This window comes from Sphingomonas sp. RS6, from assembly GCF_054489705.1.
This window is the reverse complement of sequence record NZ_JBTMWM010000002.1, coordinates 447,124-501,634: the sequence shown is the minus strand read 5'-3', so window position 1 is coordinate 501,634 and position 54,511 is coordinate 447,124. Positions and strand designations below refer to the sequence as shown.

The 54,511-nt window shown below is 67.0% G+C and carries 56 protein-coding genes and 1 other annotated feature (1 of these 57 cut by a window edge); of the genes, 22 read left to right on the top strand and 34 right to left on the bottom strand.

The window, feature by feature from the left end:
* The coding region (locus ACX40Y_RS07225) for a hypothetical protein (RefSeq protein ID WP_459118863.1) at positions 1 to 552 on the top strand (552 nt) is incomplete at its 5' end.
* A 255-nt stretch (positions 553 to 807) separates the two neighbouring features.
* Here the strand turns inward: ACX40Y_RS07225 and ACX40Y_RS07220 are convergent.
* Positions 808 to 2,415: a catalase gene (locus ACX40Y_RS07220; RefSeq protein WP_459118862.1), complete on the bottom strand. Its 1,608-nt coding sequence runs from the start codon at positions 2,413 to 2,415 to the stop codon at positions 808 to 810.
* Between the two features lie 175 nt (positions 2,416 to 2,590).
* Between ACX40Y_RS07220 and ACX40Y_RS07215 the strand changes: the two genes are divergently transcribed.
* A complete protein-coding gene (locus ACX40Y_RS07215) occupies positions 2,591 to 3,493 on the top strand; it encodes a hypothetical protein (protein WP_459118861.1) in 903 nt (300 codons plus the stop codon).
* On the opposite strand, the gene ispG is transcribed toward ACX40Y_RS07215, so the two are convergent.
* Positions 3,415 to 4,539 carry a flavodoxin-dependent (E)-4-hydroxy-3-methylbut-2-enyl-diphosphate synthase gene (gene ispG, locus ACX40Y_RS07210; protein ID WP_459118860.1) on the bottom strand — a complete coding sequence of 375 codons (1,125 nt, stop codon included), beginning with the start codon at positions 4,537 to 4,539 and terminating at the stop codon, positions 3,415 to 3,417. The genes ACX40Y_RS07215 and ispG overlap by 79 nt on opposite strands.
* Positions 4,540 to 4,702: 163 nt before the next feature.
* Here ispG and ACX40Y_RS07205 point away from each other — a divergent pair, with 163 nt between their 5' ends.
* A complete protein-coding gene (locus ACX40Y_RS07205) occupies positions 4,703 to 5,548 on the top strand; it encodes a S1/P1 nuclease (protein ID WP_459118859.1) in 846 nt (281 codons plus the stop codon).
* Between the two features lie 43 nt (positions 5,549 to 5,591).
* On the top strand, positions 5,592 to 5,750 hold the full coding sequence (locus ACX40Y_RS07200) for a hypothetical protein (RefSeq protein WP_459118858.1): 159 nt from the start codon (positions 5,592 to 5,594) through the stop codon (positions 5,748 to 5,750).
* A gap of 131 nt (positions 5,751 to 5,881) precedes the next feature.
* Here ACX40Y_RS07200 and ACX40Y_RS07195 read toward each other — a convergent pair whose 3' ends face one another.
* The 13 genes from ACX40Y_RS07195 to ACX40Y_RS07135 all read right to left on the bottom strand — a co-directional run bounded on the left by ACX40Y_RS07195 (position 5,882) and on the right by ACX40Y_RS07135 (position 15,660).
* Positions 5,882 to 6,118 (bottom strand): hypothetical protein, encoded by a 237-nt coding sequence (locus ACX40Y_RS07195; protein ID WP_459118857.1) that lies wholly within the window; start codon positions 6,116 to 6,118, stop codon positions 5,882 to 5,884.
* A gap of 148 nt (positions 6,119 to 6,266) precedes the next feature.
* A complete protein-coding gene (locus ACX40Y_RS07190) occupies positions 6,267 to 6,488 on the bottom strand; it encodes a type II toxin-antitoxin system antitoxin (RefSeq protein ID WP_459118856.1) in 222 nt (73 codons plus the stop codon).
* A gap of 9 nt (positions 6,489 to 6,497) precedes the next feature.
* Positions 6,498 to 7,403: an SPFH domain-containing protein gene (locus ACX40Y_RS07185; protein ID WP_459118855.1), complete on the bottom strand. Its 906-nt coding sequence runs from the start codon at positions 7,401 to 7,403 to the stop codon at positions 6,498 to 6,500.
* A 164-nt stretch (positions 7,404 to 7,567) separates the two neighbouring features.
* Positions 7,568 to 8,083: a peptidoglycan-associated lipoprotein Pal gene (gene pal, locus ACX40Y_RS07180; RefSeq protein WP_459118854.1), complete on the bottom strand. Its 516-nt coding sequence runs from the start codon at positions 8,081 to 8,083 to the stop codon at positions 7,568 to 7,570.
* Positions 8,084 to 8,149: 66 nt separating this feature from the next.
* Positions 8,150 to 9,547, bottom strand: a complete 1,398-nt coding sequence (tolB, locus tag ACX40Y_RS07175; protein WP_459118853.1) for a Tol-Pal system beta propeller repeat protein TolB — start codon at positions 9,545 to 9,547, stop codon at positions 8,150 to 8,152.
* A 10-nt stretch (positions 9,548 to 9,557) separates the two neighbouring features.
* Positions 9,558 to 10,418 carry a cell envelope biogenesis protein TolA gene (locus ACX40Y_RS07170; RefSeq protein ID WP_459118852.1) on the bottom strand — a complete coding sequence of 287 codons (861 nt, stop codon included), beginning with the start codon at positions 10,416 to 10,418 and terminating at the stop codon, positions 9,558 to 9,560.
* 8 nt (positions 10,419 to 10,426) lie between these two features.
* Positions 10,427 to 10,867 (bottom strand): protein TolR, encoded by a 441-nt coding sequence (gene tolR / locus ACX40Y_RS07165; protein WP_459118851.1) that lies wholly within the window; start codon positions 10,865 to 10,867, stop codon positions 10,427 to 10,429.
* Between the two features lie 4 nt (positions 10,868 to 10,871).
* On the bottom strand, positions 10,872 to 11,558 hold the full coding sequence (gene tolQ, locus ACX40Y_RS07160) for a protein TolQ (protein WP_459118850.1): 687 nt from the start codon (positions 11,556 to 11,558) through the stop codon (positions 10,872 to 10,874).
* Between the two features lie 6 nt (positions 11,559 to 11,564).
* Positions 11,565 to 12,017, bottom strand: a complete 453-nt coding sequence (locus tag ACX40Y_RS07155; RefSeq protein WP_459118849.1) for a YbgC/FadM family acyl-CoA thioesterase — start codon at positions 12,015 to 12,017, stop codon at positions 11,565 to 11,567.
* Between the two features lie 198 nt (positions 12,018 to 12,215).
* The gene (locus ACX40Y_RS07150; protein WP_459118848.1) at positions 12,216 to 12,980 is read right to left on the bottom strand and encodes an exonuclease domain-containing protein; all 765 of its coding nucleotides are present in this window, start codon (positions 12,978 to 12,980) and stop codon (positions 12,216 to 12,218) included.
* A gap of 79 nt (positions 12,981 to 13,059) precedes the next feature.
* A complete protein-coding gene (pgmG, locus tag ACX40Y_RS07145; RefSeq protein WP_459118847.1) occupies positions 13,060 to 14,448 on the bottom strand; it encodes a phosphoglucomutase/phosphomannomutase PgmG in 1,389 nt (462 codons plus the stop codon).
* 118 nt (positions 14,449 to 14,566) lie between these two features.
* A complete protein-coding gene (locus ACX40Y_RS07140; protein ID WP_459118846.1) occupies positions 14,567 to 14,857 on the bottom strand; it encodes a J domain-containing protein in 291 nt (96 codons plus the stop codon).
* The gene (locus ACX40Y_RS07135) at positions 14,857 to 15,660 is read right to left on the bottom strand and encodes a division plane positioning ATPase MipZ (protein ID WP_459118845.1); all 804 of its coding nucleotides are present in this window, start codon (positions 15,658 to 15,660) and stop codon (positions 14,857 to 14,859) included. The genes ACX40Y_RS07140 and ACX40Y_RS07135 overlap by 1 nt, the downstream gene beginning before the upstream one ends.
* A 71-nt stretch (positions 15,661 to 15,731) precedes the next feature.
* Between ACX40Y_RS07135 and panC the strand changes: the two genes are divergently transcribed.
* On the top strand, positions 15,732 to 16,565 hold the full coding sequence (gene panC, locus ACX40Y_RS07130) for a pantoate--beta-alanine ligase (protein ID WP_459118844.1): 834 nt from the start codon (positions 15,732 to 15,734) through the stop codon (positions 16,563 to 16,565).
* An 86-nt stretch (positions 16,566 to 16,651) separates the two neighbouring features.
* The gene (locus ACX40Y_RS07125; RefSeq protein WP_459118843.1) at positions 16,652 to 16,948 is read left to right on the top strand and encodes a hypothetical protein; all 297 of its coding nucleotides are present in this window, start codon (positions 16,652 to 16,654) and stop codon (positions 16,946 to 16,948) included.
* A gap of 30 nt (positions 16,949 to 16,978) precedes the next feature.
* On the opposite strand, the gene topA is transcribed toward ACX40Y_RS07125, so the two are convergent.
* Entirely contained in the window at positions 16,979 to 19,543 is a 2,565-nt protein-coding gene (topA, locus tag ACX40Y_RS07120) for a type I DNA topoisomerase (RefSeq protein ID WP_459118842.1), read from the bottom strand.
* Positions 19,544 to 19,632: 89 nt separating this feature from the next.
* On the bottom strand, positions 19,633 to 20,532 hold the full coding sequence (gene yghU / locus ACX40Y_RS07115; RefSeq protein ID WP_459118841.1) for a glutathione-dependent disulfide-bond oxidoreductase: 900 nt from the start codon (positions 20,530 to 20,532) through the stop codon (positions 19,633 to 19,635).
* Between the two features lie 109 nt (positions 20,533 to 20,641).
* Positions 20,642 to 20,695: a sequence feature (sul1 is cis-regulatory element that is thought to sense ions involved in sulfur or methionine metabolism; They are found in Alphaproteobacteria), on the top strand.
* Between the two features lie 36 nt (positions 20,696 to 20,731).
* Here yghU and ACX40Y_RS07110 point away from each other — a divergent pair.
* A complete protein-coding gene (locus ACX40Y_RS07110; protein ID WP_459118840.1) occupies positions 20,732 to 22,210 on the top strand; it encodes a SulP family inorganic anion transporter in 1,479 nt (492 codons plus the stop codon).
* 75 nt (positions 22,211 to 22,285) lie between these two features.
* Here the strand turns inward: ACX40Y_RS07110 and ACX40Y_RS07105 are convergent, their stop codons facing one another.
* The 3 genes from ACX40Y_RS07105 to plsY all read right to left on the bottom strand — a co-directional run bounded on the left by ACX40Y_RS07105 (position 22,286) and on the right by plsY (position 24,739).
* On the bottom strand, positions 22,286 to 22,888 hold the full coding sequence (locus ACX40Y_RS07105; RefSeq protein WP_459118839.1) for an outer membrane protein: 603 nt from the start codon (positions 22,886 to 22,888) through the stop codon (positions 22,286 to 22,288).
* A gap of 173 nt (positions 22,889 to 23,061) precedes the next feature.
* On the bottom strand, positions 23,062 to 24,141 hold the full coding sequence (gene dprA, locus ACX40Y_RS07100; protein ID WP_459118838.1) for a DNA-processing protein DprA: 1,080 nt from the start codon (positions 24,139 to 24,141) through the stop codon (positions 23,062 to 23,064).
* Positions 24,134 to 24,739: a glycerol-3-phosphate 1-O-acyltransferase PlsY gene (gene plsY / locus ACX40Y_RS07095; protein WP_459118837.1), complete on the bottom strand. Its 606-nt coding sequence runs from the start codon at positions 24,737 to 24,739 to the stop codon at positions 24,134 to 24,136. The genes dprA and plsY overlap by 8 nt, the downstream gene beginning before the upstream one ends.
* 122 nt (positions 24,740 to 24,861) lie before the next feature.
* On the opposite strand from plsY, the gene murI reads away from it, so the two are divergent.
* Positions 24,862 to 25,659 (top strand): glutamate racemase, encoded by a 798-nt coding sequence (gene murI / locus ACX40Y_RS07090; RefSeq protein WP_459118836.1) that lies wholly within the window; start codon positions 24,862 to 24,864, stop codon positions 25,657 to 25,659.
* Positions 25,660 to 25,673: 14 nt separating this feature from the next.
* Here murI and ACX40Y_RS07085 read toward each other — a convergent pair whose 3' ends face one another.
* Positions 25,674 to 25,850: a hypothetical protein gene (locus ACX40Y_RS07085; protein ID WP_459118835.1), complete on the bottom strand. Its 177-nt coding sequence runs from the start codon at positions 25,848 to 25,850 to the stop codon at positions 25,674 to 25,676.
* A gap of 314 nt (positions 25,851 to 26,164) precedes the next feature.
* Between ACX40Y_RS07085 and hemA the strand changes: the two genes are divergently transcribed.
* A complete protein-coding gene (gene hemA / locus ACX40Y_RS07080) occupies positions 26,165 to 27,409 on the top strand; it encodes a 5-aminolevulinate synthase (RefSeq protein ID WP_459118834.1) in 1,245 nt (414 codons plus the stop codon).
* Positions 27,410 to 27,415: 6 nt separating this feature from the next.
* Here hemA and ACX40Y_RS07075 read toward each other — a convergent pair whose 3' ends face one another.
* From ACX40Y_RS07075 to ACX40Y_RS07060, 4 genes are all read right to left on the bottom strand, one after another.
* The gene (locus ACX40Y_RS07075) at positions 27,416 to 27,979 is read right to left on the bottom strand and encodes a Uma2 family endonuclease (RefSeq protein WP_459118833.1); all 564 of its coding nucleotides are present in this window, start codon (positions 27,977 to 27,979) and stop codon (positions 27,416 to 27,418) included.
* A gap of 43 nt (positions 27,980 to 28,022) precedes the next feature.
* The gene (locus tag ACX40Y_RS07070; protein WP_459118832.1) at positions 28,023 to 28,688 is read right to left on the bottom strand and encodes a class I SAM-dependent methyltransferase; all 666 of its coding nucleotides are present in this window, start codon (positions 28,686 to 28,688) and stop codon (positions 28,023 to 28,025) included.
* The gene (locus ACX40Y_RS07065) at positions 28,685 to 29,929 is read right to left on the bottom strand and encodes a BtaA family protein (protein WP_459118831.1); all 1,245 of its coding nucleotides are present in this window, start codon (positions 29,927 to 29,929) and stop codon (positions 28,685 to 28,687) included. The genes ACX40Y_RS07070 and ACX40Y_RS07065 overlap by 4 nt, the downstream gene beginning before the upstream one ends.
* 165 nt (positions 29,930 to 30,094) lie before the next feature.
* Entirely contained in the window at positions 30,095 to 30,370 is a 276-nt protein-coding gene (locus tag ACX40Y_RS07060; protein ID WP_459118830.1) for a hypothetical protein, read from the bottom strand.
* Between the two features lie 55 nt (positions 30,371 to 30,425).
* Between ACX40Y_RS07060 and rpiB the strand changes: the two genes are divergently transcribed.
* From rpiB to rpsD, 6 genes are all read left to right on the top strand, one after another.
* On the top strand, positions 30,426 to 30,878 hold the full coding sequence (gene rpiB, locus ACX40Y_RS07055; RefSeq protein WP_459118829.1) for a ribose 5-phosphate isomerase B: 453 nt from the start codon (positions 30,426 to 30,428) through the stop codon (positions 30,876 to 30,878).
* Positions 30,875 to 32,182 (top strand): serine hydroxymethyltransferase, encoded by a 1,308-nt coding sequence (gene glyA / locus ACX40Y_RS07050; protein WP_459118828.1) that lies wholly within the window; start codon positions 30,875 to 30,877, stop codon positions 32,180 to 32,182. Before rpiB ends, glyA begins: the two co-directional genes overlap by 4 nt.
* 131 nt (positions 32,183 to 32,313) lie before the next feature.
* Positions 32,314 to 32,775 (top strand): transcriptional regulator NrdR, encoded by a 462-nt coding sequence (nrdR, locus tag ACX40Y_RS07045; protein ID WP_459118827.1) that lies wholly within the window; start codon positions 32,314 to 32,316, stop codon positions 32,773 to 32,775.
* A complete protein-coding gene (locus ACX40Y_RS07040; protein WP_459118826.1) occupies positions 32,772 to 33,494 on the top strand; it encodes an RNA methyltransferase in 723 nt (240 codons plus the stop codon). The genes nrdR and ACX40Y_RS07040 overlap by 4 nt, the downstream gene beginning before the upstream one ends.
* A gap of 121 nt (positions 33,495 to 33,615) precedes the next feature.
* On the top strand, positions 33,616 to 33,867 hold the full coding sequence (locus ACX40Y_RS07035) for a hypothetical protein (RefSeq protein WP_459118825.1): 252 nt from the start codon (positions 33,616 to 33,618) through the stop codon (positions 33,865 to 33,867).
* A gap of 198 nt (positions 33,868 to 34,065) precedes the next feature.
* Positions 34,066 to 34,680, top strand: coding sequence for a 30S ribosomal protein S4 (gene rpsD / locus ACX40Y_RS07030; protein WP_459118824.1), 615 nt, complete (start codon positions 34,066 to 34,068; stop codon positions 34,678 to 34,680).
* A 103-nt stretch (positions 34,681 to 34,783) separates the two neighbouring features.
* Here the strand turns inward: rpsD and ACX40Y_RS07025 are convergent, their stop codons facing one another.
* Positions 34,784 to 36,775 (bottom strand): alpha/beta hydrolase family protein, encoded by a 1,992-nt coding sequence (locus ACX40Y_RS07025; protein WP_459118823.1) that lies wholly within the window; start codon positions 36,773 to 36,775, stop codon positions 34,784 to 34,786.
* A gap of 112 nt (positions 36,776 to 36,887) precedes the next feature.
* Between ACX40Y_RS07025 and ACX40Y_RS07020 the strand changes: the two genes are divergently transcribed.
* From ACX40Y_RS07020 to aguB, 3 genes are read left to right on the top strand one after another with little or no spacing between them, the layout of a single operon-like run.
* Positions 36,888 to 37,865: an agmatine deiminase family protein gene (locus ACX40Y_RS07020; protein WP_459118822.1), complete on the top strand. Its 978-nt coding sequence runs from the start codon at positions 36,888 to 36,890 to the stop codon at positions 37,863 to 37,865.
* The gene (locus tag ACX40Y_RS07015; RefSeq protein WP_459118821.1) at positions 37,862 to 38,212 is read left to right on the top strand and encodes a DUF3147 family protein; all 351 of its coding nucleotides are present in this window, start codon (positions 37,862 to 37,864) and stop codon (positions 38,210 to 38,212) included. The genes ACX40Y_RS07020 and ACX40Y_RS07015 overlap by 4 nt, the downstream gene beginning before the upstream one ends.
* 8 nt (positions 38,213 to 38,220) lie before the next feature.
* A complete protein-coding gene (gene aguB, locus ACX40Y_RS07010) occupies positions 38,221 to 39,069 on the top strand; it encodes an N-carbamoylputrescine amidase (protein WP_459118820.1) in 849 nt (282 codons plus the stop codon).
* A gap of 33 nt (positions 39,070 to 39,102) precedes the next feature.
* Here the strand turns inward: aguB and galE are convergent, their stop codons facing one another.
* Entirely contained in the window at positions 39,103 to 40,101 is a 999-nt protein-coding gene (gene galE / locus ACX40Y_RS07005) for a UDP-glucose 4-epimerase GalE (protein WP_459118819.1), read from the bottom strand.
* 64 nt (positions 40,102 to 40,165) lie between these two features.
* Here galE and msrA point away from each other — a divergent pair, with 64 nt between their 5' ends.
* Entirely contained in the window at positions 40,166 to 40,708 is a 543-nt protein-coding gene (gene msrA / locus ACX40Y_RS07000) for a peptide-methionine (S)-S-oxide reductase MsrA (RefSeq protein ID WP_459118818.1), read from the top strand.
* A gap of 473 nt (positions 40,709 to 41,181) precedes the next feature.
* Here the strand turns inward: msrA and ACX40Y_RS06995 are convergent, their stop codons facing one another.
* The gene (locus tag ACX40Y_RS06995) at positions 41,182 to 42,123 is read right to left on the bottom strand and encodes an L-threonylcarbamoyladenylate synthase (protein ID WP_459118817.1); all 942 of its coding nucleotides are present in this window, start codon (positions 42,121 to 42,123) and stop codon (positions 41,182 to 41,184) included.
* Between the two features lie 47 nt (positions 42,124 to 42,170).
* Here ACX40Y_RS06995 and ACX40Y_RS06990 point away from each other — a divergent pair, with 47 nt between their 5' ends.
* Entirely contained in the window at positions 42,171 to 43,865 is a 1,695-nt protein-coding gene (locus ACX40Y_RS06990; protein WP_459118816.1) for an acyl-CoA dehydrogenase, read from the top strand.
* Positions 43,866 to 43,970: 105 nt separating this feature from the next.
* Positions 43,971 to 45,089 (top strand): NADH:flavin oxidoreductase, encoded by a 1,119-nt coding sequence (locus ACX40Y_RS06985; RefSeq protein WP_459118815.1) that lies wholly within the window; start codon positions 43,971 to 43,973, stop codon positions 45,087 to 45,089.
* A gap of 25 nt (positions 45,090 to 45,114) precedes the next feature.
* Here the strand turns inward: ACX40Y_RS06985 and ACX40Y_RS06980 are convergent, their stop codons facing one another.
* The 4 genes from ACX40Y_RS06980 to recO form a co-directional block, all read right to left on the bottom strand.
* Positions 45,115 to 46,896, bottom strand: coding sequence for a hypothetical protein (locus ACX40Y_RS06980; RefSeq protein WP_459118814.1), 1,782 nt, complete (start codon positions 46,894 to 46,896; stop codon positions 45,115 to 45,117).
* Between the two features lie 108 nt (positions 46,897 to 47,004).
* Positions 47,005 to 48,108: a glycosyltransferase gene (locus tag ACX40Y_RS06975; protein WP_459118813.1), complete on the bottom strand. Its 1,104-nt coding sequence runs from the start codon at positions 48,106 to 48,108 to the stop codon at positions 47,005 to 47,007.
* Positions 48,105 to 49,157 (bottom strand): 3-isopropylmalate dehydrogenase, encoded by a 1,053-nt coding sequence (gene leuB / locus ACX40Y_RS06970; protein WP_459118812.1) that lies wholly within the window; start codon positions 49,155 to 49,157, stop codon positions 48,105 to 48,107. Before leuB ends, ACX40Y_RS06975 begins: the two co-directional genes overlap by 4 nt.
* Before the next feature lie 76 nt (positions 49,158 to 49,233).
* Positions 49,234 to 49,965, bottom strand: coding sequence for a DNA repair protein RecO (recO, locus tag ACX40Y_RS06965; protein WP_459118811.1), 732 nt, complete (start codon positions 49,963 to 49,965; stop codon positions 49,234 to 49,236).
* A 115-nt stretch (positions 49,966 to 50,080) separates the two neighbouring features.
* On the opposite strand from recO, the gene ACX40Y_RS06960 reads away from it, so the two are divergent.
* Positions 50,081 to 50,458, top strand: coding sequence for a PRC-barrel domain-containing protein (locus ACX40Y_RS06960; protein WP_459118810.1), 378 nt, complete (start codon positions 50,081 to 50,083; stop codon positions 50,456 to 50,458).
* 9 nt (positions 50,459 to 50,467) lie between these two features.
* Here the strand turns inward: ACX40Y_RS06960 and ACX40Y_RS06955 are convergent, their stop codons facing one another.
* Together ACX40Y_RS06955 and uvrC are read right to left on the bottom strand one after the other, a co-directional pair.
* Complete coding sequence (locus ACX40Y_RS06955; protein WP_459118809.1) at positions 50,468 to 53,287, bottom strand: DUF3857 domain-containing protein; 2,820 nt, start codon at positions 53,285 to 53,287, stop codon at positions 50,468 to 50,470.
* Positions 53,288 to 53,400: 113 nt separating this feature from the next.
* Positions 53,401 to 54,511: the 3' portion of an excinuclease ABC subunit UvrC gene (gene uvrC, locus ACX40Y_RS06950; RefSeq protein ID WP_459118808.1), read on the bottom strand. The gene runs 812 nt beyond the window's last position; the window shows 1,111 of its 1,923 coding nt (coding positions 813-1,923); its start codon lies beyond the right edge, outside the window — the gene reads right to left on this strand; its stop codon occupies positions 53,401 to 53,403.

Genomic DNA, 54,511 nt, shown 5'->3' with positions numbered 1-54,511 from the left:
GATGATTTGGCAACTCAGCTAACAGCGAAAGCAGCGGTGAAGATTGTGAAGCGCGGATGGATTTTCATTTTGGCTGCGGTTCCTACGGCATTGCTGGCTTTCTTCCTTTGGCCGTACCGATCGGAAACGATCGAAAGCAACATCTCCAAAAATAATACAGGCTGCTCGATTTCGGTAACCAGTAACGGTGGCTGGAAGAACGAAATGTACCTTCCAGGGATTTGGGCCTCCCGCGTTGCGTACCCTCTCGATGTCCGTGTTTTCGTCGATGAGTGCCGAAACCTACCTGAAGGAAGACCTTATTCGGTTGACCTTGTATCCACCGCTTCGGGAACGATCATCGCGCGAGGCATGTATTGCGCTGAAAACTCTCGTTCCGAAGACTATCCCTGTCAACTTGAGCTGCCACCGCTTGCCTCACTGACCGATCAAAATCGATATGTCGTTCGGGTTCGTACAGCACGGAGACACACGGTAGTCACCGCCAGAATTCAGCTATACCTTAAGAGAGAGTGGCGCAGCGTAGGGATCGACGCAATGCTGTCGGTGTAACGCCAAGAACGCAACTGGGGCTATGCGAGCCAAGCCCTATCTTAGCCGGTGAACCGACGTTTACGGTCGTCGGAGCGGATTTGCCCGGCCTGAGACAGCGCTTCATCCGGCGGACATTCGAAACAAGCAACCTTCGCCTGACCGATCTCCCATGACGACAGAAACTTGGCCGGGAAAGTCGAAAATCGAGGCGAAAGCGCACCTTCGCAACATGACGAAGGCGCGCTCACGCTCATGGTCGGCCGAGCGACATCGTTATTCCGCGACAACAACCTTGCGTTCGTCAACGATCGCGTTCTTCTCTCCTTCACCTTGCGCGATGGACGAGGTGGCCGGAATGCCTTGATAGCCCGATATGGATTGCGCACTGGCCATCCCCGGAGCGGTTGACATTCCCCCGAGCAAATCGCGGGTCGCCTTTTCGATCCTGTCGCCGATACCCGCATCGACGTTACGCCAGTAAGCGAATGCGCGTTGCAAGATCGGCTCGCTGACGCCGTCCGCCAGATGCCCGGCGACATTGTTCACAAAGCGGCTGCGCTGCGCATCATCCATGACTTCGCGGACCAACAGGCCCGCCTGGCTCCAATCGTCATCATCCTCGCGCAAGGTGTAGGCGGCACGCACCATCTCGCCATCGGCCATCCACGTTGCTTCTCCCCCCACTTCCGGTTGCGCGCCGGGGCCGCCATAGGAATTGGGTGCATAGACCGGATCGAGTGCGTTGACGGTCCGGCCCCGGCCTGCCCGCGAGTAAGAATGCACCTCCGCGGCGTTGGCCTGGTTCACCGGGATCTGCTTGTAATTAACGCCCAACCGAGCGCGGTGCGCGTCTGAATAGGAGAAGCCGCGCGCGAGCAGCATCTTATCGGGGCTCAGGCCAATTCCAGGCACCATATTGTTCGGCTCGAACGCCAATTGCTCGATCTGGGTGTCCCAATCCACCGGATTGGTATCGAGCGTCAGCTTGCCGACTTCGATCAGCGGATAATTGCTGTGCGGCCATATCTTGGTCAGATCGAACGGGTTGATGCGATAGGTTTTGGCATCTTCGAACGGCATCACCTGGAACTTCAACGTCCAAGTGGGAAATTCGCCCTTGGCAATGTGATCGAATAGATCCCGGCGATGATAGTCGCCGTCCTGCCCGGCCATCTTGTCGGCTTCTTCCTGCGTGAGATGGGCGTTGCCGTCGCCGAGATCGGTGTGGAAATGCCACTTGACCCAGAACTTCTCGCCCGCCTCGTTTATGAGCATATAGGTGTGGCTGCTGTAGCCGTTCATTTCACGCCAGTTCTTCGGAACGCCGCGATCGCCCATTAAATAGGTAACTTGATGGGCGCTTTCCGGGCTGAGCGTCCAGAAATCCCACTGCATGTCGTGATCGCGCAGCCCATTGTCCGCGCGGCGCTTCTGGCTTCGGATGAAGTGTTGAAACTTCATCGGGTCGCGAATGAAGAAGATCGGCGTGTTGTTGCCGACCATGTCGAAATTGCCGTCCTCGGTGTAAAACTTGACTGAAAAACCGCGTGGATCTCGCCAAGTGTCTGGGCTCCCTCGCTCACCCGCCACCGTGGAAAAGCGCATAGCGGTTTCCACCTTCGCGCCCGGCTGGAGAAATTTAGCCTTTGTGTATCGGCGGATATCCGCAGTCACCTCGAAATGACCAAAGGCACCGCTCCCCTTCGCATGCGGCTGGCGCTCCGGAATTCGCTCGCGATTGAAGTTCGCCATCTGCTCGATCAAATAATGATCATTGAGCACGATCGGGCCGTCACGGCCGATCGAAAGCGAATGCTCGTCGCTCTGGACTGGAATGCCGGCATCGGTTGTCGTGCGGGGCGCGGATTTATCTTCGGACATGATCAATACCTCCGATGTGCATTTCGAGAGCGTGCATCGATAACAGCGGATAGGAGCGCTCGTTCCTTCGCCGCGAGCGAACGACCAATTTGGCGACGGAAGCAGCGCTCACCCCCCCTCGACGCCCCGCCCCCGCCAAGCCATAACGGCACCACGCTGGAGCCGATCGGGGAGAATGACGCTGCGCCGCCTGTTTCGACGGAACCAGAGCCTGCCCGATCCGATCGGCAATGAGCGCCACGAGGCGGTGTCGCCGGACCTCGCCTATGAGCTGCAATCGAAGCTGCTCGATCAACTGGCGACGGTGAGCGTGGCCGCGGCGGGGCTGGCGATTACGCTGATCGGGAGCCTGTTGCAGGAGTCGTCGCGCGCCGTGTGGATCACGGTGGTGTTCTTCGGGCTGGCCGCGATGACCGCGATCGGCGGGAATGTCCGGCTGATCGACGCGCTCGCCGAGCGCAAGCCCGTGCTTCACCGCTGCAAGCGCGACGTGCAGCTTGCGCTGGGGATGATCGGCGCGGCCGCCGGTTTCCTGAGCATGGGAGGTTTACAACAGCGCCCGGCGCGGCGGCGAGCCCGCGCCGGCGGTGCGCGCCGAGAAGGCGGGCGACGCACCCCGCGCGCCGGCGCAACCGGAGCGCTGACGCGGCCGTCAGGCGATGGCGGGTTCGGGGTGGCGCCGCGGCGCCGCTCAAGCCCGCCGGCGCGCCGCGAGCCAGTCGGTAAAGGCGCCGTCGAGCAGCGCGAGCAGCGGGCCGGTGGCGAGGATCGCGATGGCGGCCGCACAGAGCAGCGCGGCGCGATCGCCGGCGGCCGGCGCGAGCGTGAAAAGGCGGAGCGCCGGGACGAGCAGCGCCGCCATCACCCCGCGCCGCAGCCAGCGCGCCGCCCAGCGCGTCACCCGGCCCGGCGGAGCGAGCCCCAGCAGCGCGAGCCGGGCGAGGAACAGCGCCGCGACCAGCGTGGCCGCGTCGATCAGCGCAGCGTTGGGCTCGGGGGTCACTCGGCCGCTTGGGCCGGCTCGGCGTTCGCGGCTTCGATCTCGGCGGCTTTGGCCTCGACCAGCTTGACGATGTGATCGAGCATGTCGGCATCCTCGACCGTGTGGTCGGTGAGGCCCGACAGATAGACCATGTGCTTGCCGTTGCCGCCGCCGGTGAGGCCGATATCGGTCTCGCGCGCCTCGCCCGGGCCGTTGACCACGCAGCCGAGCACCGAGAGCGACAGCGGCGTGCGGATGTGCTGGAGCCGTTCCTCGAGCGCCTGGACGGTGCGGATCACGTCGAAGCCCTGACGCGCGCAGCTGGGGCAGGAGACGACGCGGACGCCCCTATTGCGAATGCCGAGCGCCTTCAGGATCTCGAAGCCGACGCGGATTTCCTCTTCGGGCTCGGCGGAAAGGCTGACGCGGATCGTGTCGCCGATGCCGAACCAGAGCAGCGAACCGATGCCGATCGCCGACTTGACCGTGCCGCCGACAAACCCGCCCGCCTCGGTGATGCCGAGGTGGAGCGGGCAATCGACCGCATCGGCGAGCTGCTGATAGGCGGCGACGGCGAGGAACACGTCCGATGCCTTCACCGCCACCTTGAATTCGTGGAAGTCGCGGTCCTGCAGCAGCTTGATGTGATCGAGCGCGGATTCGACCAGCGCCTCGGGACAGGGCTCGCCGTATTTCTCGAGCAAATCCTTCTCGAGGCTGCCGGCATTCACGCCGATGCGGATCGCGGCGCCGTTCGCCTTGGCGGCGTTGACGACTTCGTTCACGCGCTCGGCCGATCCGATATTGCCGGGATTGATGCGCAGGCAGGCGGCGCCGGCATCGGCGGCTTCCAGCGCACGTTTATAGTGGAAATGGATGTCGGCGACGATCGGCACGCGCGCGGCGCGGACGATCTGCTTGAGCGCGGCGGTGCTCTCCACATCGGGGCAGGAGACGCGGATGATGTCGGCGCCGGCATCCTCGCAGCGGCGAATCTGGTCGATCGTCGCCTTGACGTCGGAGGTGGCGGTGTTGGTCATGGTCTGAACCGTCACCGGCGCATCGCCGCCAACGGGGACATTGCCCACCATGATCTGGCGGCTGGGCCGCCGGACGATATCGCGCCAGGGTCGTACGGACATGCGCGCTATATAGCCCCGCCCGCGCCCCGCGCCTAGGCCCGATGCGGCGGCGAATGGCGTCGCGTCCTTAAGGAGGGATGGGATGAACAGCACCGGTGAACCATGCGATAGACGGCGCCGCCAGCGATTGCGGCGGGCGGCGCGCGGGCCTAGGGCGACCGGCATGAGTCGCATCCTGTGTCTGCTTGCCGCGCTGATCGGTCTTGGCGCCGCCTCCCCCGCCGCCGCCTATTGGGAATATGGCCACGAAACCGTGGCGGCGATCGCCTATCGCAACGTGACGCCGCAGGTGCGTGCGCGGATCGATGCGATGCTGGCGCGATCGGCGCTGCTCGACACCCCCACCTGCCCTGCACGCACGATCGAGCAGGCAAGCGTATGGGCCGATTGCATCAAGACGCTGGGGCCGCGCTTCAGCTATGCCTATTCGTGGCATTATCAGAATGTCGACATCTGCAAGCCGTTCGACTTGAAGCCGCCGTGCCGCGACGGCAATTGCGTCTCCGCGCAGATCGAGCGCGACATGAAGCTGCTCAAGGACCGCACGGTGCCGCTGCGCGAGCGCCTCCAGGCGCTGGCGTTCCTGATCCACTTCGTCGGCGACCTGCACCAGCCGCTCCATGCCGGCGATCATACCGATCTGGGCGGCAACCAGGTGAAGACCAATTACGGCATCTTCACCAGCAAGCGGCTGAACCTGCATTCGGTGTGGGACGGCTATCTGGCCGAGCGCGCGATCACCACGCCGCCGTCGCCGGTGCGGCGCTACAGCGCTGCCGAACGCGCTGCCGTCTGGGGCGGCAGCGTCACCGACTGGAGCCGCGAAAGCTGGGAAGTCGCGCGCGATATCGTCTATCCGAGCGCGGCCGGCGACGCGGTCTGCACGCCGGGCGAACACCCCGCGCATCTCGACGAGGCGACGATCGCGCGGCTGGTCCCCGCTGCGCGCGAGCAGGTGGTGCGCGGCGGGCTGCGGCTGGCCCGGCTGCTCGACGAGGCGCTGGGCTGATCGGCCGCGCGTCGCCCGGACGGCGACGTCAGGACGGCGGCAGATGATCGGGCGCGCTGTTCCGCGCATCGAGATCGCGCGCGACGTTGCGCTCGCGCTGCCCCTCCAGCGGATGACGATTGCCGCGCCGTCGAATGAAATAAGCCAGCCCGACCCCGAGAACGACGACGGCGATAACAAGTGTTATCAAGTTGAGCGATGATAGAAAACCGGTGGATGACATTCGCCTGACCTTCAAATTATTGTAAGCGAATCCAACGGTTCGGCGACATGGCGAGTTCCGATGAGGCCGGAGGCACGGATCAACTTGAAGAAGCGGGGCCGGTTCGGGCCCTATCGACGCGGCCGCCAGTGCCAGTCGCCATCGGTCTTGCGTCGCGTCAACCAGATCAGGCCGAGCGTGAGCGGAACGAGCAACGCGAGCAGCCAGGGTTGCCCGTCGCGGGACAAATGCCCGATCGATACCACCGCGGCGATGAATGCCAGCACGAGCGACCAGCCCTGCCACGTTACCGGCGTGGCGCCATAGCCGATGGTTTTCGGCCGGAACCAATAGCCCGGGCGGATCATGCCAGCACCATCGCGACGAGGCCCGCCGCCAGTGCGACCGCCGACGCGGCGATCAGATAGGGGAGGCGCTTGCGCGGTGCGAAAACGGCAATGAACATGATGGCTCTCCTTCTCTGCCAAACCGGCGGGCACCGCCCGGCGGTGTCCGTTATGCCTCCCCTTCCCCCTCGCCGGCCCGGGGCGGACGCCCGCGTTTCGGCCGAACGGGATCGGCGAGTTTCACCCCGCGCCGCGCCAGCGCCTCGCGCAGCAGGCATTCGACCTGCGCGTTGACGCTGCGCAGATCGGCCGCCGCGCTCCGCTCGATCGCCGCGTGGAGCGCGGGATCGAGACGGAGGGGAAAGGCTTTCTTCGGCGGGGGCGAACTCACGACGATGCCTTACTGATAGAGCGACCCGGCGTTGACCACCGGCTGGGTGTCACGTTCGCTGCACAGCACGACCATCAGGTTCGACACCATCGCCGCGCGCCGCTCGTCATCGAGTTCGACGACATTCTTTTCCGAAAGCTGATCGAGCGCCAGTTCGACCATGCCCACCGCGCCTTCGACCAGCGTGGTGCGCGCCGCGACTACCGCCTGCGCCTGCTGGCGCCGCAGCATCGCGCCGGCGATTTCCTGCGCATAGGCGAGATGCGTAAAGCCGCATTCGTCGACGGTGATCCCCGCCACCCGCAGCCGCGCGATCAGTTCGTCGCGCAGTTCGCCGCCGACCTGTTCATGGTTGCCGCGAAGCGTCACTTCCTGATGCTCGAAATCGTCATAGGGATAGCGCGAGCCGATGGTGCGCACCGCCGCCTCGATCTGCACGTCGACGAACGCCTTGTAATCATCGACGTCGAACAGCGCCTGGGCGGTATCGGTGACGCGCCACACCACCTGTGCCGCCATCTCGATCGGGTTGCCGCGCAGATCGTTCACCTTGATCGTGTCCGAGATCATGTTGTTGGCGCGCACCGACACCTTGGTCTTGATCAGCCACGGCCAGGCCCAGCGCAGCCCGGCGTTCCGATCGGTGCCGCGATAATCGCCGAACAGCAGGATCGCCGCCGCCTGATTGGGCTGAAGCAGGTAGAAGCCGATGGCCACGAAGGTGGCGCCCAGCCCCGCCGCGACCAGCCAGCCGAGAAACACGAGTTTCGGCACCTGATCGATCTGGGTGAACGCCGCCCCGCCCGCGATCAGAAACGCCAGCGCCACGACCAGCATGCCATAGCCACTGGTGGTATGCGCAACCGTTTCACTGCTCTGCCGCAGCGCCCGGCCCCCATCGCGCACATTCGTCATGATACCCTCCTTAATTGTGATATCACTTTTATATCGTTCTGCGATCGTCGGCAAGCGCAATCGGCGGGTGTCGCGCGGCTGTTTGGCGCAGGCGTCGGCCGGGCACGAAAAAGGCCGCCGGAGCGGATGCCCCGGCGGCCCACCTTTCGCGGCGGTGCGCGGCCTCAGCTGAGGACGATGGTCACCGCGCGACGGTTCTGCGCCCAGCTCGCCTCGTCCGAACCCATCGCGATCGGGCGTTCCTTGCCGTAGCTGATCGTGGTCATGCGATCGGCCGAAACGCCGCGCGCCGCGAGATAGTTCTTCGCGGCATTGGCGCGGCGATCGCCCAGCGCGAGATTGTATTCGCGGGTGCCGCGCTCGTCGCAATGCCCCTCGATCGTGATGCGGACGTTGGGATGCGCCACCAGCCAGCGAGCCTGGCTGTCCAGGATCGCGCGCGCTTCGGGATCGATGTCATATTCGTCGAGCGCGAAATGCACGGTGTCGCTGGTGACTTCGCGACGGAACTGCTCCGACAGCGGGGTCGCCTGCGTCGTTTCGCCGCTGCCATAGGGCTCGGTCGAAACCGGCGGCTGCTCGGTCGGCGCCGGCGGCAGCGCCTCGGGCGGCTTCTTCGAGCAGGCGGCGGTGGCGACGAGTGCCACTCCGAGCATCAGACTGGTGGTCAGCTTGGCCATTTATTCCTCCTTTTGACGACGATGGGCGCGTCGCACGCATTCATTACGCGTACGTGGCGTTATAGTTCAGGGACGAACTGGTCCCCAATTGGGATCGGAGCCGTCGAGCGGGGTGGGCACCCGGCGGGTGGCCGATCCGGTGAGATCGACGGTCCACAGATCGGGGCGGCCGGAGCCGCGTGCCGATCGGAAGAAGATGATGACGCGGCCATTGGGCGCCCAGCTGGGGCCTTCGTCGCCCCAGCTGTTGGTGAGCAGCCGCTCGCCCTGGCCCGACGGGCTCATCACGCCGATGCGGAACGCGCCACCGCCGATGCGGGTGAAGGCGATCAGATCACCGCGCGGGCTCCAGGCCGGCGCCGCATAGCGGCCGCTGCCGAAGCTGATCCGGTGCTGGTTCGAGCCATCGGCGTTCATCACGTAAAGCTGCTGCGTGCCGCTGCGATCGCTTTCGAACACGATCTTCGATCCGTCGGGCGAATAGCTGCCGCCGGTATCGATGCCGGGCGAGGTGGTGAGCCGCTGCGGCGTGCCGCCGCTTGCGGGCACGCGATAGACGTCGGTGTTGCCGCCGACCGCCATCGAGAACACCACCCAGCGCGCATCGGGCGACCAGTGCGGCGCGAAGTTGAGCGCGACATTGGAGACGAGCACGCGATCGCGGCGCGAGTTCAGATCATAGATATGGATCGACGGACGATCGCGCTCGAAGCTCATATACAGGATCGCGTCCTGCTTCGGCGACATGCGCGGGGTGAGCGTGATCGACTGGCCGTTGGTGAGGAAGCGATGATTGGCGCCGTCCTGATCCATGATCGCCAGTTGCTTGCGGCGGCGGTTCTTCGGCCCGCTTTCGGCGATATAGACGACCTGGGTGTCGAAATAGGGGCCTTCGCCGGTGAGCCGCGTGTAGATCGAATCGGCGCATTTGTGCGCGGCGCGGCGCCAGTCGGCGGGCGCGACGACGAAGCCCTGACGCACCAGCTCGGTCTTGGCGAGCACGTCGTAGAGATAGCAGCCGACCGTCAGGCTGCCGTTCGAATTGGCACGGACAAAGCCCTGGACCAGCGCCTGCGCGCCGGTGCCGCCCCAATAGTCATAGGCAGGCGCCGTCACCTCGGCAAAGCCGACGGTGCGCAGCAGCGCGGGCTGGACGGGCGTGAACAGGCCCGAGCCGCGCAGATCGCTGGTGATGATTTCGGCGAGCTTCTGGCCGAGCACGTCGGTGGAGCCGGCCGGCGTATCGGTGACGGCGGCGGTGGGCATCACCGGAATCGCGATCGGCATCGGCGCGGAGATGCCGCCGACGATGTCGATCACCGGCTGGCCGCCCTGCTGCTGATCCTGCGCCGCCGCCTGCGGGCTGTTCGCGATCGGCGGGGGCGGCGTGGTCTGGGCATGGGCGGCGCCCGCCAGCAGCAGCGTCGCAAAAGCCAGTGTGGGGGCCGAAGTCGGGAATTTCATCATCTCATCCTCATCCAGGCAGCTTGTAGCTGAACGGCAGGCTTTTCCAGCCATTGGGTACGGCATAGAGCTCGGCAGGCAAGCCGCGGATCGGCGTGCAGCCCTTGAACGTCGCGATCGCCAGGTCCTTCACCCGCTCGACATAACGCGCATTGGCGCCGTCGTTGCCCTGAACCCCGGTGATTTCGGGATCGCCGGCGAGCGAGCCATCGGCCTTGAAGTTGACGCGCAGCAGCACGCGGATCTTTTCCGCCCCCGGTCCCGGCGTCACCTGGCGATTGGCGCAAGGCTGGATCTGGCGGGTGATCACGCCGCGGAAACTCGCGACCTCGGCCGAAGACGCGGCGCTGGCCGGGTTGTTGAGCGCGGTGCTGTTCGTCTTGTTGTTCGACCGGCCGAGATCGAGCCCGGCAAGATTGCCGGTTGGCTTGACCGGGCGGCGCGATGGCGAATTGGACGCGGTGTTCGCGGGCGCGGCGCTGGGCTTTTGCGGCGGCGACGGCTTGGCCGGTTTCGGCTCGGGCTTTTTCGGCTGCGGCTTCTCAGCAGGGGCCGGCGCAGGCTTGGGCGGCGCGGCGCGCGGCTTGGGCTCGGGCGCGGGTTCGGGCTCCGGCGCAGGCTCGGGCGGCGCGGTATCGGGTTCGACGGGCGCCTCGACGGGCGACTTCTTCGCCGCCAGTTCCTCATGGCTGACCACCGGCGCGGTGCTTTCCATGCCGACATCCTCGGCCAGCGAGACGTCGATCGGGATCAGCTTGGGCTGTTCGGGCTTGGGCGCGTCGAGCAACCCGATCGACAGCACCGCGAGCACCGCAGCATGCGCCGCGATGGAAATGCCGAGCCCGATCCGCTCGGAACGATCGATCGACACGGACACGCTCAGGGCTGGGCAGTCGGATCGGTGAGCAGGGAGACGCGGTTGAGACCGGCGCGATTGAGCTCGCCCATCACGCGCATCACCTTGCCATAGCCGAGCGCCATGTCGCCGCGCAGATAGATCGCCGACGGCTTGCCGTCCGGCCCCTTCTTCGCGGCGATCGCATCGAGCTTCGCGGGCAGTTCGGCATCGCTCACCGCATCGGTATCGATGAACACCTGGCCCTGCGCGTCGATCGAGATCTGCACCGGCTTCTGGTCCTGATCGAGCGCCTTGGCACGGCTTTCGGGCAGGTTCACCGGCACGCCGGCGGTGAGCAGCGGCGCCGTGACCATGAAGATGATGAGCAGCACCAGCATCACGTCGACCAGCGGCGTGACGTTGATATCGGCCATCGGCGCGCGGCGCCCGCGCCCCTTGTTGGAGGGAAGGTGCATCGCCATCGGCTCAGCCCTCCATCTCCAGGCGACGGCTGAGCGTCGCGTGGAAGCCGTCAGCGAAGCGGTTGAGCCGCGATTCGACGCGGTTCACGCCGTGGCTGTAGCGGTTGTACGCGATCACCGCCGGGATGGCGGCGAACAGGCCGATCGCGGTGGCGAACAGCGCCTCGGCAATGCCCGGCGCGACGACCGCGAGCGACGAGCTCTGCGCGGCGGCGATGCCGGTAAAGGCGCGCATGATTCCCCAGACGGTGCCGAACAGGCCGACGAACGGCGCGACCGAGCCGACCGTGGCGAGGAAGTTGAGCCGATCGGCGAGCCGGTCGATCTCCATCGCGATCGTCGCGCCCATCGCGGTGGCCAGGCGTTCGCGCGTACCTTCGCGGTCGATCGTCTTGCCCACGGTCGAGCGGCGCCATTCGGTGACGCCGGCGCCGAACACGCGCGCGATCGGCTGGTCACGGCTGGCGATGCGGCGGTGGAACTCGTCGATATCGTCGGCTTCGCGATATTCGGTCTCGAAGCGCTGGATGTCCTTGCGGATCCCGCCGATCTTGAAGCCGAAGCTGAGGATGATCGACCAGGTCCACAGGCTCGCCAGCAAAAGCCCGATCATCACGAGCTTCACGACGATGTCGGCCTGCAGGAACAGGTGGATCGGCGACAGGACGGCATCGGTGGTGACAGTCGGCATGGACGCTCAATTCTCCTTCCAGAGCAACGGTTCGAATGCAGCCGACCATTCGACGGGCTGGCGGCGGGGGCGGCCATTGGGGGCGACGAACGCCACCGTGACCATCGCCTCCGCCACTATGGTTTCGCCCCGCATGACTCGTTGCTGAATAACCACGGCAGCAGCCCGCAGCTGGATCAACCGGCTGACAACGATCAGCCGGTCGCGCAGTTTCGCAGGCGTGCGATATCGGATGTCGAGCGCGGTGACGGCATAGGCGCCCTCGCCCGCTTCGAACACGGCGCGCTGATCGATGCCCAGGCAATCGAGCATGTCCGATCGGGCACGTTCCATGAAGCGCAGATAATTGGCATGATAAACCATGCCGGTGAGGTCGGTGTCCTCGAAATAGACGGTCAGCGCGAAGCAATGCTCGCGGCCATCGAAGCGGCCGGCAGGGTGTTGGTCGCTGCTGGTCATGGATTGGCCTCCTAGCGGAGGGGATGCCCTAGCGGAACCCCAAAGCAAGCGGCCCCTTTCAATCCTCCCCGGCACGGGGAAGGGGACCGCCGCCGCAGGCGGTGGTGGAGGGGGGGCTGCACACCGGATTCGCCCGCGGAGATCCCCCTCCACCATGCTTCGCATGGCCCCCCTCCCCGTTCCGGGGAGGAGTGAAGGTTAGAACAGCAGGCGCTGGGCCGGGGCGCTGCGGCCGACGGGGGCGCCGCCGCGGCGGCGGGCGAGTTCGGTCTCGGCGGTGAAGCGGATGTCCTCGTCGCGATCGGTGAGGAAGCCTTCGAGCGAATCGTCATCGATCTCGCTCCATTCCTTGCCGCGATCGGGGCCGTAGCGGACGCGCGGCAGCAGCCCCGGCTGGTTCGACCATTCGACCAGCTGCGCGACGCTCGCTTCGTTGAGCATGTCCCGCAGGTGGAAGGCGGTGACATAGGCGTCGGGGAAGGCGCGGTGCGCCGGCAGGCCGCGCTCATGCTCGATCCCCTCGGGCCGGCGCCAGTAGCGCAGCATCTGGTTGGAGAAGCCCGGGCTGTCGGGCCAGAGCCGCAGCGCGCATTTCCACGTGCAGATCCAGTCGGCACCGCGGGTGAGCGCGGGCGTGCAGAACTGTTCCTCGAACGCGGCGCGATGCGCGGCGAGCGCGACGCGGCGGGGCCAGGGATCGAGGATCGGCCGGGCGACATCGTGCCAATAGGGCGCGTCGGCGACATCCTCGTCGCGGATATGGTGGATCGCCATCGTCAGCGGCGGGATGCCGCGACCGGGGTTGACCAACCGGCTGCCGCCCTCGCCCTGCAATTCCCAGCGGCCATCGGCGCCGAGCGCGACGTCCTGCCAGCCGATCTCGCACACGGCGTGGGCGGGCGGCTTGTCGCCGGTGGTTTCCAGATCGATGACACGGATGATCGAGGGAGGTGGCGTCGCCATGCCCGCGATGTGGGGGGTTTTACCCCGAATTGCCAGCCGAAACCGCCCGCCGCCCCGAAGCGCGGCGGGCGGCGGGCCATCAGTGCGCCGCCTGTTCGCCGCGGACGATGCCGCTCTTGGCCAGCTGATCGTCGATCTGCGCCATCAGGCGATCGAGCCCTTCCTCGCTCTTCGCCTCGGCCCGCGCGACGAGCACGTCCTGCGTGTTCGAGGCGCGCAGCAGCCACCAGCCATCGGCGGTGTTGACGCGCGCGCCATCGGTGCGATCGACCTCGGCCCCGTCGCTCTCAAGCCGGTCGAGCACTTCGTCGATCACCGGGAACTTGCGGCTTTCATCGACCTGGAAGCGCATTTCCGGCGTGTTGACCATCGCCGGCATCTCGTCCTTGAGTTGGGTGAGCGACTTGCCGATGACGTGGAGCGCCTGGATCAGCCGCACCGCCGCGTACTGCGCGTCGTCGAAGCCGTAATAATCCTGCGCAAAGAAGATGTGGCCGCTCATCTCGCCCGCCAGCGGCGCGCCGGTTTCCTTCATCTTGGTCTTGATGAGGCTGTGGCCGGTCTTCCACATCACCGGCTTGCCGCCCAGTTCGGCGACGCGGTCGTACAGCGCCTGGCTGGCCTTCACATCGGCGATGATCGTGGCACCCGGATCGACGCGCAGCACCGGCTCGGCGAGGATCGACAGCAGCTGGTCGCCCCACACCACCCGGCCCTGGCCGTCGATCGCGCCAAGCCGGTCGCCGTCGCCATCGAAAGCGAGACCGAAATCGAGGTTCTTTTCGGCGACGAGGCGTTTCAGATCGGCGAGGTTCTTTTCCTCGGTGGGATCGGGATGATGATTGGGGAAATTACCGTCGACATCGGTGAACAGCGTATGGTGCTCACCCGGCAGCAGCTTGACGAGCTTCTCGATCACCGGGCCGGCCGCGCCGTTGCCGGCGTCCCAGCCGATCCGATACGTGCCCCCGGCATAGCCGGCGACGAGGCGGCCGACATACATGTCTTCGATGTCGGCGTCGGTGACGGTCTCGGTGCCGTCGCCTTCGTCCCAATCACCCTCGGCGGCCATCTTGCCCAGCGTCTGGATGTCCTTGCCGAAGAACGATCCGTGCTGGAACACCATCTTGAAGCCGTTGTAATTGCCGGGATTATGGCTGCCGGTTATCTGGATGCCGCCATCCACCTCCAGCGTTGCCTCGGCATAATATAGCATCGGCGTGGGGCCCATGCCGATCCGCACCACGTCGCAGCCCGACGCGGTCAGCCCCTCGATCAGCGCGGCCTCGAGCATCGGCGAGGAAACGCGGCCGTCGCGGCCCACCGCCACGCGGCGTCCGCCGGCGCGGCGCAGCAGGGTGGCGAAGCCGCGCCCGATCGCGCGCGCATCATCCTCGCCCAGCGTCTTGCCCACGATTCCGCGGATGTCATATTCGCGCAGTGAAGTGGGGTCGAAACGGTGCGTCATCATGGCCCTCCCGGAATAGCGATGCCGGCCTAATCCGCGAGCGCGCCAGAAGTTTCAAGTCGCCTGCGACACGATCGGCCCGCCGGTTTCTATATTTACCGGTCGCTCACCGCCGGGCTCAGCCTCGCAGCAGCGTATCGCGCGCCATGTTGATCCGCCGGGTGAGATCGGCCGAGCCGCCCTTGTCCGGATGCACCGCCGCGACCAGCCGGCGATGCGCGGCGCGAACTGCCTCGTCATCGGCATCGGCGCCGAGCCCGAGGATCGAACGCGCCTCGTCCACCGCCATCGCCTGCGCGACCGGCGAAGGCGGCGGTGGCGGGGCCACGCGCGCGGGCTTGCTCGCGGGCTTGAGAAACCATTTCCAGACGAGGCCGATCGCCAGCCCGATAATGATGAGCTTGAGCATCAGGCGAACAGCGGCGCCTGGACATCGGGGAGCGCCAGACCCGCCATCATCTCGCGCAATTCCTGCCGCGCGGCGACATGGCTGAGTCCCATTTCGCCGAACTCACGCGAATCGAGCATCGTCAGCCCCTGCGGGAACAGCTCGCGATAGATGACGCGTTCGGACAGTCCCGAAATGACACGAAAGCCGACCCGCTTGGAAAGCTGATCGATCGCCTCCGACACGCGCTTCATGTTGCGCGCCTCGATGTGCTGCATGCGGTTGCGCAGCACCACCCAGTCGATCGTTTCGCCATCGGCCTTGGCCCGGCGCTTGCGCGATTCCCAGATCAGTTCCGAATAAAAGCTGGGGCGCGTCACGCGGAACGTGTCCGGATCGACCTGGCCGATCAGATCGAAATCGACGAAGCTGTCGTTCATCGGCGTGACCAGCGTATCGGCATTGGTCACCGAAATCCGCGCGAAGCGATCGTCGCGGCCGGGCGTATCGATCACCAGAAAATCTGCATTCTGGCCAAGTGCGTCGAGCGTCTCGGTAAAGAAATCCAGGCTTTCGCCGTCATGCGTTTCATAGACCGGCATCGGCAGATCACGCCCGGTGCGGCGGATCGTCGCGGCGCGATTGTCGAGATAGCGACCCATCGTCCGCTGGCGATGATCGAGATCGAAACAGGCGACTCGCGCCCCCTTCGACGCCAGCGCGATCGCCGCGTGGACGGCCGTGGTCGACTTGCCCGTGCCGCCCTTTTCGTTGGCGAAAACCAGCACATGGAGGCGCTTCGCAGCCTGATTCAACGCATGCATTCCTTTACTTGATCGCGCCGCCCGCGACCCATAGAAGGCCGCGCTTCCGTTCATATCGAAAGTGCCAAAGCGTGCAAACTGTCCGCCAACCCGATGCGCTCCGCGAGGCGATCACCGCCCTTCGCGCCGATGGCGCAAGGCTGGCATTCGTGCCCACGATGGGCGCGCTCCATGACGGCCATATGGCCCTGATCGATGCCGCGAAGCGCGCGGCGGACCGCGTCGTCGTATCGATCTTCGTCAATCCGATCCAGTTCGGACCGAATGAGGATCTCGCCAAATATCCCCGCCGCGAACAGGCCGATTCGCGCCTGCTCGCCGCCGCCAATGTCGACCTGTTATGGCTGCCGAGCGTCGAGGCGATGTACCCGGACGGGTTCGCCACGCGCGTCTCCGTCTCCGGCGTCAGCGACGTGCTCGACGGCGCGCACCGGCCCGGCCATTTCGACGGCGTGGCGACGGTGGTGGCCAAGCTGTTCGGCCAGGTGCGGCCCGATGTCGCGCTGTTCGGCGAGAAGGACTGGCAGCAATTGCAGGTGATCCGCCGCATGGTCGCCGATCTGGACATGGGGATCGAAATCCAGGGCATCCCCACCCAGCGCGAGGATGACGGCCTCGCCCTGTCGTCGCGCAACGCCTATCTGGTGCCCGAGGACCGCGCGAGCGCCGTGGCGCTGCCCCGTGCGCTCGGCGCGGCCGCGCGCGCGATCGGCGATGGCGGCGACCGCGAGGCGGCACTTGCCCAGGCGCGCGAGACGCTGACGGCGGCGGGGTTCGAGGTCGATTATGTCGCGCTGGTCGATGCCGAGACGCTGGGCGAACCGATCGAGGGCCAGCCGATGCGGCTGCTCGCCGCCGCACGGATCGGCGGCACGCGCCTGATCGACAATATCCCGGTCCTATGAACTTCTACGGTTAACCCCGTTAACACTTTGTTGGTCTCAACCCCTCAAATTCGCTTCCATTGCGGGACGAACAAGGGGTTGGACCAATGGCCAATGGCCTCAGAAGTGCGCGTTTCCTGATCGAGAGCCGGTTGCGCGATGCGGCGCGCGGCAATGCCGATGCCTGTTTCGATCTGGGCGTCGTGTTTTCGAGCGGCGCAGAGGGCGTGCCGATCGACCTGGTGGAAGCGCACAAATGGTTCAACATCGCCGCCGTCACCGGCAGCGACGAAGCCCAGGCGTGCCGCGCCGAAATCGCCGAGGACATGACCGCGCGCGAGATCATCGAGGCGCAGAAGGCGGCACGCGCCTGGCTGCGCGGCCTGGAGAGCCGCGCCGCCTGATCGGGCGCGCGCCGGGCCGGGTGCCCGGCGTCAGGCCTTGGGTGCCGCCTTTTTCGCGGGCGCCTTCTTCGCCGCGGGCTTCTTTGCCGCCGTGGTCTTTGCCGCCGCCTTTTTGGGTGCGGCCTTTTTCTTCTTGCCCTTGGCCGGCCCCGCCGCCGCCTTCGCGTCGATCAGCTGGGCGGCTTCCTCGAGCGTCAGCGCGTCCTTGTCGATCGTCTTGGGCAGCGTCGCATTGGTCTCGCCATCGGTGATATAGGGGCCGTAGCGGCCCTCCATCAGCTTGATCTCGGCCTCGCTGCGCGGGTGCTTGCCGAGGATCTTCAGCGGTTCGCGTGCGGCGCCGCGCGCCGGGCGCCCGCCATTCGCCGCCGCCTCGGCCAGCTTGACCACCGCCGCGTTCATGCCGGTTTCGAACACGTCGGCGGTCGACTGGAGCCGGGCATATTTGCCGTCATGCTGAAGATAGGGGCCATAGCGGCCGATCGACGCGACGATCGGCTTGCCGGTTTCGGGATGGTCGCCGATCGTGCGCGGCAGCTTGAGCAGCTTGAGCGCCCATTCGAGATCGAGGTCGATATCCTTCGGGATCGACGCGCGCGCGGCATCCTTGCCCTCGCCCATCTGGACATAGGGGCCGAAGCGTCCCGACTTGCGCTCGACATTGAGCCCGGTGTCGGGATCCTGGCCGAGCAGTTCGGGCCCGCTATCCTCGCTTCCCTCGCCGCCCGGCTGGGCGAAGCGGCGGGTGAACTTGCAGTCGGGATAGTTGGAGCAGGCGATGAACGCACCGAAACGCCCGCCGCGCAGCGCCAGCCGGCCGTTGCCGCAATTGGGGCATAGCCGGGGATCGCTGCCATCGGCCTTGGCCGGGAACATATAGGGCGCGAGGAACTCGTCGAGCGCGGCGGTGATGTCCGACGGCTTCTGCTCCATCACCTCGGCGGTGCGCGGCTTGAAGTCGCGCCAGAAGGCTTCCAGCACCGCCTGCCACGCAGCGCGGCCGCCGGAGACGTCGTCGAGTTCCTCTTCGAGCCCGGCGGTGAAGTCGAACGAGACGTATTTCTCGAAAAAGCGTTCGAGGAACGCCGTCAGCAGCCGGCCGCTCTCCTCGGCGAAGAAGCGGTTCTTCTCCACCCGCACATAGGCGCGGTCCTTGAGCACCTGGATGATCGAGGCATAGGTCGACGGGCGACCAATCCCCAGTTCCTCCAGCCGCTTGACCAGCGAGGCTTCGGAGAAGCGCGGCGGCGGCTGGGTGAAATGCTGCTCGGCGTTGACCGCCTTCTTCGCCGGGGACGCACCTTCGCTCATCCGCGGCAGGCGGCGGCTGTCCTCGTCGCCCTCGTCGTCCTTGCCCTCTTCGTAGAGCGCGAGATAGCCGGGGAAGAGCACCACCTGGCCGGTGGCGCGCAGCCCGTGCTGGCCGGTGCCGTCCGCCAGATCGACGGTGGTGCGCTCCATGCGGGCCGAGGCCATCTGGCTGGCGAGCGCGCGCTTCCAGATCAGGTCGTACAGCTTGGCATGGTCGCCCGAGCCCGCACGGTCCTTGCTGAAGTCCGTCGGGCGGATCGCCTCGTGCGCTTCCTGGGCGTTCTTCGCCTTGGTCTGGTACTGGCGCGGCTTGTCCGGCACGTAGCTGCCGTCATAGCGATCGGCCACCGCCTTGCGCGCCGCCTGGATCGCCGAGGGGTCCATCTGGACGCCGTCGGTACGCATGTACGTAATCGCGCCGTCCTCGTAGAGCGCCTGGGCGATCCGCATCGTGTGGCTGGCCGAGAAGCCGAGCTTGCGCGCCGCTTCCTGCTGCAGCGTGGACGTCGTGAACGGCGGCGGCGGGTTGCGCATCGCCGGCTTGGTCTCGACCGAGACGACGGTGAAGCGGCCTTCCTCGACCGCCTTCTTGGCGGCCTCGGCGCTGCCCTGGTCGCCGATCGACAGGCGGTCGAGCTTCTCGCCCTTCCATTTGACGAGACGCGCCTGGAACGGCGTGCCGTCCGATTCCATCTCGGCGATGACCGACCAATATTCCTGCGCGACGAAGCTTTCGATCTCGCGCTCGCGATCGACGATCAGCCGCAACGCCACCGACTGGACGCGACCCGCCGACTTGGCGCCAGGCAGCTTGCGCCAGAGCACCGGCGAAAGCGTGAAGCCGACAAGGTAATCGAGCGCGCGGCGGGCGCGGTACGCGTCGATCAGGTCGGTATCCAGCTCGCGCGGGCGCTGCATCGCCTCGAGGATCGCCGGCTTGGTGATCGCGTTGAAGGTGACGCGCTCGACCTCCTTGGGGAGCGCCTTCTTGTTCTTGAGCACCTCGCGGACATGCCAGCTGATCGCCTCGCCTTCGCGATCAGGGTCGGTCGCGAGGATCAGGCGATCGGCCTTCTTCGCCTCGTCGGCGATCGCCTTCAGCTGCTTCGACTTGTCGGCGTAGGTTTCCCACTCCATCGCGAACGAGTCGTCGGGATTCACCGACCCGTCGCGCGCCGGCAGGTCGCGGACATGGCCATAGCTGGCGAGCACGCGATAGTCCTTGCCGAGATATTTCTCGATGGTTTTCGCCTTGGCCGGCGATTCGACGATGACAAGCTGCATGAAGTGTTCGATCGATCCCTACGTGTACGCGTGCGAGGATGGGGAAGCGCGCCGCACCGCGTCAAGCCATGCGGCGCGCCTGCCGACGATCAGGCCGTCGCCCGCATCCGTTCCAGCACCACATCGATGTCTTTCGCGTCGTGGCGCTCCGGCACGCGCTGGTCTTCCGGGCCTGTGCCCTTGTTGACGAGGCGGCCGCGGCGGACCGGCTCGCGGCTGGCGATCGCGTCGGCCCAGCGCAGCAGGTTCGGATATTCCTTCGCACTCAGGAATTTGTCCGCGCCGGCATAGGTCTCGCCGCGCACCACCGCGCCGTACCAGGGGAAGATCGCCATGTCGGCGATCGTATAGTCGTCGCCCACCATGTAGCGGTTGGTGGCCAGATGCGTGTCGAGCACGTGGAGCTGCCGCTTGGCCTCCATCGCATAGCGATCGATCGCGTACTGGATCTTGATCGGCGCATAGGCGAAGAAATGGCCGAAGCCGCCGCCCAGAAACGGCGCCGAGCCCATCTGCCACATCAGCCAGCTCAGCATCTGCGCGCGCTTGGCGGTGTCGGTCGGCAGGAAGGCGCCAAACTTCTCGGCGAGATAGAGCATCATCGCGCCGCTTTCGAAGATCGGCAGCGCCGGCGTGACCGAGCGGTCGACCATCGCCGGGATCTTCGAATTGGGATTAATCGCGACGAAGCCGCTGCCGAACTGGTCGCCCTCGCCGATGTTGATCTTCCAGGCGTCATATTCGGCACCGGCATGGCCGGCGGCGAGAAGTTCCTCGAGCAGGATCGTCACCTTCTGCCCGTTCGGCGTGCCGAGCGAATAGAGCTGGATCGGGTGCTGGCCGACCGGCAGTTCCTTCTCGTGCGTCGCGCCGGAGGTCGGCCGGTTGATGTTGGCGAACTGGCCGCCATTGCCCGGTTCCCAGGTCCAGACCTCGGGCGGGACATAGCCGGCAGGCTGGTTGTTCGCGGGATCGGGGGCGTTGGCCATTCGCGGTCTCCTGAATTCGGGTCTGCCGGCATGTAGGGGGCGAGCACCGGCTTGCCAGCCCATGCAAGGTTGAAATTGTCGCTGCACTGCGGCATAGGCGCCGCCATTCGACGGACCCGGCCTGCCCGGGTGGCTCGGCCGGGCGCCTATCCCCCGGACAATGCGGCCGATGCGCCGCCCATGCCACGGAATCTTCAGCATGTTCGACACCGCCGCGCTGCGCCGCGACTGGCTATCCAATGTGCGCGCCGACATTCTTGCCGGAATCGTCGTCGCCCTTGCCCTCATCCCCGAAGCGATCGGCTTTTCGATCATCGCCGGCGTCGATCCGCGCGTCGGGCTCTATGCCTCGGTCGCGATCGCGATCGTCATCTCGTTCCTCGGCGGGCGGCCGGGGATGATCTCCGCCGCCACCGCCGCCGTCGCGGTGGTGGTGGTGCCGCTGGTGCGCGATCACGGCGTCGACTATCTGTTTGCCGCCACCATCCTGATGGGGCTGATCCAGATCGCCGCTGGGCTGCTGCGGCTCGACCTGCTGATGCAGTTCGTCTCGCGTTCGGTGATCACCGGCTTCGTCAACGCGCTCGCCATCCTGATCTTCATGGCCCAGCTGCCGCAGCTGACCGGCGTCGCCTGGCAGGCCTATGCGATGGTCGCGGGCGGGCTGGCGATCATCTATCTGCTGCCGCGCGTGACAAAGGCCGTCCCCTCGCCGCTGGTCGCAATCCTGATCCTCTCGGCAATCAGCATCGTCGCCGGCCTGCCGGTCAACACCGTCGGCGACATGGGCAAGCTGCCCCAGGGCGTGCCGAGCATCGTGCTGCCGAACGTGCCGCTCAGCTGGGAAACGCTGAGGATCATCCTGCCCTATTCGCTGACGATGGCGGCGGTGGGCCTGCTCGAATCGCTGCTCACCGCGCAGATCGTCGACGACATGACCCACACGGACAGCAACAAGCGGCGCGAATGCGGCGGCCAGGGCGGCGCGAACATCGTCGCGGCGCTGTTCGGCGGCATGGGCGGCTGCGCGATGATCGGCCAGTCGGTGATCAACGTCACCTCGGGCGGGCGCGGCCGGCTTTCCACCTTCACCGCCGGCGCGTTCCTCTTGTTCCTGCTGGCGGCCCTCGGCCCCTGGGTCGGCCGGGTGCCGATGCCGGCGCTGGTGGCGGTGATGATCATGGTCTCGATCGGCACGTTCAGCTGGTCGTCGATCGCCAATCTGCGCCGCCATCCGCCAACCTCCTCGATCGTGATGCTGGTGACGGTCGCGGTGGTGGTGGCGACGCACGATCTGGCGCAGGGCGTGCTGGCCGGGGTGCTGCTGTCGGGCATCTTCTTTGCCGGCAAGGTGCAGCGGATGTTCGGCGTCGAGCGAACCGGCGATGTCGCGCGCGCCACCTATGTCGTCACCGGGCAGCTGTTCTTCGCCTCGGTCCAACGCTTCACCCGCGCCTTCGGCCAGGACGAACCGGCGAGCGCCGTCACCATCGACGTCACCGCCGCGCATTTCTGGGACATCTCGGCGGTGGCGGCACTCGACAAGATCGTCGCGCGGCTGCGCCAGGGCGGCCGCGCGGTCGAGATCATCGGCTATAACCGCGCGAGCGCCGACATCGTCGACAAGTTCGCGCTCCACGACAAGACCGGCGTCGAAAGCGGCTTCGCCCCCCACTGAGCTGGCGATCACACACAGCAAAAAAGGGCCGCGCGGGGTTGCCGCGCGGCCCTTTCTCGTTCGCTCGTGCGTCGCTTACTTGAAGCGGACGCCCACGCCCGCCATCACGCGCTGGCGCGCGGTGTGGTCGTTATACTGCGAATAGACATACTGGACGTTGGCATAGACCGGCATCCGCGACGCTTCGTCGGTGATCGAATATTCGACGCCGCCGCCGACCTGATAGCCATCGGTGTTGAAGTGATCATAATAACCGCCGGTCGGCGTCGAGAGCCACTTACGCTGCTCGTTGGTGACATAGCCGCCCTTGGCGAAGACCAGCGTGCGCGGCGTGACGAGCACGCCGGCGCGGACCGCCGCGCCCCATTCCTCGAACGACTTGTGGCACACGGTGCCGCCGCTCGCCGCCGAGCAGTTCTCCGCCCAGTCATTGGCGCGCCAGTAGCTGCCCTCGGCACCGATCACGATGCGGTCGCCGAGCTTGCCGTCGAAGCCGATGGTGCCGCCATAGCCGAAATTGTCGTCATGATTGCCCTGCGACTGGAACCGGTCTCCGCCGGCATTGGCCTCGACGCGGATGCCGCGGAACGAGGTGCCGTTGCTGCCGGTGTCCTGGGCCTGGGCGGCGGTGGCGGTCAGGCCGGCCGCGGCGATGGCGAGGATGAACGCGTTACGCATACTATTCACTTTCCCTTTGATTGGAGGGTTGTTGCGACGCTCCCAATGCGTAACGACGCCAAGCGATCCATCGAATCGTGCAGACATTCGCGGCGTGTTGCCTTCGGGCAACACCGACGAAATCGCTCAGCTATGGTTCAGATTGGCCGCGACCGGCGCGCCCGGACGGTCGCTCAGCCCAGCGAAACGCGCCCGCCCGCGTGCCGATCGAGCCGGCCGGCGAGTTCGAGTTCGAGCAGCACCATCTGCACCGCCGCCGGCGCGATTCCCGACTGGCGGATCAGTTCGTCGACCGACACCGCCACCGGCCCGAGCAGCGCGGTGATCGCGCGCCGCTCCTCGTCGCTGGCATCGTCGGGCGGCGGCGCGCCGAAGCCGCGGCCCGGCGCACGCACCGCGCGCGGATCGATCGGGCGCACCGCTTCCCAGATGTCGTCGGCCGACTGGACCAACGTCGCCCCCTCGCGGATCAGCAGGTTGCAGCCCTGCGCGCGCGGATCGAGCGGCGAGCCGGGCACCGCCAGCACATCGCGTCCCGCCTCGGCGGCGATGCGCGCGGTGATCAGGCTGCCCGATCGCGGCGCCGCCTCCACCACCACCGTCGCCAGCGACAGGCCGGCGATGATGCGGTTGCGCGCCGGGAAATAGCGCGCCAGCGGCTCGGTGCCGGGCGGCTGTTCGGTGAGCAGCAGACCTTCGTCCGCAACGCGCGCCTGAAGCTCGGCATTTTCCGGCGGGAAGGTGATGTCGATCCCGCTTGCGATCACGCCCACCGTGCCGCCGCCAATCGCGCCGACATGCGCGGCGGTGTCGATCCCGCGCGCCAGCCCCGACACAACCGTCGCGCCGTGATCGACAAGGCCGATCGCCAGCTGGCGCGCGAAGCGGCACGCCGCCGCCGATGCGTTGCGCGCGCCGACCATCGCGATGCACGGCCGATCGAGCAGCGCCGTCGCGCCGCGCAGGATCAGCGCGGGCGGCGCATTTTCGAGCTGGGCGAGCAGCGGCGGATAGGCGGGATCGTCGATGAACAGATAGCGCGCGCCGAGCCGGTCGACCGCGGCGATCTCGCGCCGGACAAGGCCCGGATCGGCGACGACCGGCGCCCGCCCGCCGCCGCGCGCGGCGAGCATCGGCAGCGCCTCCAGCGCCGCCTCGGCCGTGCCGAAGCGCGCGAGCAGCTGGCGATAGGTGACAGGGCCGATCTTCGCCGAACGCAGCAGCCGAAGCCGCGGCTCGCGCGGATCAGCCACGCTTGCCGCCGATGCGCGGTTCGGACCCGCTCATCAGGCGGTCGATATTCTCGCGGTGCTTCCACAGCACGATCAGCGCGAGCGCGAGCAGCATCAGCACCAGATCGACCTCGCCGAAATAGGCGACGCTGACCGGCGCGCTGATCGCCGCCGCCATGCCCGCGACCGAGGAGATGCGCACCGTCGCCAGCAGCGTGAGCCACATCGCGGCATAGATCAGCCCAGCCGGCCAGTAGAGCGCGACGACGATGCCCATCAGCGTCGCGACGCCCTTGCCGCCGCGAAAGCCCAGCCACACCGGATAGCAATGGCCGATGAACGCCGCCGTGCCTGCGAGCATCGGGCCGGCGGGCCCCAGTCGCGCTGCGATCAGGACCGCGGCCACGCCCTTCAGCATGTCGAGCAGCAGCGTTGCCGCGGCGAGGCCCTTTCGCCCGGTGCGCAGCACGTTGGTGGCGCCGATATTGCCCGAGCCGATCTGGCGCAGGTCGCCCGCCCCGGCGATGCGCGTCAGCAGCACACCGAATGGAATCGAACCCAGCAGATACCCGATCAGCAATGCCCCGATCGGAGCAAGCCACGGCACTTCGGTTGGCAAGTCGGAACCCCCTTTGCCCCCTCCCCTTAGCCGCCGCCGCACCGGCTGCGCAATGACCTGCATCAGTGCGCAGCAACGGCCGCGGTTGACGCCTGTCCGCGCCATGCCCAATGGCGCAGGGCATGGACGATGCACGCCCCATCCTGTTGTTCGATTCCGGCATTGGCGGCCTCTCCGTGCTCGCCCCGGTTTCGCGGCTGCTGCCGCAGGCGCCGCTGGTCTATGTCGCGGATTCGGCAGGCTTTCCCTATGGCACGCGGAGCGAGGCCGAGATCGCGGCGCGCGTGCCCGCGCTGCTCGGGCGACTCGCCGAACGCTATGACCCGCGGCTGATCGTGATCGCGTGCAACACCGCCTCGACGATCGCGCTCCAGCATGTCCGCGCCGCGCTCGACGTGCCGATCGTCGGCACGGTGCCGGCGATCAAGCCCGCGGCGGAGGCCAGCGCGACGCGGACGATCGGCGTGCTCGGCACGGCGGCGACGGTGCGGCAACCCTATGTCGACGATCTCGCCGCACGCTTCGCGGCCGACTGCACGGTGCTGCGCTATGGCTCGGCGGCGCTGGTCGAGCTTGCCGAGGCGAAGCTGGCGGGCGAAGCCGTGCCGGCGGCGCGCATCGCGGCCGAACTGGACGGGCTGCTCGGCCAGCCCGGCGGCGACCGGATCGACGTGATCGTCAATGCCTGCACGCATTTCCCGCTGCTCGAACCGGAAATGCAGCCGCTGGTGCCCGCCGGCACGCGCTTCGTCGACGGCGGCGCCGGGATCGCGCGCCGGGTGGCCTATCTGACCCAGGGCCAGTCATGGCCGGCCACGCCGCCCGCCGGCCGCGCCGTGTTCACGTCACGCGACGGGCGTGCAGCGGCGCTGGCACCGGCGCTGGCGCGATATGGGCTGCGGCGAACCGAGACGCTTTAGCGCTGGTCAGCTGCTTAGCGCTGGTCGGCTGCCCGATCCTGCCCGCCGCCGGCGGTCGCGTCGATCAACTTCGAATAGCGATCGGCAAGTTCGAGGTGGAGGCGCCGCGCCATCTCGTCATCGCTCCCGTTGGCGGTCCGTCGCTCCTGATGTTCGCGACGGCGATAATAGTCGGTGTCGACCGATTTCATGGGCACTCTCCCGGTGGGCGTGCAGCGAGAAGAACAGGCGATGTGCGCAGGCCTCCATCAGGCGAGTCGCGCCCGATGACGTGCTTATATCATGGATCGCATGCCCGCCCGGCACGAAATGTCCGCCAGTTCGCTGCCCGTTCGCCGGGCTGTGACATTTTGTCCCACCCGCTGGAATCATGCGCGGCCATCGCCCACATTCGGGGCGCTTCTTGGTCGCATCGGACGCAAGTGGATCGCCCACTGAGCGGGCAAGGAAATAAGGAAGTTCCCTTGTTGGCATTGTCGGCTTTTTCGGCTTAGAAAGATAGGCCATGTACCGCGAAGACGCCTCTGCACCCGCGATCGACTATACGCGGGTCTTCACCCAGGCCATTGACCGCCTCCACGCCGAGGGGCGCTACCGGGTCTTCATCGACATCCTGCGCAACAAGGGGATGTTCCCCAATGCGCGCTGCTTCGCCGGGCATAACGGGCCGAAGCCGATCACCGTCTGGTGCTCGAACGATTACCTCGCGATGGGCCAGCACCCCAAGGTGATCGCGGCGATGGAAGAGGCGCTGCACGACGTTGGCGCCGGTTCGGGCGGCACGCGCAACATCGGCGGCAACACCCATTACCACATCGATCTCGAGCGCGAGCTGGCCGATCTGCACGGCAAGGAAGGCGCGCTGCTGTTCACCTCGGGCTATGTCTCGAACGAGGCGACGCTGTCGACGCTCGCCAAGGTGATGCCGGGCTGCATCATCTATTCGGACGAACTCAACCACGCCTCGATGATCGCCGGCATCCGCAATTCGGGCTGCGAGAAGCGGGTGTGGCGGCACAATGATCTCGCGCATCTCGAGGAACTGCTGGCCGCCGACGATCCCGCGGCGCCCAAGCTGATCGCGTTCGAAAGCGTCTATTCGATGGACGCCGACATCGCGCCGATCGCGGAAATCTGCGACCTGGCCGACAAGTACAATGCGCTGACCTATCTCGACGAGGTCCATGCCGTGGGGATGTATGGCCCGCGCGGCGGCGGCATCTCGGATCGCGACGAGGTCGCCCACCGGCTGACGATCATCGAGGGCACGCTGGGCAAGGCGTTCGGCGTGATGGGCGGCTATATCGCCGCCGACCAGGTGATCATCGACGTGATCCGCAGCTATGCGCCGGGCTTCATCTTCACCACCTCGCTGGCGCCGGTGCTGGTGGCAGGCGCGCTGGCGAGCGTGCGCCACCTGAAGGGCTCGAGCGTCGAGCGCGAGGGCCAGCAGGCCGCCGCGGCGATGCTCAAGCAGCTGATGAACGACGCCGGGCTGCCGGTGCTGCCCTCCACCACCCACATCGTGCCGCTGATGGTGGGCGATCCGGTCAAGGCCAAGAAGATCAGCGACGTGCTGCTCGCCGAGTATGGCGTGTACGTGCAGCCGATCAATTACCCTACCGTCCCGCGCGGCACCGAACGCCTGCGCTTCACCCCCGGCCCCGCGCATGACGAAGCGATGATGCGCGAGCTGGTCGACGCGCTGGTCGAAATCTGGGGCCGGCTGGAGCTGCGGCTGGCGGCGTGAGCGCCGTCAGTCGATGGTGATTTGACCGCCGAGGCCGGGCACGTCCATCGGCTGGCCGAACGGCACGATGATGGGTTCGCCATAAGCACCCCCGCTCGCGTCCAGCACGAAGCAGTGCGTCACCCGCGCGACGCTGTCGACGACCCAATAAGCGGGAATGCCGGCCGCGCCATATTCATCGCGCTTCTCGCCTAGATCGCGGCGTTGCGTGGTCTCGGCGATTTCGATTCCGAACAATACATCCTCTGGCGCGAGCGCCTTATGTGGACGAACGCCAGACCGCACCACCGCGATGTCGAAAGCCCGAACTGTGTGATCGTCGATGCGCAAGACAACATCGGCACCGGCCATCGTCTTCGCGGCCTGCAACAGCGGAAAAAGGAGCCCGCTCAGGCGTATAACAAGCTCGCCATGCGACCAGTCGGCCGGCATCATCTTTTCGATTTCCCCCCGGACCAGTTCCGCCCGCATATCCTCGAACGCCCCAAGTTCGAGCATGTGCAGAAAATCGTCCGCCGTGAACGGCGACGCCCACTCCTTGTTGGATGCGAGGCGGACCTGCTGGTTCATGCCAAGGAAAGTAGCACGGCAGGCAGGTCCGAAGCCATAGCGCTCAGGCCGGCCGCCTGATCGCCGCGCTCCAGGTGTAACCGCGCAGCGACGCGCGGAACTCGGCCGTCATCCCCTGCTCCGCCGCGATGCCCTCCACCACCTCGCGCAGATCGGCGCGGGGATAGACGTGGAAGGCGTTGAGTTCCTTGAAGTGGAAGCGCTTGGCGAAGCCCGGCAGGCGTTCATACTGGCCGAAATCGACGATGTGCAGGCTGCCGCCCGGCGCCAGCGCCTTGGCGCCCAGCGCGATCGCTTGCCGCCAGGGCGGGATCATCGACAGCGTGTAGCTCATGAACACGCGGTCGACTTGGCTAAGCCCGAACAGCGCGTGCACGTCGAACGCCCCGGCATCGCCCTGCGCGAGCGTGATCTTGTCCGATAGCCCATGCTTCGCAACGGACTTTCGCGCGGTATCCAGCATCGCCTCGCTGATGTCGAAGCCGTGGAAACGTGCGTTGGGCCAGCGCTTCGCCGCGACGATCAGGTTGCGCGCGGTGCCGCAGCCGACCTCCAGCACCGTGCCGCCGGGCGGCGGCGCCAGTTCGCGGATCAGCCGGTCGCGGCCGAGCAGATAGAATTTTCGCGTGAGATCGTAGAAGTGGCGATGGAGCGCATAGGTCGCATCCATCAGCCCCTTCTGATCGGCCGCCCCCGCCTGCCCGCTCATGCGTGCGGCTTCAGCGTCCAGACATGGGTCGCGCCATAGACCGACGAACGGTCGCGGCGGGTCCAGTCGTCGAGCTTGGCCTGGTCCTCATATTGCCACTGGTTCATCAGCGCGTCGGGGATATGGCCGCGGACCACGTCCGGCACGGCCGCCGTGCGATAGAGCACGCGCGCGCCGGGCTTGGCGGTGCGGGTGATCTCGGTCCAGATGCGGGTCAGCTGCTCGTCGGTCATCCAGTCCTGCGCGTCGAGCAGGATGTAGCGATCGAGCGACTGCGCCGGCATCGACTCGAGATAATCGGCATAGTTGGTGTGGCGGATCTCGACGCGGTCGGCGCGGTCGCGCACCAGCTCATAGTTCTTGCGCTCGAGATAGGGCGGCAGCGGCGCACCCTCATGCTCGCCATAGCCGCGGCCGAATGCCTGCCAGGCGTAGAAATTATCCTTCAGGTCGAAGTCGCAGGCGAGCTTGCGCAGCCGGCTGCGCAGCGCGCCGGTGATGCCTTCCTGGTCGTCCACCTTGAGCAGGTCGTACTGCGCCGGCGGGATTCCGAAGCCGAACAGCGCGGCGGGCTGGTCGACCATCCACCGCAGCAGCTTCTTGTCGAAGAAGGGGGCGAAGCGCGTCTCGAAGATGTGGCGCTGCTCCTCGATATTCTTCGCGGCGAGGATCTCCTTGGGATCGATGCCATAGCGATGCGCCAGCCAATGGACGAAGCCGATCAGCCGGCCGAGCAGGCCCTGGCGGTAGAAGCCGGTCTTGAAGCCGTTGATGCGGCGCACACCGTTCGGCGCGCGGCCTTCCCAATAGACGCGCGAGCTGTCGTCGAGATGGTCGCGCAGATACGCCTTGTAGGCATCGACATTTTCCGGCCGGTTGGCGAGGCCGAAGAAGCGGTGGAACGCCTCATAATCGGGCAGGCGCAGCGCCGCCTGCTGCTTGAGCTTGTTGAGCGCGATATGCGCGGGGTTGAGGTCCACCGCAGTGATCTTCGCGGGGTTCGCCGTCAGATAGGAAAACACGTTGCAGCCGCCCGATGCGATCGTGACGATATGGCTTTCGGGGGTGATCTGCAGCGCTTCCATGTCGATCACCGGGTCCTCCCAGATCTGGGCATAGACCAGGCCGCGAAACGCGAAGGTGAAGGCGCGTTCGAGAATGCCTTCCTTGCTGAGATGCTCATGGCGGTGAACCGCCCCCCGCACCGCGCCATTCTTGGGTGCCTTGGCTACCGTTCGCATGCGTGACGACTCCTGACGGCCGGCCCCTCGGGCAGCATGCCCGCCAGACCCCGGCACCTCCCCCTGTGACAAAAGCTTTGCAGCCTTGTGACACTGGCCCCGGGAAATCAATCCGGCCGCGGCCGGGCGGGCCCGCTCGGGCGCACGTCCGGCCGCCGCGTCACCTCAGTTCGCCGCGTCGTCGGCCGCGTCGTCGATTGCTTTGCTGGCATCCTCGGCGCCGTTCGCAACGGCGTCGCCCGCCCGGTCGCCGCCCTCGCGCAGTTCTTCGCCCGCGCGATCGATGCTGTTGCCGATCTGATCGCCCAGCCGATCGGCGGCATTGCCGAGCGAATCGGCGCTGCGATCGAGCGAATTGTCGATCCGGCTCTCATTGTCGGGCGAACAGGCCGCCACGCCGAGCGCGAGGGCAGGAATCAACGCAAAGATCGTCTTGGCCATATATGTACCTCCAATAGTCTAGCCAGCAAGCGCGCGCGGGCGTAGGGAGCGCGCCATGTCGCTCCGCATCGCCATCGCCTCCGATCACGCCGCCTATGCAATGAAGGCAGAACTCGCCGATTGGTTGCGTTTGGCCGGCCACGACGTCCGCGATCTGGGCACCAACGGCCCGGATAGCGTCGACTATCCCGATTACGGCTATCGCCTTGCCGCCGCGATCGAATCGGGCGAGGCGGATTTCGGCGTCGCGCTGTGCGGATCGGGCATCGGCATCTCGATCGCGGTCAACCGCAACCCGGCCGCGCGCTGCGCGCTGGTATCCGAACCGCTTTCCGCCAGCCTGGCGCGCCAGCACAACGACGCCAACGTGATCGCGATGGGCGCGCGGCTGGTCGGCATCGAAATGGCCAAGGCCTGTATTTCCACGTTTCTCGACACCAGCTTTCTGGGCGACCGGCACCAGCGCCGCGTCGACAAGCTGAGCAACCCCGAAAGGAGCCCCGCATGAGCACCAACCCCGTATCGGCTGGCCTGCAGCCGGATGGCTTCTTCACCAAATCGCTCGCCGAAGTCGATCCCGCGGTATTCGCCGGTGTCGAGCATGAAATGGCACGCGAGCAGCACCAGATCGAACTGATCGCATCCGAGAACATCGTCTCGAAGGCGGTGCTCGAGGCACAGGGCTCGGTCTTCACCAACAAGTACGCCGAGGGCTATCCCGGCAAGCGCTATTACCAAGGCTGCCACCCGTCCGACGAAGTCGAGCAGCTGGCGATCGACCGCGCCAAGGCGCTGTTCGGCTGCGGCTTCGCCAACGTCCAGCCGCATTCGGGCGCGCAGGCGAACGGCGCGGTGATGCTCGCGCTGACCAAGCCCGGCGACACGATCCTCGGCCTCAGCCTCGATGCCGGCGGCCACCTGACCCACGGCGCGCGCGCGGCGATGAGCGGCAAGTGGTTCAACGCGGTCCAATATGGCGTGCGCCCCGACGACCACCTGATCGATTTCGACCAGGTCGAGCAGCTGGCCAAGGAGCACAAGCCGCGCCTCATCATCGCGGGCGGCTCCGCCTATCCGCGCATCATCGATTTCGCCCGCTTCCGCGCGATCGCGGACGAGGTCGGCGCGATCTTCATGGTCGATATGGCGCATTTCGCGGGCCTCGTCGCGGGCGGCGTCCACCCGACCCCGTTCGGCCATGCCCATGTCGTCACCACCACCACGCACAAGACGCTGCGTGGTCCGCGCGGCGGCATGGTGATGACCGACGACGAAGCCATCGCCAAGAAGATCAACTCGGCGGTGTTCCCGGGGCTTCAGGGTGGGCCGCTGATGCACGTGATCGCCGCCAAGGCGGTCGCGTTCGGCGAAGCGCTGCGCCCCGAGTTCAAGCGCTATGCCGCAGCGGTGGTCGAGAACGCCAAGGTACTGGCGGCGACGCTCAAGGAGCGCGGCGCGAACCTCGTCTCGGGCGGCACCGACACGCATGTCGCGCTGGTCGACCTCACCCCGCTCGGCGTCACCGGCAAGGACGCCGACGAGGCGCTCGAGCGCGCGGGCGTAACCTGCAACAAGAACGGCATCCCCAACGATCCGTTGCCGCCGGTCAAGACCAGCGGCATCCGCGTCGGCTCGCCGGCGGGCACCACCCGCGGCTTCGGCCCGGCCGAGTTCCGCGAGATCGGCAACATGGTCGCCGACGTGCTCGACGGGCTGCGGACCAAGGGCGAGGCGGGCGATGCGGCGGTGGAAGCAGACGTGAAGGCCCGCGTCCGCGCGCTGTGCGAACGCTTCCCGATCTACGGCGGCTGAACTGGCTGCTCACCCTCACCCTTCCGCGCCTTCGGCGCTCCCTCCCTCTCCCAATGGGAGAGGGAAGGGTCCCGCTCGGCGCAGCCGAGTGGGAAGGGTGAGGGTGACAAACCCCTCCCGAATGCACTGACATGCGCTGCCCCTTCTGTTCCAACGAAGCGAGCCAGGTGAAGGACAGCCGCCCCACCGAGGACGGCGCGGCGATCCGCCGGCGGCGGCAGTGCGAGGCGTGCGGCGCGCGCTTCACCACCTTCGAACGCATCCAGCTGCGCGACCTGACTGTCGTGAAGAGCGGCGAACGGCGCGAGCCGTTCGAGCGCGACAAGCTGGTCCGCTCGGTTTCCACCGCCTGCCGCAAGCGCCCGATCCAGCCGACGCAGATCGAGCGGCTGGTCTCGGGCATCCAGCGCCAGCTGGAGACGACCGGCGACGCCGAAATCCCCTCGCAGCGCATCGGCGAGCTGGTGATGGACGCGCTCAAGGGGCTGGATTCGGTCGCCTATATCCGCTTTGCCAGCGTCTATAAGGATTTCCGCGAGGCGAAGGATTTCGAAGACTTCGCCGGCAATGTCAGCGAGGTCGGCAAGAGTTGAATCCTCCCGTTTTCGTTCTGGTCCGCCCGCAGCTGGGCGAGAATATCGGCAAGGCCGCGCGCGCGATGCTCAATTTCGGGCTGACCGAGATGCGGCTGGTCTCCCCCCGCGACGGCTGGCCCAACCCGTCCGCCGGCCCGGCAGCGAGCGGCGCGGACATCGTGCTCGAACGCGCCCGCGTGTTCGAGTCCGTGGCCGAAGCGGTGGCGGATTGCGCGCATGTCTATGCAACCACGGTGCGCAAGCGCGGCGTCACCAAGCCGGTGGTCACGCCCGAAGTCGCCGCGCGCGCGATCCACGCCGCGCCAGAGCGGACCGCAATCCTGTTCGGCCCCGAACGCTCGGGGCTGGAAACCGACGACGTGGCGCTGGCCCGCACGATCCTGACCGTGCCGATCAACCCCGAATTCGGCTCGCTGAACCTTGCCCAGGCGGTGATCCTCGTCGCCTATGAATGGTCGAAACATGTCGGCCTCGAAAGCCCGCCGACCGTCGATCTCGATCCGCCGGCGCCGCAAACCGAACTCGACGGGATGATCGGCCAGCTCGATGCGATGCTCGAGGATTCGGGCTATTATTTCCCGCCCGACCGCGTGCCCTCGACCAAGCGGACGCTGCGCACCCTGCTCACCAAGCCGCGCTGGTCGAGCCAGGAACTGCGCACGCTGCGCGGCGTGCTGTCGGCGCTCGACGGCCGGAAGCGGCATCGGCGCGATTGAGAATTCGTGCCGCAATCAGCCAAATGCGATGCGCTATTGTTATAATGCCGGTGCAAATATTCGTTTTCGCAGGTGCAATAGACCGATAGGATCGCCGCGACTCAAACGGAGATCCGCCGAAATGCGTTTTGCCTGGCTTCCTCTGCTCGCGCTGGTGTCTGCGCCTGCCATCGCGCAACAGACCGCACCGAAGCATTCCTCGTCCCCCGATCCGGACAAGCAGATCTGTCGCCGCGTTCAGGTCACGGGTTCCAATTTCGGCAAGCGCGTATGCCACACGCGCGCCGAGTGGCAGGCGATCCATGAAGCGGACGAGGCAAATGCCCAGCGTGCGCTCGATCGTCGCGGACCCGGCACCCAGCGGGGCGACTGATCGGGCGGGTGCACCGCCCCCTGCTTGACTTCGCGCGCCTGCCCCGCTAGGCGCGCCGCTTCGCAATTGGCCCCGCACCCCCGGTGAAGCGGTGGCCCTGCGCTTCTCGTTCCAGAGAAACACAGGCGAAACCGGGATCGCGATCAGGGTGGCTCGCCGCCCGGGTCAACGTCAACGCAATTGAATGAAGGATTCGATATGTCGAAGCGCTCCAGCGCCAAGCATAAGCTCGATCGCCGCATGGGCGAAAACATCTGGGGTCGTCCCAAGTCCCCGGTGAACAAGCGCGAATACGGCCCCGGCCAGCACGGCCAGCGCCGCAAGGGCAAGATGTCGGACTTCGGCATCCAGCTGCGCGCCAAGCAGAAGCTCAAGGGCTATTACGGCGACATCACAGAGAAGCAGTTCAAGCGCTCGTACGAAGACGCGTCGCGCATGAAGGGCGACACCGGCCAGAACCTGATCGGCCTGCTCGAGCAGCGCCTCGACATGATCGTCTATCGCGCCAAGTTCGCGCCGACGATCTTCGCGGCCCGCCAGCTGGTCAACCACGGCCATGTCCGCGTCGACGGCGAGAAGTGCAACATCGGTTCGCGCCGCATCAAGCCGGGCCAGGAAATCAGCCTGAGCAGCAAGGCGCAGGAAATGGCGCTCGTCATGGAAGCGCAGAGCCTCGCCGAGCGCGACATCCCTGACTATGTCACGCCCGACGGCGCGTCGAAGGTCACCTTCACCCGCGTGCCGACGCTCGACGAAGTGCCGTATCCGGTGAAGATGGAACCGAATCTGGTCGTCGAGTTCTACTCGCGCTGATCCGGCTTCCCTTCGGGAAACGAGAAACGGGGCTGTCCTTCGGGGCCGCCCTTTTTCGTTGCTTGCGTGCGGAGAGGCGCCGGCGGCGCCTCTCGACCATCGATCACGGCTTGTCGGGCAGACCCAGCGTCTTGCGGATGAAGCGATCGGACTTGTCGAGCATCTCGACGCGCGCACGATCGTCGTCGAGCTGGTGGTCGAGCCCCTCGAACTCGACATAGTCGACCTGCTTGCCTGCGGCCTTGAGCCGAGACTGCATCAAGCGGGATTCGCCGACACCGACATTCATGTCCTTGTCGCCGTGGAACAGAAGCACCGGTGCGGTGATCCGATCGGCATTCTGCGCGGGCGATCCTTCACGGACATGCGGCCCCTGGCCGATAAATGCCGAAACGAGCTTGAAGTCGCTGTGGAACTCGCTCTCCTTCCGCAGCACCTCCAGATCGGTCACGGGCGCTACGGCGACGATCGCCTTGAATACGTTCGGGTCGAGCACCGACGACTGGAGCGCGGCATAGCCGCCATAGGACCAGCCGAAGATCGCAAGCTTGCCCGGCGCGGCGATGCCCTGAGCTTCGAGCCAGCGGGCACCATCGTTCACATCGCTCATCGCGATCTTCCACGACTTGAAACCGTTGTCGCGGAACCACGCCTCGCCGAAGCCGCTCGATCCACGAAAATTGGGTTGCAATACCGCATAGCCGCGGCTGGCGAAGAACTGCGCAAGGAAGTCGAAGCCCCATTCGTCACGCGCGCTCGGCCCGCCATGCGGCATCACGATCGCCGGCAGCCCCCTGCCGTCGCTCCCGGGCGGCAGCGTCAGATAGCCGGGAATCCGTGTGCCGTCTGCGGCGGCATAGGTGATCGGCTTGACCGTCGCCAGTTTGGTGCCGGCCAGTTCGGGCCGCACCGGCAGCACCTCGGCCATTTTCTTGGTGGTCTGGTCGAGGAGGAAGTAACGCCCCGGATCGATGTCGCTACCGGCATAAAGCAGCAGCTTGCTTCCATCATTGCTGGAATCGACAAAGCCGATGATCGGCAATCCCGGGATTGCCTTTGCCAGCGATTCCGACAGTGCTTTCAGCTTCGGATCGAAAAACGCCACCTGTCGCTTTTCGGTGGCGAAACTCACTCCGACCACGCGCTGCTGGCGGCCGATACGGATCAGACCGTCAATGTCGACGCCATCGCGTTGGAACACCATTGTACGCTTCATGCTGCCGTCGAGCGCGATGCTGTACAGCGCCTGGTGGCCCTTGCCGTCGTCGTCGAAGCCATAGGCGATGTTCAAATCACGATCGACGGCGCTCGGCACGAACCCCTTCACCGTCTGCGAATCCGCGGTAGCCGAAGCCAGTTCAAGCCACTGGTGCTCGCCGGCCTTTCGATAGAAGGACAAAATCTTGTCGCTGGTATAGTCCGACGTCAGCGTCGGGCGCTGGATCATCACCCGCACCTCGCCATGACCGTCGGTCATGAAGGCATCCGCGCCGCGCGGCTGCTCGACGATACGGCGCTTCAGCGTCACCGTGTCGACGCGTTCCACGCCAAGCCCCTCTCGCCGCTGTGCAACCAGCCGCCCGGTCGATTGTTCGGGCACGAACCATCGATCCATCAGCACTGAACTGCCAGCATCATCGGGCAACCAGTCGAGTACGCTGCCGCCATAATAAGCGGCGCCCAGCGACTCGATCGTCGTCGGCGCACTCAGTTCCTTCAGCCGCGACCCGTCGGCATCGACCGCGATCATCCGGCTCATCGACTCGAGCCGCTCGGGCGCGCCGCGGATGATCGTCAGCATGCACACCAACCGATCCGGTGTCGACCAGCCGCAATAACGCAGCCGATCCGGTCGTCCGCTCGAGCGGAAGATCGGCTTGAGCCCGCCCTGCCCGTCGACATTCCCGACGATCAGGCCGTCGCCGCTGCCGCCCGGCATCGCGACAACGATGGCCACCCGTTTGCCGTCGGGAGACAGGCTGACCTGTTCGACGCCCTCACGCGCACCAAATTTTCTCGCCTCGACGCTTTGCGCCCGCACCACTGGCGTGAGCGCGATGCTCGCCATGAGCGCCGCCATCATCAGTTTCGTCACTGCCCGCCCCCAACTACATCCTGTCAAACGACTGTAGCCCGGAAAGGCCCATTGGCAACTTCCCGCCGTCCCCGCCTTTTCCCCAAAACCAGACCCGGCTAAAGGCCGCGCCATGACTCTTACACCTCCCCCCGAATGGGCGCCGCACGACGCGGTCTGGATCGGCTTTCCCAGCGACGGCGACCTTTGGCTCGAAGACCTGGCGCCCGCCCGCGACGAAGTGATCGCCTTTGCCCGCGCGGTGCATGCCGGGGGCCGCGGCGAGCGGGTGATCCTCGTCGCCGCCGATGAGGCCGCCGCCGAGGTCGCCCGTAGCATGGCCGGCGACGCCGCCGAGGTCGTGACCGAGCTGTTCGGCGACATCTGGCTGCGCGACACCGCCGGCATCGTCACCGGCGACGGCGTCGCGCAGGATTTCGGCTTCAACGGCTGGGGCGGCAAGTACGACCTCGAAGGCGACGATACGATCGGCGCCCGCCTCGCCGCCGCCCGCGGGCTGGCGACGCGCAAGCATGGCTGGATTCTCGAAGGCGGCGCGATCGACGGCGACGGCACCGGCCTGTGCGTCACCACCGAGCAGTGCCTGCTCAACCCCAACCGCAATCCGCACCTCGACCGCGCGGACGTCGAGGCGAAGCTGGCGGCGGACCTGGGCTACACGCGCGTGCTGTGGCTCGGGGAGGGCCTCGCCAACGATCATACCGACGGCCATGTCGACAATCTCGCCCGCTTCGTCGGCCCCAATCGGCTGCTGATTCCGACGCCGGCCGAGGACGATCCCAACGCCGCGATCTACGCCGACGCGGTCGCTCGCGCCGAGGCGTTCGGCGTCGAGGTGGTCCGCATGCCCTCCCCCGGCGCGGTGCCGGGCGAAGACGGCGAGCCGATCCCGGCGAGCTACATGAACTTCTACATCGGCAACGCCGCCGTGGTGGTGCCGCTGTACGGCCAGCCCAATGACCAGGCCGCGATTCAGACGCTACAGAGTATCTTCCCCGGCCGCGACATCGTCGGCCAGCGCGCCGACCATATCCTCACCGGCGGCGGCAGCTTCCACTGCATCTCGCAGCAGATCCCGCGACCCGCATGACCGCCTTCGCCGTCCGCGCGCTGCTCTCCGGGCTGATCGTCGCCGCCGTCGCGATGCTCGCCCGGCGCAGCCCCGCGTTCGGCGCGCTGGTCGCGTCGCTGCCGCTGATCTCGCTGCTCGGCGTCCTGTGGCTTTGGTGCGACACGCAGGATCCGGTGCGGGTGGCGGACCATCTCCAGGCGACCTTCTGGTATGTGCTGCCCTCGCTCCCCATGTTCCTGCTCGTGCCGGCGCTGATGCGATCCGGGGTCGGCTTCCCGCCTGCCCTGCTCGCGGGCATCGCGCTCACGATCCTGTTGTATTTCCTGACCGCCGCGGCGCTCGCCCGGTTCGGCATCACGCTCTGAGGACCGTCATGACCCAGATCACTGTCGGCGCGCTCCAGCTCGCCTTCTCGAACGATATCGATGCGAACATCGCCCGCGTGACCGAACTGGTCCGCGAGGCGGCGGGGCGCGGTGCGCAGGTGGTGCTGCCGCCCGAGCTGTTCGAGGGCGAATATTTCTGCCGCGTCGAGGACGAGGGCCTGTTCGCCAACGCCAAGCCGGTCGGCGAGCACAAGGCGGTGCTGGCGATGCAGGCGCTCGCCGCCGAACTCGCCATCCATATCCCCACCAGCTTCTTCGAGGCGGATGGGCCGCACCATTATAACAGCCTCGCGATGATCGGCCCCGACGGCAAGGTCTCGGGCGTCTATCGCAAGAGCCACATCCCCGACGGGCCGGGCTATGAGGAGAAATTCTATTTCCGCCCCGGCAACACCGGGTTCAAGGTGTGGGATGGCCCCGGCGCGAAGCTGGGGGTCGGCGTGTGCTGGGACCAGTGGTATCCAGAAACCGCGCGAGCGATGATGCTGATGGGCGCCGAACTGCTGTTCTACCCCACCGCGATCGGCAGCGAGCCGCATGACGACAGCCTCGACACCGCCCGGCTTTGGCGCCGCGCGATGGTGGGCCATGCGGTCTCCAACGTCGTGCCGGTGATCGCCGCCAACCGTGTCGGCACCGAACATGGCCAGACCTTCTACGGCACCAGCTTCATCACCGACGAGCGCGGCGACATCCTCGCCGAACTCGACCGGACGGAAGAGGGCGTGATCACCGCGACGCTCGACCTCGATCGGGTCAAGCGCCACCGCGCCGCCTTCGGCTTTTTCCGCGATCGCCGGCCGGAGCTGTACGGCCGGCTGGTGCAGGACATCTGACGCCCTTGCCCTCGGGGTACGCCCCGCGGGGGATCAGCGCCCGCGTTCGGCCAGCTTGCGTTCCCATGCCAGCGCATCGCGGACGATGCCGTTCAGATCGTCGTGGCGCGGCCGCCAGGGCAGCGCCGCCAGGATCGCGCTGTTGTCCGCCACCAGCGCGTCGGGGTCGCCCGCCCGGCGGCCCTCGAGCTTGCGTTCGATCGTCATGTTCGTCACCCGGTCGACCGCGTCGAGCACTTCGAGCACCGAGAAGCCGCGGCCATAGCCGGCGTTGAGCGTGTGGTTCTCCTCGGGCCGCGCGATCAGCAGGTCGAGCGCGTCGACATGCGCAGCGGCAAGGTCGGTCACATGGATATAGTCGCGCACGCCGGTGCCGTCGGGCGTCGCAAAATCGGTGCCGAACACGCTGACATGGCTGCGCTTGCCGGTGGCGGCTTCCACCGCGACCTTGATGAGGTGGGTGGCGCCCGCCGTCGACTGGCCGCTGCGGCCCTGCGGGTCGGCGCCGGCGACATTGAAATAGCGCAGCGCGCAATAGTTGATCGGGTGCGCCGCCGCGACATCCTTCAGCATGATCTCGGTCATCAGCTTCGACATGCCATAGGGATTGATCGGCGCCTTGAGCGAGTCCTCGCGGATCGGCACCTGTTCGGGAATGCCATAGGTCGCTGCGGTCGAGGAGAAGATGAAGTGCTTCACGCCTTCGGCCACCGCGCTTTCGATCAGCGCGCGGCTCGCGGCGGTGTTGTTGCGATAATATTTGAGCGGGTCGCTCACCGATTCGGGCACCACCACCGATCCGGCGAAGTGCATGACCGCGATCACGCCGTGTTCGCGCATCGCCGCGCGCACCGCCGCGTCGTCGGCGATGTTGGCCACCACCAGCGCGGCACGCGGATCGACCGCCCAGTCGAACCCGGTGACGAGGTTGTCCACCACCACCACCCGCCAGCCGGCATCGAGCAGCGCCAGCACCGCATGGCTGCCGATATAGCCCGCCCCGCCCGTCACCAGCACCGTACCGTCGCGCATCGCCCACCCCCTTTGTTCGGCGACCCCACAACCCTATCTTGGCGCCACAGGCAAGGAGTTAACAATGTCTATCCAAACCGCGACGCTCGCCGGCGGCTGTTTCTGGTGCACCGAGGCGGTGTTCAACGACGTGATCGGCGTCCAGTCGGTCGAAAGCGGCTATATCGGCGGCACCAAGGACAACCCGACCTACAAGGAAGTCTGCACCGGCACGACCGGCCATGCCGAGGCGATCCGGGTGAGCTTCGATACCGATCAGATCAGCTATGGCGAGATCCTCGACATCTTCCTCGCGACGCACGATCCCACCCAGCTCAACCGCCAGGGCAACGATATCGGCACCCAGTATCGCTCGGCGATCTTCCCGCATTCGGCCGAGCAGGAACGCGAGGCGATGGACGCGATCGAACGCGCCCGCCCCGATTGGCCGGAGCCGATCGTCACTTCGATCGAAACGCTGGGCCAGTGGTGGCCAGCCGAGGATTATCATCAGGAATATTGGGAAGGCGAAGGCCAGCGTAATCCCTATTGCCTGTCGGTGATCCCGCCCAAGCTCCGCAAGCTGCGCAAAAGCTTTGCCAATCGTGTGAAGGAAACCGCCGCCTGAGCGGGGCGCATCGCACCCGATGCGAAAGAGGGCGCGGCGACATCGGCCGCCGCGCCCTCCCACGGGGGGGTGTTACGTCGCGGCCGGCCCGGCCGAACGCGACGTCCTAAACATCGCCCTGCGCCCCGGCGGGGGCAGCATCAACGAAGTCCGGGTTCCGCTTGAAGAGTGTTGTGCCCAAGAAGATCGCGCCGAAACCGGTTGCAGGCCGAAGAAAAGATCCGGAATGCAGTGTCGCTTCGCGCATCAGACAATCCCACCCTTCGTGATATCGCACTCGGCTTCTTGGTGAACTGAGTTACGAACCGTAACGAAATCTATGGCTTGCAATCAACTTGTAAAGAATCGAATGCAAACGTTATACCCAAATTGAGACAGATGCCGCTGGTCGTAACCGTTGCGACCAAATTGGCGCTACTTTTCGAGCGTTGCGCGTGCCGGTCGACCCGCCAAGGCAGGCTTGTCGCGCGTGTTCAGGCCGGATCGCGCGGGTGCGCGGCGCGTGCCAGCCGGTCGTTGATCGCCGCGCCCAGCCCGTCGCCCGGCACCGGCGCCACCGCGATGCGCGGCCTGGCCGCGGCATCGGCGCGGTGCAGCGCATCGAACAGCCTCGCCGCCGCTTCGTTTAGGTCGCCGGATGCCGACAGCGTATCATCGCCCGCCACCGCGCCGAACCCGATCAGCCATTCGTCGGCCGCCGCCTCGCGCGCCTCGAGCCGGACCGGCTTGCCCGGCGCATAATGGCTGGCAAGCTGCCCCGGCGCCGTGATCGCATCGCCCTGCCCGGTGCCAGCCGCAAAGCCCGGCAGCATGTCGGCGGTGATCGGGCCGGGCCGCAGGATGCGGCGCAGCCCGGGTTCGACGATCGTCGATTCGATCCCCTGCGGCGTCGCGCCGTCGTCGATCACCAGCGGGATGCGCCCGGCCAGGCTTTGGGCGACATGCGCGGCGCGCGTCGGGCTGATCGATCCGCTGGCATTGGCGGAGGGCGCCGCCAGCGGCCGCCCGCTTGCGACGATCAGCGCGCACATCGCCCGGTGATCGGGCATCCGCAGCGCGACGGTGCCAAGCCCCGCGGTCACCAGCGCGGCCACCGGCGATCGCTCGGCAAGCGGCAGCACCATCGTCAGCGGCCCCGGCCAGAACCGCGCCGCCAGCCCGCGCGCGGTTTCGTCGAAGCGGGCGATCGTCTCGGCGGTCGCCAGATCGGCGACATGGACGATCAGCGGGTTGAACGACGGTCGCCCCTTGGCGGCATAGATGCCCGCCACTGCCAGCGAATCGGTGGCGTCGGCGGCGAGGCCATAGACGGTTTCGGTGGGCACCGCGACGCACTGGCCGGCGCGAATCAGCGCCGCGGCGTCGGCGATCGCCGCCTCGCCGTAGGGTAAGATGCGCGGATTTGTCGGGCTCACGCCGGACGCGCTATAGCGATCGCGGAAAACCGACAAGAGAGGATGCGATGTTCACCCCCGCAACCGCCGATCAGCGCTTCGTGCTCGATCATATCGTCCGCCTGTCCGAGATCGCCGGCGAGGCGACGCCCGATCTGATCGACGCGGTGCTCGACGGCGCGGGCCAGTTCGCCGCCGGCGAATGGGCGCCGCTCGATCGCCTGGGCGATACGGAGGGCGCGCGCTGGACCGAGGACGGCGTGAAGATGCCGGCGGGCTTTGCCGAGGCCTATCGCGCCTATGTCGATGGCGGCTGGGGCACGATCGGCTCGCCCGCCGAACATGGCGGCCAGGGGCTGCCGGTCAGCCTGTCGGTCGCGGTGCTGGAAACGCTGGGCACCGCGAACATGGGCTTCGCGCTCGCGCCGGTGCTCACCGTCGGCGCGATCGAGGCGCTGTCGCATCACGGCACGCCCGAGCAACAGGCGCTGTACCTGCCGAAGCTCGCCACCGGCGAATGGACCGGCACGATGAACCTCACCGAGCCGCAGGCGGGGAGCGATGTCGGCGCGCTCAAGACCCGCGCCGATCCAATCGGCGACGGCCGCTGGCGGATCAAGGGGACGAAGATCTACATCTCGTTCGGCGATCACGATATGGCCGACAATATCGTCCACCTCGTCCTCGCGCGCACCCCCGATGCGCCGCCGGGCACCAAGGGGCTGTCGCTGTTCCTCGTTCCCAAATACCGGCTCAACGCCGATGGCACGCCCGGCGCGTTCAACGATATCAAGGTGGTGTCGATCGAACACAAGATGGGCCTGCACGCCTCGCCCACCTGCGTGCTCAGCTTCGGCGACAATGACGATTGCATCGGCGAGCTGATCGGGCCCGAACTCGGCGGCATCCGCGCGATGTTCACGATGATGAACAATGCCCGCCTCAATGTCGGGCTCCAGGGCGTGCAGGTGGCCGAGCGCGCCACCCAGCGCGCGGTCGCCTATGCGCGCGATCGGGTGCAGGGCGTGCGCACCGGCGCGCCCGCCGCGATCGTCGAGCATCCCGATGTCCGCCGCATGCTGATGCGGATGAAGGCGCAGACCCAGGCCGCGCGCGCGCTGGTCTATTATGCCTTTGGCCAGCTCGACCGCGCCCGGCTCGGCGACACCGCGGCTGCCGCGCGCGTCGAGCTGCTCACCCCGCTCGCCAAGGCGCACGGCACCGATATCGGCAACGAAGTCGCCAGCCTCGGCATCCAGGTGCATGGCGGCATGGGCTATATCGAGGAGACCGGCGCCGCCCAGCATTTCCGCGACGCGCGCATCACCCCGATCTATGAAGGCACCAACGGCATCCAGGCCGCCGATCTGGTGGGCCGCAAGCTCACGCATGACGGCGGCGCGGCGCTGACCGCGCTGCTCGACGAGATGCGCGGCGAGGCCCGCCACGATGCGCTGCGGACGCTGATCGATGCCTGTGCGGAGGTGACCGCGCATCTGCTCGCCGTCGATGCCGACGATCGCCTCGCCGCCAGCTATCCGTTCCTGACGATGGTGTCGGTCGCGGCCTGCGGCTGGCTGATGGAGCGGCAGGGCCGGATCGCCGCCGATGCCGAGGGCGATCCCGCCTTCCTCGCGATGAAGCAGGCGGCGGCGCGCTTCTATGTCGATCAGATCGTGCCCGAGGCGCTGGGGCTGAAGGCGGCGGCGATGGCGCCGGCCTCGGCGCTCTACGCGGTCGACGCGGCAGCGTTCGCGGCCTGACCGACCGTTAGGCAGACGGAACGATAATCGCGCGTGGCCCTTGATCGCCGCGCGCGACGCCCCAGCTTAGGCTAAGTTTCAATCCGCAACGGAGTCTCGCGCTTCATGTCCGCGTCCACCGATACGCTGTTCCGTCCGTTCCGCCTCAAGTCGCTCGATCTGCCCAACCGGATCGTGATGGCGCCGATGACGCGCACCTTCGCGCCCGCCGGCATCCCCGGCGCGGCCAATGCCGCCTATTATCGCCGTCGCGCCGAAGGCGGGGTGGGGCTGATCCTGTCCGAAGGCACGGTGATCGACCGTCCGGCCTCGCGCAACCATCCCAACATCCCCTTCTTCCACGGCGACGAAGCGCTGGCCGGCTGGCAGCAGGTGATCGACGAGGTGCACGCCGCCGGCGGCAAGATGGCGCCGCAGATCTGGCACACCGGCTCCACCTTCGGCCCGGATCGCAACTGGCAGCCCGATGCCCCGGTGGAGAGCCCCTCGGGCCTGGTCGCGCCCGAAAAGCCGCGCGGCGTGGCGATGAGCGAGGCCGATATCGAAGCCACCATCGCCGCCTTCGCCAAGGCCGCCGCCGATGCCCAGCGGCTCGGCTTCGACACGGTCGAGATCCACGGCGCGCACGGCTATCTGATCGATCAATTCTTCTGGGCAGGCACCAACACCCGCGAGGACGGCTATGGCGGCGCGACGATCGCCGAACGCTCGCGCTTCGCGGTCGAGGTCGTGAAGGCGGTGCGCGCGGCGGTCGGCCCCGACTTCCCGGTGATCCTCCGCCTCAGCCAGTGGAAGCAGCAGGATTATGCCGCCCGCCTCGCCACCACCCCGGACGAAATGGCGTCGTGGCTGCAGCCGCTGGTCGATGCCGGGGTCGATGTGCTGCACTGCTCGCAGCGCCGCTTCTGGGAACCCGAATTCCCCGAGCTGGACGGCGAGAACGGGCTCAACTTCGCCGGCTGGGCGAAGAAGCTCACCGGCGCCGCGACGATCAGCGTCGGCTCGGTCGGCCTGTCGGGCGAATTCATCGCGGCGTTCGGCGGCGAAACCTCGCAGCGCACCGATCTCGATCGGTTGGTCGAACGGATGGAGCGCGACGAATTCGATCTGATCGCGGTCGGCCGCGCGCTTATCAGCGATGCCGATTGGGTGAAGAAGGTGCAGGCCGGCGACAGCGACGGTCTCAGCGACTTCAGCCCCGCCGCGCTCGCCGAACTGGTCTGACGCCCCCCGCCCGGCTGGCGATAAACTAGCCCCCGCCCGCCGCGCCCGGCTTCGGCAGCAGCGCGGCGGCGGCGGGCTGTTCGGGGCTCTCGAACGGCCCCTTCGCCACCGGCAACAGCGTCTTGCGCGCCTCGAACTCGAGCTCGCGCCGTACCAGTTCCTCACCCAGCTTCAGCCGGGTCGTCGGCGCGGCGGGCGACGCGCCGACCACCTTGATCAGCCCCTCCACCGCCGCATCGGACGCCGGTTCGCCCACCGCGGCAAAGCTGTCATGATAGGCGATCAGCGGCAGGCTGCTTTCGGGATCGAGCCGGTTGGCGCGGACGATCAGCCGCCGTCCCGCCGCTGCCTGCCGCCGCCCTTCGGCGCCGGGCGTGCGTGCGGCCAGCTGCGTCGTCGCCGTGCCCTTCCACACCAGCGCCCGCGTGTCCGCCGGCAATTGCGCGAGCGCCCGGTCGGCGGCGGCAAGGCATTCGGCCGAATTGCCGGCGCGGCATTCGGCCTCGGCGAGCAGCAGCTGGTGCTCGATCAGGTCGGGAAAGCGCGTCGCATTGTCGCGCAGCCGGGCGATCCAGTCGGCACGCCGCGCCAGCGCCTTGGTCCGGTCACGTCCGTCATCAGCGGGCACCTCGATCCGGGCGCCGAGTTCGAGCCGCCCGCGGATCAGCCCGGCCTCTGCGCGGGTCAGCCGGCGGATGCTCGCCTCCGCCGCGCGCTCGGCCGGAAAGGTCATCCGCTCGCCCTGCACCTTGCGCCCGCGATAACGCGCCACCGCCCGCTGCAGCTCAACCGGATTGCCCAGCGCCTGCGCCGCGCTCGCCAGGTCGTCGCCGCGCGCCAGCGCCGCCAGATAGGCCTGCAGCCGCGGTTTCCACTCCTCCGAGAAATAGAGGAAATGGACGATGCGCCACGCATGATAGGGCGTCCAGGCGCGCTTGCTCGTCAGATAGCGGCCGTCCAGGATGTGCGACACCGGATAGTCGCCGTAAAAATCCATCACCTTGGTGAACCCGGTCGGCAGCTGGCCATATTCGACGAAGTCATCGCCCGCCGCCATCGTCGCGAACATCTCGCCAAAGCCCTGCAGGAACCAGCGCGGATAGGCCGCCGGGAAATAGGTCATCAGATAATTCTGCGCGAACCCGGCATAGAGCCGCGATTCGGCCGACTGGCAGACTGCGATCTCGTTCATCGGCAGCTGCTGGATAATGTCGAACACGTCGGGCGACAGCGAACCATTGGCCAGCCCGGCGGGATCGGGACGCACGACGATGAAATTGTCGAGCGCCGGCCCGTTGTCGCCGCCGGTGCAGTTGCGGTTCGTCGGACGCCCGCGCGAGGGCTGGAGGATCAGGTTGACGCCGTCCTCGGTCGACGCGAGCACCGAACCCTCGTCGCGCGGATCATAATAGATCGACTTGGCGAACGCTTCCGGGAACGGCCCATATTGCCAGCGCAGGTCGGTCAGCCGCAGCTGCTCGAACGTGGCGACGTCGCCGATCATCGTCACCGCGACCTTGATCGTCTCGTCGGGCGCGTCCACCCGGCCGAACAGCGCCGAGAGCAGGAAATGGAGCGTCTCCAGATTCTCCGCGGTCCGCCGCAGCGCCTTTTCGTCGCCTTGGGCGAACACCACGACATGCGGCGTCTCCGCCATCCGCCAGTCGCTCATCGGCACCTTCGAATCGCGCGGCCGCGTGCCGGTGACGATAATGCTGGTCTCGCCATTCTTCACCGGCGCACCCAGCTGCGCCTGCGCCGGCAGGCTCATGGTCAGCGCAAGGACGAACAACAGAATTCGCTGCATGGTTCGATGCCTCATCTTCTGCCAGACAGGTACCGGCCAGCATCAAACGCCTGTCGGCTCCCGAAATCAAATGATTTCGGGAATGAGACATTGGTATCGACAGCGTGTTTAGTATCGCCCCCACACGAAGCGCGACGACAGCGCATAGTTCCACACCGCCGCCACCGCGATCCCGGCCAGCGCGGACAGTCGCCAGTCGCCATGTTCGACATTGTGGAAGAACGCCGCGACGCCGACATTCGCCACCGCGCCCACCGCGCACACGACGCAGAAGCTCACCCAGCCGCCGAACAGCGCCGCCGCGCCGCGCAGCCGCCGCTCCCGATAGGTCAGCGCGTTGTTGAGGAAGAAGTTGAACGTCATCGCGACGATGGTCGAGACGATCGTGCCGGTGACGAACGGCAGCTCGGCGAGGCGGAACAGCAGGAACAGCACCGCCAGATGCACCGCCGCCCCCGCCGCGCCGATCGCCGAGAAGATCGCGAAGCGCACCGGCACCACCTTGCCGAACATCCGGTCGTACAGCGCGATCAGATATTCCATCGCCACGACATGATCGAGCTTGCTCTCGCCCTCGGTCCGCGTGCGGAACACATAGGGTAGCTCGATGAAGCGCAGCGGCCGCGGGCTGGCCGTCATGATGTCGAGCAGGATCTTGAAGCCGATCGCCGAAAGCAGCGGCGTCAGCTCGCGCGCGATCGCGGTGCGGATCATGAAGAAGCCGCTCATCGGATCGGTGACGTCGGCCTTGAGCACGCGGCGCGACAGCCGCGTCGCGAACGCCGATTTGGCGACGCGGTCGCGGTCCCATTCGCCGGTGCCGCCGCCGTCGCAGAAGCGCGATCCGATCGCCACGTCCAGGCTGGGATCGCCCTGCAGCGCGTCGAGCATCCTGGGCAGCAGTGTCTCGTCATGCTGCATGTCGCCGTCGATCACCGCGACGCACGGCGCGGCGGTCGCGCACATCCCCTCGATGCACGCCGAGGACAGGCCACGCCGGCCGATCCGCTGGATCACGCGCACGCGCGGGTCGCGCCGGCCCAGCGCGCGCACCGCCTCGGCGGTGCCATCGGGGCTGTCGTCGTCGACGAAGATGGCTTCCCATCGCCGGCCGGCCAGCGCCGTTTCCAGCTTTTCGATCAGCAACGGGACGTTGGCACGCTCGTTGAACGTCGGAATGACGACCGCGAGTTCGAGCAATTCTGTGCTCACTGAAGCTCCTGCAACACCGCGTCCCCCATCGCGGCGGTGGAAAGGCTTCCCCCCAGATCGGCAGTGCGCGCGCCCTTCACGAGCGCTGCTCCAACTGCCTTTTCGATTTTCTGTGCCGATGCCTCGTCGCCCAGCGAATGGCGCAGCAGCATCGCCGCGGACAGGATCGCCGCGCACGGATTGGCCTTGCCCTGCCCGGCAATGTCGGGCGCGCTGCCGTGGATCGGCTCGTACATGCCGTTGGCGCCCTGCCAGGCGGAAAGCGATGCCGATGGCAGCATCCCGATCGATCCCGCACACATGCTCGCCTGGTCGCTCAGGATGTCGCCGAACAGATTGCCGGTGACGATCACGTCGAACGCCGCCGGCGCGCGCACCAGCTGCATCGCCGCATTGTCGACATACATGCAGGTGAATTCGACCTCGGGATAATCGACCGCAACCTCGTTCGCCACGTCGCGCCACAGCTGCGACGTTTCGAGCACGTTCGCCTTGTCGATCGAACAGAGCTTGCGGCGGCGGCGCTTGGCCATCTCGAAGCCGACGCGGACGATCCGCTCGACCTCGGCCTCGTTATAGCTCATCAGGTCGAAGCCCTGGCGCAGCCCTTCCAGATCGGTGCGCCGGCCCTTTTCGCCGAAATAGACGTCGCCGGTCAGTTCGCGGACGATGACGATGTCCAGCCCGCTCACCACCTCGGGCTTGAGCGGCGATGCGCCCTCCAGCCCGGGGAACAGCGTCGCCGGGCGGATATTGGCGAACAGCCCCAGCTCGCGGCGGATGCCCAGCAGCGCCGCCTCGGGGCGCAGCCGGCGCTCCAGCGCCTCGAAACGCGGATCGCCCACCGCGCCGAACAGCACCGCATCGGCGCGCTTGGCGAGCGCCAGCGTGTCGGGCGGCAGCGGCCGGCCCGATGCGAGATAGCCCGCCCCGCCCACCGGCGCTTCTTCGAATGTCAGGCCAAGGTCCAGTGCCTCGAGCACGCGGCGGGCTTCGGTGGTGACTTCGGGACCGATCCCGTCACCGGGCAGAACAGCAATCAGCGGCATCAATTTTCCCTGACGACAGCCCGCGTGCGACCCCCGGGCATGGACTGGTTCCGTCGCTTAGCCGCGTTGGACCGGGTTAGGCAACTGCGCGCAGCAATCGATCGATCAGCCGCTCGCGCGCGGCCATCGCCTCCGCGCCGCGCCCGATCATCAGGTCGCGCGCCAGGAAATGCCCGGTGAGCCGCAGCCCGCCCAGTATCGCTTCCCAATCGGCCTCGCCGCCCGCCTGCACGAACGGGGGCAGCGGCAACAGCCGCGATTCATAGCCGGTCGCCGCCGCGCGGCTCACCGCGATCCCGCTCTTGGGGCTTACGAACGCCAAATCCTCCGCCCCGCCGGTCACCGCGCAGCGGCCGAGATCGAGCCCGAAGCCCAGTTCGGCGAGCACCAGCAGTTCGTAGCGTACCAGCGCCACCGCCCAGCCGCGCGCCGCCGGCGCCGCCTCGATCGCATCGAGCACCCCGCCCAGCGCGGCGTACAGCCGTTCATAGGGCTGTCCTTCGGGCAGCGTCGTCGCGGTGAGCGCCGCCACCCATGCGATCGCCGCAGCGGGCAGCGGCTCGGCGAACATCGGCGCGCGGCTGTGCGTCAGTTCCAGCGTCAGCGCGGCCAGTTGCTCCTCGGTGCGCGCGCGCCACTCGCCCTGCACGACATTGCCCGGCTGGAGCACCGGGCGCAGCGCGCGCGATCGCCCGCCACGGACATAGCCGGGCTGCAACCCATGCGCCGCGGTGAGCGCGCGCACGATCGCGCCATGCTCGCCATGCGGGCGCACGCTGACGATGATGGCTTCGGCGCGGAACTGCATCGCGACCGATGTAGGCGCAGCCGCCGCGCTTGGCGACGGGCGAGATGATACCGCGCGCGGAACGACCGGGGCCGCTCGCGCATTGATCGCGCGAGCCTTTGGAGGAAGCCGCACCATGAACGACACGCCCGAAGCCACCAGCCTGCTCGTCAGCGCCCGGGTCGACGGGCTCAGGCTGCGCAGCCGCGACGGCGATTCGATCGGCCAAATCCACGCGATGATGGTCGACAAGGGCAGCGGCACGACGCGCTATGCGGTGCTCGCGCTCGGCGGCTTTCTCGGCATGGGCAAGAGCTTCTACCCGCTGCCGTTCGAACTGCTCGCCTATGATCCGGGTGCCGACGACTATGTCGTCACGATCGATCGCCGCGTGCTCGAAGGCGGGCCGAGCTGGTCGAACAACGCCCCCGATTTCACCCAGGCCTATGCCGATCGCGTCTCCGGCTATTACCAGCTCACCGCCGCCCGCGTCGATCGCACCGACGCGGGTTGAGGAACTCGATCAGGGCTTGATGCCCCACACGGCGAACCGCTCGTCGATGCGCGGCTCGATCATCCGCGCGCCCTTCAGGTACAGATCGGCGTCCTTCGCCTTGGTGCGCCCGGCGATCACCCCGCGCATGAACAGGCTCGCCGACTGTTCGGGATTGGCGAGCAGCGCCGCGTCGAGGTCGGTCACCGCCTCCGCCAGCCGGTTCATGCGGAAATAGACCATTGCGCGGCTGTCGAGGATCGCCGCGGCATTCTGGCTCAGTTCGATCGCCTTGGTGCAATCCTGAAGCGCCAGGTCGAGCCCCACATTGTGCGTGCCGCGGATCCAGCAACGGCCGTTGAGCAGCGCCGCATTGCCCGGCGCCTTCGCCACTGCGTCGTCGAGGATCGACAGCGCCTCGTCCACCTCGCCGCCATCGGCCAGCACATTGGCCAGCGCCATCTGCCAGCCCATCTTGCCGTCGCCGCCCTGTTCGATCCGCGGATCGAGCAGCGCCCTCGCCTCGTCGATCTTGCCCTGATCGCCCCGGATCGACGCCAGCATCGCGGTCGCCCCGTCCGACGCCGAGTCGAGCTCGAGCGCGGCCTCCAGGTCCTTCACCGCCAGATCGGCCTGGTTCAGCTGGTGATACAGCCCCGCCCGGCGCACGAGCAGCTCCGCCGTCGCCTCCAGGTCGATCGCCTTGGTCACATCGGCCGCGGCGGCGCGATAATCATAGATGCGCTCGTTGAACCAGGCACGGTTGGTATAGCTTTCGGCTTCGTCCGGCTTGACCGCGATCGCCTTGTCATAGGCGGTCAGGATCGGCGCCAGCCGCTGGGTGCCGCGTGTCGCCAGCACCATTTTCCAACGCGGCGGATGGTCCGCCGGCGCCACCGCCTTCAGCGGATCGGCCTTCACCCGCGCCACCTCGGCGCGAACCGCCGCGATCCGGTCGGCCGGCACTTCCTCGATGCCCGATGTCATCCGGTCGGTGATCGTCAGCATGTCGCCCGCCAGCGCAACGTTGCGCGCCAGCCGCATCGTCGCCAGCGCCGCCGGCAGGGTCTGCTGCCCTTCGAGCGTGAACTGCTTGCCGCCATCGGGCAGTTTCACCCGCGTCGTCACGCGGCGATCGTTGAACGCGCCGGCCGCCACCGGGATGTTCTTCCACGCCGTGCGCCCGCGATTGGGCGAAAAGTCGATCGCCTCCGCCGTCCGGTCGAGCGAGAGCCGGAACCGGCCCCGGTCGTAATTCCATTCGGGATAGGCGATGCCCTTCGCGGTCAGCGTCACCGTCCCGGCGGCGGGATCGTCCTCCATCTTCTGGTCATAGGCGCTGTTGACGCCCAGCACGCTGCTGATCTGCGATCCGATCAGCTCGCCCAGCTTTTCCTGATCGATCTGCGACTTCATGCCGCGCAGCGATTCGGCGGTGCCGCCGTTGAACGTCATGCTGAACGTGAACAGCGCCGGGAAATCGATGCCCGCGCTGCCGTCGAGCGTCACCGCCGCCTCCTGCTCGGGGCGCGCCGGCGGATGCAGCGGCATCGGCTCGATCGCCGCACCCGCCTCGCGCACCGGCAGCGCGGCGCGGAACGCCGGCACGTCGTCCAGATCCTCCAGCCGGCTGCCGCCCTGCGTCCCGTCGAGCCACAGCGTCTTGCCGGCGATCGAGGCGCGCACGATCACATGGTCGAACGCCGCCGGCGACGGCAGCCGCGCCGCGACCAGATCGCCCATGCTGCTGCTCACCAGCGCCGGCTCGGCCTCGATGTCCAGTGCGCGCAGCAGTGCGGTCAACAGCAGCGTCTTCGCCTTGCAGTCGCCATAGCGCAGCGACCAGGTATCGGCGGGCTTCTGCGGCACGTAATTGCCGTTGTCCATGCCGCGGAACAGGTAGCGCACCTCGTCCTGCACCAGCCGCAGCGCCATCGCCGCGCGCGTGCGCGGATCGCTGCTCGCCTTGGCGATGCGCGCCACCTCCGCCGCCAGCGGGCTGCCCGGCGCGATCGCGCCTTCGGTGCGGTAATAGGGCGCCATCGTCTTCGATACCGACTGCCAGTCGGCAAAGGTGCTCGCCTCCAGGATCGGCATCGGCTTGTAGCGCTGCGGCGCATCGTCGGGCACTTCGGCCGGCTTGGCGGTGGGCAGCGGGACCAGCAGCTCGCGATAGCCGCCGGCAACCGGCTTGGGCTCGATCGCCGATGCGTTCGCGGCATTCACCACCCCGGCCGAATAGTCGCGCCATTTCAGCGGCACGCCGTCCTTCCACAGCAACCGCACCCGGCCGAACCCCAATTTGGTCGGCGACGGCACCAGCGGTGCGGTCGTCATCATGTCGCCGCCCAGCGTCGGGTCCTTGCGCGTGATCGAAAACGCGACGTCGAGCACGTCGCCGACGCGCAGCCCCTCCACCGCGACGGTCGCGGTCAGCGTGCCGTCGAGCGAGAATTGCTCCAGCTTCTGCTCGCGCTGCAACACGGTGAAGCGCGTGCCCTTGGCGATCAGGTCGATCCGCTCGCCGCCGCGCACGATCTGCAGCTTGTGGATCATCAGGTCGCCCTTGCTCGGGTCCCATTGCAGCGGCAGCGTGCCGCTCTGGGTGAGCATCTGCGGCGATGCCATGCGCAGCGCCGTTTCCAGATAGGTCCAGACCTGCCCGTCCTCCAGCCGCTGCTGCTGGTCGAACAGCATCACCACCGGCGCGGCGTCGTTGATCTTGGCTGGATCGATCGCCGGTGCCGCCGCCACCCATCCCGGCGCCGCCTGATAGAGCGGCTTGTCTCCCGCATGTGCCACGCCCGCCGTGCTCAACAACGCAACGATGATCGCCTTCCGACCCAGCATCCAATCCCCCTCTGCAATGCGCCAACCCTAGCGGCTGGCGGCATCGGCTCAACTCAAATCGCGTGCAGGACTGGCCAGGAAAGCTTCAAAAGTCGGTGAAGAATGCCACGCGATCATCCCGCGTGATAGAAATCATAGACCTGCTGGGCGACACCGGCGGAAACGCCCGGCGCCTTTTTCAGATCTTCCAGGCTGGCGTTACGAACCGCGCGTGCCGTGCCGAAATGCATCAGCAGCGCCTTCTTCCTCGCCGGGCCGATGCCGGGCACTTCGTCCAGCGGGCTCGCGCCGATCGCCTTGGCGCGCTTGTCGCGATGCGCGCCGATCACGAAGCGGTGCACCTCGTCGCGCAGCCGCTGGAGGTAGAAGAGCAACGGCGCGTTGACCGGCAGCATCCGCTCGCTGCCGTCCATCAGGTGGAACACCTCGCGACCGTCGCGCCCGTGATGCGGCCCCTTGGCGACGCCGACCATGCACACATCCTCGATGCCCAGCTCCTCCAGCACCGTCCGCGCCGCATTCAGCTGGCCGCGCCCGCCGTCGAGCAGCACCAGATCGGGCCAGTCGCCCTTGGTCCGGTCCGGGTCTTCGTCCTGCACGCGGGCGAAGCGGCGGCTCAGCACCTCGCGCATCATCCCGTAATCGTCGCCGGCGATCGTCTCGGGGCGCTTGATGTTGAACTTGCGGTACTGGCTCTTGCGGAACCCCTCCGGCCCCGCGACCACCATCGCGCCCACCGCGTTGGTGCCCTGGATATGGCTGTTGTCGTACACCTCGATCCGGTTCGGCGGCTCGGGCAGGTCGAACAGCTCGGCCATCTCGCGCAGCAGCCTGGCCTGCGTCGTGCTTTCCGCCAGCCGCCGGTCGAGCGCCTCCTCGGCGTTGCGCTTGGCCTGGTCGAGCAGCCGGCGCCGCGTGCCGCGCTGGGGCACCGACAGCGCCACCTTGTGCCCGGCGCGCTCGCCCATCGCCTCGGCCAGCAATTCCGCCTCGGGCAGCTCGCGGTCGACGAGCACGTTTTTCGCGGGCGGGACGTCCTCATAGAATTGCATCAGGAACGCCGCGAACACCTCGTCCTCGGGCACGTCCTGGATATGGGTGGGGAAGAAGCTGCGATGCCCCCAATTCTGCCCGCCGCGGATGAAGAAGGCCTCGATCCCGATCACGCCCGATTTGGCCGCCAGCGCGAAGATGTCGGCATCGCCCACGCCTTCCGCGTTGATC

Bases quoted from the DNA above. Each gene is read 5' to 3' on its own strand.
- ACX40Y_RS06960 (WP_459118810.1), top strand. From the start codon at position 50,081: ATGAACGACACGCCCGAAGCCACCAGCCTGCTCGTCAGCGCCCGGGTC.
- ACX40Y_RS07110 (WP_459118840.1), top strand. From the start codon at position 20,732: ATGTTCGACACCGCCGCGCTGCGCCGCGACTGGCTATCCAATGTGCGC.
- tolR (WP_459118851.1), bottom strand. From the start codon at position 10,867: ATGGCGATGCACCTTCCCTCCAACAAGGGGCGCGGGCGCCGCGCGCCG.
- murI (WP_459118836.1), top strand. From the start codon at position 24,862: ATGGACGATGCACGCCCCATCCTGTTGTTCGATTCCGGCATTGGCGGC.
- tolQ (WP_459118850.1), bottom strand. From the start codon at position 11,558: ATGCCGACTGTCACCACCGATGCCGTCCTGTCGCCGATCCACCTGTTC.
- ACX40Y_RS07135 (WP_459118845.1), bottom strand. From the start codon at position 15,660: ATGCATGCGTTGAATCAGGCTGCGAAGCGCCTCCATGTGCTGGTTTTC.
- ACX40Y_RS07205 (WP_459118859.1), top strand. From the start codon at position 4,703: ATGAGTCGCATCCTGTGTCTGCTTGCCGCGCTGATCGGTCTTGGCGCC.
- yghU (WP_459118841.1), bottom strand. From the start codon at position 20,532: ATGGCCAACGCCCCCGATCCCGCGAACAACCAGCCTGCCGGCTATGTC.
- rpiB (WP_459118829.1), top strand. From the start codon at position 30,426: ATGTCGCTCCGCATCGCCATCGCCTCCGATCACGCCGCCTATGCAATG.
- hemA (WP_459118834.1), top strand. From the start codon at position 26,165: ATGTACCGCGAAGACGCCTCTGCACCCGCGATCGACTATACGCGGGTC.
- ACX40Y_RS07105 (WP_459118839.1), bottom strand. From the start codon at position 22,888: ATGCGTAACGCGTTCATCCTCGCCATCGCCGCGGCCGGCCTGACCGCC.
- ACX40Y_RS07035 (WP_459118825.1), top strand. From the start codon at position 33,616: ATGCGTTTTGCCTGGCTTCCTCTGCTCGCGCTGGTGTCTGCGCCTGCC.
- ACX40Y_RS06955 (WP_459118809.1), bottom strand. From the start codon at position 53,287: ATGCTGGGTCGGAAGGCGATCATCGTTGCGTTGTTGAGCACGGCGGGC.
- leuB (WP_459118812.1), bottom strand. From the start codon at position 49,157: ATGCCGCTGATTGCTGTTCTGCCCGGTGACGGGATCGGTCCCGAAGTC.
- tolB (WP_459118853.1), bottom strand. From the start codon at position 9,547: ATGAAATTCCCGACTTCGGCCCCCACACTGGCTTTTGCGACGCTGCTG.
- ACX40Y_RS07150 (WP_459118848.1), bottom strand. From the start codon at position 12,980: ATGGCGACGCCACCTCCCTCGATCATCCGTGTCATCGATCTGGAAACC.
- ispG (WP_459118860.1), bottom strand. From the start codon at position 4,539: ATGTCCGTACGACCCTGGCGCGATATCGTCCGGCGGCCCAGCCGCCAG.
- ACX40Y_RS07065 (WP_459118831.1), bottom strand. From the start codon at position 29,929: ATGCGAACGGTAGCCAAGGCACCCAAGAATGGCGCGGTGCGGGGGGCG.
- ACX40Y_RS06980 (WP_459118814.1), bottom strand. From the start codon at position 46,896: ATGCAGCGAATTCTGTTGTTCGTCCTTGCGCTGACCATGAGCCTGCCG.
- ACX40Y_RS06985 (WP_459118815.1), top strand. From the start codon at position 43,971: ATGTCCGCGTCCACCGATACGCTGTTCCGTCCGTTCCGCCTCAAGTCG.
- msrA (WP_459118818.1), top strand. From the start codon at position 40,166: ATGTCTATCCAAACCGCGACGCTCGCCGGCGGCTGTTTCTGGTGCACC.
- ACX40Y_RS07200 (WP_459118858.1), top strand. From the start codon at position 5,592: ATGATCGGGCGCGCTGTTCCGCGCATCGAGATCGCGCGCGACGTTGCG.
- ACX40Y_RS07125 (WP_459118843.1), top strand. From the start codon at position 16,652: ATGGCCAATGGCCTCAGAAGTGCGCGTTTCCTGATCGAGAGCCGGTTG.
- ACX40Y_RS07215 (WP_459118861.1), top strand. From the start codon at position 2,591: ATGACGCTGCGCCGCCTGTTTCGACGGAACCAGAGCCTGCCCGATCCG.
- ACX40Y_RS07185 (WP_459118855.1), bottom strand. From the start codon at position 7,403: ATGACGAATGTGCGCGATGGGGGCCGGGCGCTGCGGCAGAGCAGTGAA.
- ACX40Y_RS07075 (WP_459118833.1), bottom strand. From the start codon at position 27,979: ATGAACCAGCAGGTCCGCCTCGCATCCAACAAGGAGTGGGCGTCGCCG.
- glyA (WP_459118828.1), top strand. From the start codon at position 30,875: ATGAGCACCAACCCCGTATCGGCTGGCCTGCAGCCGGATGGCTTCTTC.
- pal (WP_459118854.1), bottom strand. From the start codon at position 8,083: ATGGCCAAGCTGACCACCAGTCTGATGCTCGGAGTGGCACTCGTCGCC.
- ACX40Y_RS07220 (WP_459118862.1), bottom strand. From the start codon at position 2,415: ATGTCCGAAGATAAATCCGCGCCCCGCACGACAACCGATGCCGGCATT.
- nrdR (WP_459118827.1), top strand. From the start codon at position 32,314: ATGCGCTGCCCCTTCTGTTCCAACGAAGCGAGCCAGGTGAAGGACAGC.
- ACX40Y_RS07085 (WP_459118835.1), bottom strand. From the start codon at position 25,850: ATGAAATCGGTCGACACCGACTATTATCGCCGTCGCGAACATCAGGAG.
- ACX40Y_RS07070 (WP_459118832.1), bottom strand. From the start codon at position 28,688: ATGAGCGGGCAGGCGGGGGCGGCCGATCAGAAGGGGCTGATGGATGCG.
- galE (WP_459118819.1), bottom strand. From the start codon at position 40,101: ATGCGCGACGGTACGGTGCTGGTGACGGGCGGGGCGGGCTATATCGGC.
- ACX40Y_RS07060 (WP_459118830.1), bottom strand. From the start codon at position 30,370: ATGGCCAAGACGATCTTTGCGTTGATTCCTGCCCTCGCGCTCGGCGTG.
- pgmG (WP_459118847.1), bottom strand. From the start codon at position 14,448: ATGACGCACCGTTTCGACCCCACTTCACTGCGCGAATATGACATCCGC.
- aguB (WP_459118820.1), top strand. From the start codon at position 38,221: ATGACCCAGATCACTGTCGGCGCGCTCCAGCTCGCCTTCTCGAACGAT.
- topA (WP_459118842.1), bottom strand. From the start codon at position 19,543: ATGCAGCTTGTCATCGTCGAATCGCCGGCCAAGGCGAAAACCATCGAG.
- recO (WP_459118811.1), bottom strand. From the start codon at position 49,965: ATGCAGTTCCGCGCCGAAGCCATCATCGTCAGCGTGCGCCCGCATGGC.
- ACX40Y_RS07195 (WP_459118857.1), bottom strand. From the start codon at position 6,118: ATGATCCGCCCGGGCTATTGGTTCCGGCCGAAAACCATCGGCTATGGC.
- ACX40Y_RS06990 (WP_459118816.1), top strand. From the start codon at position 42,171: ATGTTCACCCCCGCAACCGCCGATCAGCGCTTCGTGCTCGATCATATC.
- ACX40Y_RS07155 (WP_459118849.1), bottom strand. From the start codon at position 12,017: ATGACCAGCAGCGACCAACACCCTGCCGGCCGCTTCGATGGCCGCGAG.
- rpsD (WP_459118824.1), top strand. From the start codon at position 34,066: ATGTCGAAGCGCTCCAGCGCCAAGCATAAGCTCGATCGCCGCATGGGC.
- ACX40Y_RS07140 (WP_459118846.1), bottom strand. From the start codon at position 14,857: ATGCTCAAGCTCATCATTATCGGGCTGGCGATCGGCCTCGTCTGGAAA.
- ACX40Y_RS07015 (WP_459118821.1), top strand. From the start codon at position 37,862: ATGACCGCCTTCGCCGTCCGCGCGCTGCTCTCCGGGCTGATCGTCGCC.
- ACX40Y_RS07020 (WP_459118822.1), top strand. From the start codon at position 36,888: ATGACTCTTACACCTCCCCCCGAATGGGCGCCGCACGACGCGGTCTGG.